Raw genomic sequence first — 57,671 nt, 5'->3', positions numbered from 1 at the left:
AGTGAATTCTACGAGGTCGGAGGCCCGGACACCCTCAGTTATAGAGAGCAGTTTAAGCTTCTATGTAAAGCCACCAACAACCGATATCGTCTGTTTGCCACTCCCCTTCTCACTCCCGCTATGGCATCCGTATGGCTAGGTCTCATTACTTCAGTGCCCAGTAATATTGGTCGCGCATTATTGTCTGGCCTGAGCCATGATTTCGTCGCTGACTCGCAAGCAATACGTACCCGCTTTCCTCAGACCCTGCTTTCTTATCAAGAAATGATCACCGACACACTTGGTCATGAAGATGAGTTTGCTCGAGGTAAAGTTTGGGGGTTCGATCCTGCGGCTCTTAAACGATGGCAGCCAGGCTACGGTTACTACCCGAAACAAGCAGGAGCAAGCATCACCACCAAAGAGAGTGCTGAAGACTTGTGGAACGTAGTAAAAAAGCTAGGAAGTCCAGAAGAAGGCTACTTCTTTGCCAACATCTTATGGCGCACTCGAGAATGGTTAGATCTGTTTGTCGGAGGGGGACGCCCTAAAAGACGAGTGCCGGAGGGCCCAAGCCTAAAGGTCGGTGACAAAATAGACTCTTGGAAAGTGATCCGCATTGAAGAAAACCAGTTTCTTTCACTTCTGTTTGGCATGAAAGGTCCTGGATTAGGCCGCTTGGAATGTACCATTGTTGACCATGGCGATCACAGAGAGTTAGACGTTCGAGCGTGGTGGCATCCAAAAGGTTTTTTTGGACTGCTGTACTGGTATGCGATGTTTCCTGCGCATCTGTTTATTTTTAAGGGAATGGTGCGAGCTATCTGTAAAAAAGCCTAGAACGAAGGTTCTAGGCTTTAGGCTTTAGACTTTAGGTGACGAGCTATCAGCTTCAGGTTGGTATTCGTCTAACGAAAACCCTAGCGGAATTTCAGCAAGAATAGGGCCTTGATTGCTTGGGTAAATTAAATATTCCCCGTGGTATTTAACCTTGGATTTGTAGTCGGTCTGCTTATGCAAAATCATGCCACAGCGCAGCGCTTGTTGAACGAATTGTGCATGATTACCACGAACATAGAAGCTCATTGGTCGAACTAGCTCTTCTCCGCCATCGAAGCACGATTCACATTGATCGGCGCACAATACAAATGAACTTTCACCGTCGGTAAACACCTGGCTTTTTGCCGATTCAGTCAGGTCATATTCATTGGTAACGCTCCAACCTAGCCCTTCCATATCGTCCATTAACTGTTCGATCTGCTTATCCAACACAGGTTTTACTTCTAGGTCTTTACCGAAGAACATGCCATAGAAGTCTGATAGGGTCTGAAAGCGTGCATAAAGACCGGTTTTGCTGCCTTGGCTTCGGCCTAGTTTCTGCCATGCGATCAAATCTTTGGCCATCAAGGTCTCAAAGCGCTTTTCCTTAATACTCTTGGTAATCCAACGCAGCAGAGAGTTAGTGTTGCTTACTGGCGTATCTGCCAATTTCCCTGATTTATGCTGTTGGTCTATGTCCAACAAAGCCATATCAACTAGCTCAAGCATTTGTTCTGCGTAGCTTTTCACGGTTTTGATTCTCCGAGTACTTTATAGATTACGATAGATAACACGGCGCAAAGCGCCATCATAGTGAGCATTGGCCAGCTTTCATCGCCAGGTAAATGCGCCACAATAAAGCCCATTACAGAGCCAACACCAAAACGTAGCGTGCCTGCTATCGATGAGGTTGTGCCAGCCATGTTCGGGTATTTATTTAACAGTAGTGCCATGCCGTTACTGCCAATGGTAGAGATAGTGCCTACATAAAACATCACGCAAGGCACGATAAATACCAAGCCAAGATCAGCCACCCAGCAGATGAACAGTCCTAAACCTGCCAGAAGCTGAATAGTCAGTCCAAACATGATCATCTTGTTTGAGCCGTACTTCTTTACCACCTTGCCATTTAGCGTAGTAAACATCACTAAGGTTAATACATTCAAGCCAAACAAGTAGCCAAAATCTTGAGGCGCAACCCCGTAGATATCTATATAAACAAAAGCACCAGCGGTTAGGAATACGAACATACCCGAAAATGAAAATGCACCACACAACACCAACCCCATCGCTTGTCTATTTCTAAGCAAGCCCGCGTAGTTTCTTAAGGAGGTCCGTAAATGAAATGGCTGCCGATTTTCTTTGGCCAGCGTCTCCGGGATCTTATAGTAAATAGCCACCAGCATGATGACCGAAAACACAGCAAGGATACCAAAGACTGCTCGCCAGCCAGCGATGACAGAAACATGACCACCAATAAGCGGTGCGACCAGTGGCGCGACGGTCATCACTAGGGTAATAAATGACATAGTGCGGGCAAAGTCTTCTGCCTCAAACATGTCTCTGACTACGGCTTGAATCACCACAGCGGCAGCCGCGCCAGCAAAGCCTTGCAGCAGTCTAACCCACACCAACATTTCTACTGAGTGGGTAAAGGTACAACCAATAGCACCGACTAAAAACAGACCAACACCGCCAAGCAATACTGGTTTTCGACCAAGGCTATCAGCTAGTGGACCATAAAATAACTGACCCACGGCAAAACCTAAGGTGTAGATAGTCAGCGTGATCTGCACATCCCCAGGTGTGACACCAAAGTCGTCGGCAATCGCAGGCATTGCCGGCAGATACATGTCTATAGCAAGAGGCGTTAATGCGGAGATCGCCCCTAAAAGCACAAACATCATGAAACTCAGCTGAGTCGCTGATTGTTTCGTCATAGTGTTTTATCCTAGTAATTATTTTTTGAAGATAGAGTCGATCTCTTGCTGAGTCAGATCGCGATACTCTCCTAGCTCAAGTGTGTCATCGAGTTCAATAGCGCCGATGCGCTCTCTATGGAGCCCAACAACTTTGTTGCCTAAAGCCGCAAACATACGCTTCACTTGATGGTACTTACCCTCATGGATAGTCAGCAGTACTTCTTTCTCATCCACGACTTCCATTTGAGCAGGCAAGGTGGGCTCACGCTCATTGCGAAGCAGTATTCCCTCGGAAATTTGTTGCTGATAATGCTCTTGTACTGGATCGGCAAGCCACACTCGGTAGGTCTTATCACATTTGTGTTTTGGCGAAGTAATACGGTGTGACCATTGGCCATCATCGGTAATCAATAACAGGCCCGTGGTATCAACATCTAAACGGCCAGCAAAGTGCAAGTCTTCGTAGCGAACTTCATCAAGAAGCACGAAAACCGTATGATTGAAACCATCTTCATGAGAACACACCACACCCTCGGGCTTGTTCATCATTAAATAACGTGGTCCGCGAAGGATAATAGGACGCTCTTGCCATTCAACGGATTGTCCATCTTTGACTTTAACTGAGCCAGATTTCACCACAGCGTCATCAACTGTTACATCACCACTTTTGATCAACTTAGTCGCGTCTTTACGGCTAATGCCCAATCCATCACACAAATACTTATCTAAACGCATCTTAACCTAGGAGTTTTAAAGGTTTGAAATATCGCCCTACCGCGTTACAGCGAATCTACGACCTTTGGTATGAATACCAATAAAGAAGAAAAGTTAAGCCTAGTGGGGATATTCCTTTTTAAGGAAGTCGGATAGTATAACTGGTTTAAATGATTCAAACTTCAACTTTTTTCAGGAAATAGTATCCAGTCATGTACCAACTGAGGCCCTATCAAGCCGATTCTGTTAAAGCCGTTGTCCACTACTTTAGAAAGCGTAGCGAACCCGCTGTCATCGTCTTACCTACTGGAGCGGGCAAAAGTCTAGTGATTGCCGAGCTTGCTCGCCTTGCTAAGGGAAAGGTGCTGGTACTGGCACACGTGAAAGAGCTGGTTGAACAAAACCACGCCAAATATGAAAGTTATGACCTCAAGGGTGCCATTTTTGCAGCGGGCTTAGGCCGAAAAGAAACCGAACAACAAGTAGTGTTTGCCTCTGTGCAATCCGTTGCTCGAAATCTAGATGCTTTTAATGACCCTTTCTCATTATTGGTCATTGATGAATGTCACCGAGTACCAGAAGACAAAAACAGCAGTTACCAAAAGGTCATCAGTCACTTAAAGACGCTTAACCCCAACCTTAAAATACTGGGATTAACCGCAACGCCCTACCGTCTTGGTCTTGGATGGATATACCAATACCATACTCGCGGCCAAGTACGCTCAGACGAAGCGCGATTCTTCAGAGACTGTGTCTTTGAACTGCCTATTCGCTATCTATTGGATCAAGAGTTTCTAACTCCTGCGAAAATCATTGACGCCCCACTATTTAGTTATGACTTCTCTGAGATCTCTCCAACGCATATGGGACGATATCGAGAGTCTGATATGGACCTAGTCATCGAAAAATCAAAACGGGCGACGCCGCAGATACTCAATCAGATAGTCACACTGGCAAAAAACCGCAAGGGCGTGATGATATTTGCTGCAACGGTCAAACATGCTGAAGAAGTGTTCGCATTGTTACCCGAAGGCGAAGCCGCCATCGTTATTGGTGATACCCACACCAAGGAGCGAGATCGAATTATCGATGAATTCAAACAACAACGAATCAAATACCTTGTTAATGTCTCAGTGCTGACCACAGGGTTTGACGCCCCGCACGTCGACCTTATTGCTGTACTACGTCCTACAGAGTCTATTAGCCTCTATCAACAAATCATCGGTCGCGGGCTTCGTCTATCAGAGGGTAAAACGGAATGTTTGGTTCTTGAGTATGCGGGCAACTGCTATGACTTGTATCAACCAGAAGTAGGCTCCCCGCAACCTGATCCTGACAGCGAGATTGTCACTATTCCCTGCCCTGCTTGCGGCTTTAACAATAATTTCTGGGGCAAAACTGCCGAAAACGGCTTTGTTATCGAACACTACGGAAGAAAGTGTCAGGGCTACCTTGAAGATGACGATGGAGAGCGTGAGCATTGCGACTATCGCTTCCGTGCAAAATACTGCAGAGAATGTGGCGCTGATAACGATATCGCAGCGCGCATTTGTCACGAATGCGATACCGTATTGGTAGACCCTGACAAAAAACTTAAAGAAGCACTGAATCTAAAAGATGCGCTGGTGTATGAATGTACCGACCTTGAGTTTAATGTCGTTAAAGACAGTAAAGGCAAAAATTTTCTTAGAGTGGTTTACCTAGGAGAAAGCGGTAATAAGGTGGGCTTGAATTTCTATCTCAATACTCCAGCACAAAAGAAAAGTTTTTACTCACAGTTCGTCAAATTGCACCTTGCCGACAAACATCAAGAGTTTGATGGATTGTCACCCACTAAGGTGGTGAATCAACAACATAGATTTAGGCTTCCTAAGTTTGTCATCGCTCGAAAAGAAGGCAGATTTTGGAAACTCAGAGATGTGATATTCGACAACGAGTTTATGCTGTAATTATTCGCCCTTCATCTGTTAAAATGGAACAGAATCCTATTGCTCGATTTAGTATTGAGTGGTAGTATCCGCGCTCGCTTTGACGATTTATCGTTTTAAAGCGAATCGCATCGAAGACTAGGTCGCTAAGTCTTTGATGAAAATCCTTTTTATTTTACTAATTTGAGAGTAAATACTATGAAATTTGAAGCAGTAGTACGTACTGAACTAGGTAAGGGTGCGAGCCGCCGCCTACGTCACGCTGGCCAATTCCCAGCAATCGTTTACGGTGGTGAAGCAGCGCCAGTATCTATCGCGCTAGTTCACTCTGACGTGATCAACCAAATGGACAAGCCAGAATTCTACGAAGAAATCACTCTAGTGATCGACGGCGCAGAAGTTAAGGTTAAGCCACAAGACGTTCAACGTCACGCGTTCAAGCCAAAAGTTGAGCACATGGACTTCATCCGCGTTTAATTCCCTACCAAGGAATTAATTCGGATTACATCCAACCTTTTGCATATATAAAGAACTCGGTCTTACCAACTGTAGATTCTTAAAAATTAGAAAGCCCGATTGCTACCAACAATCGGGCTTTCGCCATTTCTGACGTTTGGGAATGTGATTTTAGTTACGAGCAACCGTCATCCCGGCCTAGAGCCGGGACCTTAGAAACAACAAAGTTTAACCATTAAAAATAAGCAGACGCCTATTCAAACGTCCCCTTAACCACAGCCTCACCGTCACTAACCATCACACGTCCCAGTGCCACGGTATGCGTCAAAGCCAAATCAACATCGCTCAGAAGCAAGATATCCGCATCATAGCCCACAGCTAATTCACCCTTAAGCGTGCTAAGCCCTAACTGCTTTGCCGCATTCTTGGTGACAGGCGTTAGCATCTCACTTAGGCCAAGGTCAAACTCGTTCACACCACGACGGATCTCTTCAAGCAGTGAGCTTGGCGTGCCTACTCCCATCCCCACAATACGAGTTCGGTCTTCATTCCATTTTGGCAGTGAGCCGCCCGCATCTGAGCTAAAGGTAAAGTTATCTGCTATACCAAGCTCAATGGACAACTTAGTGGCCTCAGCGCAAGACAGAGCCTTACGACCTGAATCTAACATCTCTTGTGATACCGCAGTGCCATCGATAATAGCGCCACGTTTTGCCAGCTCCACCGCCTGCTCCCATACATCCTCACGGTTAATATGGGTAGGCACAAAACGTTCAGCTTGGTAGTCCGTTTCATCCAACACATCCAAAAGCTGAGTTAGCCCTTTTTTACCAGCGCCCGCATGCACTGTAATGATGCCAGCTTTGCCCGACACAAGCGCCGCGTTGCGCACCTGAGCAACCAAATCTGCTAGGCCCTCGTGTGTAATGTACGGCCCGCGATGATCGGATACCGCCAACTTCACCCCAACAACCGGATCAATAAAGGCGATATCACGCATGACTGAACCAGTAATAGTTGGCGAGGGTAAGAAATAAGAGCCGGTTATCATGTAGGTACTGATCCCCTCATCACGAAAGCCCATGGTCTTAGCAAACAGACTTTCTACATGACGAGATAAATCATCAGTACCGAGTAAACCCAGTGCAGTGGTGACGCCATTTAGAGTTTGGTCGGTCAGCTTTAATTCAGGGGTACGAGTGGCATAACCGCCCTCGCCTCCACCACCAATAAAATGTTGATGGGTATCCACAAATCCAGGAACGACATTTGCGCCTTTGGCATCAATGACTTGATATTCACCCACCAATGCAGATTCGTTGATCTCGTCCTCAATGGCAATAATTTTTCCTCCTGCACATAGAAGGTCTTTTTTACCTAATCGCTGCGGCGCATACACTGAACCATTTTTGATTAATAACTGCATAATTGTTCCTTAATTCTTAGGGTCTAGTGCAGAGCGAATACCATCACCCAATACGTTACAAGAGAGCACCGTCAGGAAGATACATAGCCCAGGGAAAAGAGTGAGATACATATAGCCATCAACTGCCATAAAGTCTCGACTGGATGCCAACATTGCTCCCCATTCTGGTGAAGGAGGCTGAGCGCCAAGTCCTAAGAAGCTCAAGCTAGCTGCTGTCAAAACAGAGGTGCCCACACGCATGGTGAAATACACCAATACACTACTTACCGTTGAAGGAATAATGTGTTTAAACATGATTCGTGGAGTACTTGCACCCATGGTTTTGGCCGCGCGAACATATTGAGAGTTCATCACTGACAAAGTCTGTGAACGCACGATACGGGCAAACATTGGCGTACTGAAAATGGCAATAGCAATAATCACATTAACAATACCGCCGCCAAGCACCGCCACAATACCTATGGCTAATAAGAAACTTGGGAACGCAAACAACACATCTGCGGCGCGCATGATAATGGCATCAGCAATTCCGCCGTAGTAACCACTGATCACCCCAAGAACCGTGCCGGCAATCACTCCAATGGTGACCGATACAAAGCCAACAGAAAGTGAAATACGAGCGCCATACACAAGGCGCGCAAAGTTATCGCGTCCATACAAATCCGTACCTGCCCAATGCTCCCATGAAGGAAGACTTAAGATGTTGTTGTAATCAACATCCGTCGCAGTGTAATGCAGAAACATCGGCGCTGCGATTGCCATCACTACCATGGTTAGCAAGATACACAAGGCAACGATCGCTGTTTTCTCTCGCTTAAAGCGAATCAAAAACATCGCAAAAGGAGAAAGAGTTTTACTCGAATTAGTATCCATAATTCCTACTTCATTTTGATCTGTGGGTTCACGACGGAATACAAGACATCAACCACGAAGTTGATCAGCACGAAGTGAAACGAATAAAGAATCAATAGCGCCTGCACCACTGGGTAATCGCGGGCATTCACACTGTCGATTAAGAACGAGCCCAATGCAGGTAAACCAAAGATGCTTTCAACCACAATTGAACCGCTCAATACAAAACCAATCTGCAAACCAATCACGGTAATGATCGGTAGCATGGCATTCCGAAACGCATGCTTGATCAGTACTCGGCTCTCCATCAAACCCTTAGCTCTGGCGGTTTGAATATAGTTTTCCGACAAAACGTCTAGAAATGCAGAGCGAGAGAAGCGAGCAATGATGGCAGTACCTACAGTGCCTAAGGTTAACGACGGCAGCACTAAGTCATGCAACCCTTCATATCCCGTAGGGTTAAACCAGCCGAGCTTAACCGCGAACACTTGGATCAGAATTAGACCTAACCAAAAATCAGGCACCGAGATCCCCGAAACGGCAACCACCATACTCACTCTGTCAGGTAAACGAGATTGGCAAACTGCAGCGATAACGCCAAGTAAGATACCAACAGGAATAAACCACAAAGAGACCAAGGCAAGAGTAGCAGTGACCTTGTAACGCTCACTGATAAGGCTGACAACTGAGTCGCCATTAATCATGGATTTGCCAAGATCAAGATGCGCAAGGTTGACTAAAAAGTGCTGAAACTGAACCAATAACGGGAGGTCTAGGCCCAATTGATGACGAACGGCTGCAATGTCCTGACTGCTGGCATCTAGGCCAGCAATCATTTTCGCAGGGTCGCCAGGTAACATGTGAACGAATAGGAATGCAATCACGGCAATGAGGAACATTACCCCGATCATGCCCAATAGTCGTTTTACAATATACTGCGACATGCTTTATTACTCGTAGTGAACGTCAGAGATCGCTAAAGAACCGTCTGGCAACATATTGATGCCCTTAACGCTCTTAGATTTAGCCCAAAGCTGAGTATCAACGGTTGTCCAGATGCCAGCCGCATCGTTCCATACCGTGGATTGAACGTTTTGGTAGATCTTCGCTTTTTCTGCTTTATCTAATGTTTTTTGACCATCAGCCAACCATTGGTCAACCTTAGCGTTTTTGTAGTAGCTGTAGTTAGACGTCCCTTGCGAGCCGAACAGTGGACGAATAGCCCAGTCAACAGTACCTGATGAAGAAGACCAACCTGAATCAAAGATCACTGGTGGAGTGCCATCGTTGTTAATGCCATCGCCCGCTGAGTAATGACTGGCCACGTCGCGTGGGACAATAGTGGTGTTAACACCAATCGCTTTTAACTGTTGCTGAATGAATTCTGCACTGCGCATGCTAGTTGTGACGTTTTTCGCCCAGATAACCGCATCAAAGCCATTTGCATAGCCCGCTTTTGCTAAAAGCTCTTTCGCTTTGGCTACGTCATAGGTGTAAGGCGTTTGCGCAGCAAAGGTTTCAATCTTTTCAGGTACGATTGAATTAAGTGTGCTGGCATCACCACCGTAAACCACCTTCTTGTAAGCATCCTTGTTGATGGCATAGTTGAGGGCTTTACGCACATCGGCATTCGCCAAAATTTCATTTTGAGTATTCAGCGCGTAGTAACGAGCAATGATGGATGGAGAAGCAACTGCATCGAGTTTTTTATCATTGCTCACCGCTGGTTTCATGGTGTTTGGCAACTGAAGCATCACCTGCGCTTGTCCACTTTTCAGCATGGCAAGACGAGAACCCGCTTCTGGGACAGCGCGGAACTCTAGGTGCTCAACCTTAACAGGTGCTCCCCAATAATCTGGGTTCGCATCCATAGTGATTTTTGAGCCGCGGATCCATTTGTTCAGCACATAACGACCAGTACCTACAGGGTGTGCCTTGATATCATCACCATATTTTTCAATGGCCGCAGGACTAATCATGCCCTGACTAGGATGCGTAATATTATTGATAAAAGTGTTAGAAGGCGTTTTAAGCTTAACTTCTAGTACGTTTTCAGACACTACGTTGAAGCTTTCTACGTTGGACAGTAGCGATGCACGGCGCTGCTTTTTATTAATTTCGTCTTGGAAATTGTATTTTACTGCTTCAGCATTAAACGGAGTGCCATCAGTAAATTTCACGCCTTCACGTAGCGTAATAGTGTAAGTTTGACCGTTGTCGCTCACTTCATAGCCTGTTGCTAGGTTTGGTTGCACCTGCATATTGTCGTCAAACTTGAATAAGCCATCATAGATTGCGTTTGCCACACTCATATCCAGTGTCACACCCGCATTATGGGGGTTCAATGTCTGCACTGTACTCGTGGAAGCGACAACCACTTTATCTTGTGCGGCAAATACATTAGCACTTAAGCCTAATGCGACGGCGAGAACCAAGGTTTTCTTTGTTGTGTTCATGATCATTCCTTTGTAATTATTCAGTAGCGGAAAAATGTGTTGTTGTGTGTTCAACCAATGTTATTGGTAAGGGGGATTCACCTACGGGAAAAATAGGATCGGGGATATCGTCCGTTAGAAGTTCAAACTGCTTCGGCGCAGAACGCTCTGTATCGATAGATGGAATGGCGGCCAATAGCTTTTGTGTATAGCTATGTTTGGTATCCTCAAATACCTCTTGGCGATGACCAATCTCGACCAATTGACCTTTTGTCAAAACGGCAACCCTATGACATACGCGCTCAATAACCGCCATATCATGGGAAATAAAGATAAATGAGATACCAAATTCTTTTTGTAGCTCTAGCATCAAATTCAACACCGTTGCTTGAACGGAAACATCAAGCGCTGATACAGACTCATCGGCGACGATGATCTTAGGTTGTGTGGTCAGCGCTCGCGCGATGTTCACTCGCTGCAGCATGCCGCCTGAGAATTCATGTGGATAGTGACGATACAGCTCGGATTTGATCCCTACCTTATTCAGTAGTGCCTTCGCTTTTTGCTCTCTTTCGGCCTTTGACATTTCAGGGTGGTGTATGATGAACGGCTCTTCGACACACTCGCCTATCGTCATCTGTGGGTTAAGAGAAGCCAATGGGTCTTGGAAGATGAATGAGATGTCTCTCTTTATTAGCTTTCTTTGGTCACGAGTTGGGTCAAGTAGATTAATGCCTTGATAGGAGATCCCTCCCGTCGCTTCTTCAAGAAGCCCTAAGATGGCATTACCTATGGTTGATTTACCTGAGCCTGACTCGCCCACGATGCCCAAGGTTTCACCCTTCCACAGCTTAAAGCTCACATCGTTCACCGCATGAACTTGGTGAGTCACTTTGCCAAAGAAATTATGCTTTCTAGGGAAAACAACATGTAAGCGCTCAACATCCAGTAACGGCTCTTCGCTGTAATCCACAGGAGAGCCGGGTATTTCTACTGAGGTCGTATTGCCCTTTAGCTCTTCTTCCATTGTTAAAACCGGAAAGCTATGTGGCACTGCACGCCCGCGCATAGAGCCTAGTTTAGGTGCCGCTTTTAACAATGCTTTGGTATATGCATGTTGCGGAGATAGGAATACTTGATTGAGTGTGCCCGTTTCTACGATGTCACCGTGATACATCACTGCCACGCGGTCTGCTACTTCGTGCACCACTCCCATATCGTGAGTAATAAAGATAACGCCCATGCCAAGCTCTACCTGCAGTTCACGAATCAAGCCTAGAATCTGCGCTTGAATGGTCACATCCAGTGCTGTGGTAGGTTCATCGGCGATCAGCAACTTAGGTTTACAGGCCAGAGCCATAGCAATCATTACGCGCTGGCGCATACCACCCGATAATTGATGAGGGTATACACCCAGTACTTGTCTGCCCGATGGCACACGCACAAGGTCGAGCATACGCCCAGCTTCTTCTATCGCCTCTGCGCGAGAAGTCTTTTGGTGGATTTGTACCGCTTCAGCAATTTGATTGCCCACAGTCATCAATGGGTTTAGCGATGTCATCGGATCTTGAAATATCATTGATATTTCATCGCCACGAATTTGTTGAGCCTGCCTGCGACTCATAGACACCATCTCTAATGGTTCATCGCTTAACTTGCTGTCATGAAGGTAGATTTGACCTGATTTAGCAGCCTTATTGCCAAGTAGCCCCATAATGGCTTTACTCATTACGGACTTTCCTGAGCCCGACTCCCCCACAACCGCAAGAATTTCATTCTTGCTCACATCTATGTTGATGTCGTGAAGTACGCCCTTTTTACCCTGCATGGTTTTAAAAGAGACATTAAGATCGCTGATCTGCAGTAGTTGGCTCATTATTTCCCTGCCTAGATTGTTCAATAAGAGCATCTAGCATAAGGATTTACAGCGTCATGATTAATATGAAAAAGTGGAAACTATCTTTTCAACAGCCAATTTTATATCGAAAGGCAATGCGTTATTTCTAGAAGAACTGAAGGGTTTTTCTTTTATTATCAATGGGTAATAAAGAGTAATTAGAAATGAAAGTTTGAGTGTCGAGAAGAATTAATAAATAATACAAGAACACTCATTTAGAAAAATGATACGGAATATGTTCCGCTTATTTATGAGGCTATACGTTTCGTCTATTTGGCGGGGTTAAAACAGGTCACCTTGAGGGCTTGTCACCTCTTCTTCATGAGGTTTAGCTGGCTGCTTTCCTTTTAACATCTTGCGTCTGTATCGCTGACGACAAAGTTTGATAATGTGTTTCTTATCTGTCGAAGACAGGGTTTGCCACGTAAAGCGTTCATCACGATTACGCATACATCCCTTACAGTAACCTCGCTCATCGGAACTGCATACGCCAATACAAGGACTAGGCACATCAAAAAAATCTAATTGTTCCATTTATGCCCTCCATTCAACCCCTGAATTAATACCAAACAGTATTCATCAAATAGGTCTATTATTCAATGAATGTCATTGCAATTGCTGACGTATAACTGACATATTTCTCTTTATTTGTTATACACTTGGACCATCTTCTTCAAATATCTGGAGTCTTTAAATGTACAAAAAATTAACGGCAATATCAGCTGCACTGCTCATTTCAGCTTGTTCAAGTATGGGCAGTAATGATGCAGATAAGCAAGCTATGGATAGCAAGGCTGAAATGGAAATGAGTGCTGAAACTTTGCAGGTCAATGAACAAGCCCTACAGCATCACCACTGGGTATTAACTCACATTGACGGTAAAGCAGTAGAGGTTGAAGAGAACTTCAAAGCACCAACCCTAGAAATTGGTGAGAAGATGACCACCAATGGTAATGCTGGTTGTAACAACTTCTTTGGCCAGGGTGAACTAAAAGACGGCAAGTTCCGCATCCAACAGATGGGAATGACAATGAAGATGTGTCCAGAAGGTGTGATGAACACTGAAATGGCTTATTCAAAGGCTCTATCTGAATGGAATGAAGTGGCTCTTACTAAGAAGACAATGGAACTGAAGAGTGCTGAGCATACCTTGACGTTTCAACTGAAAGACTGGGTTAACTAAACCTAAGTGTGTGAGTCGTCTACTGACGGCTCACAAAGTCACCTTCCATAACTCTTCATCAACACACTCAATCGTCACCTCTGCTCGATCGCTAATCGCCTGAATTTGGTTTTTCTCAAACGAATAAGGCAAAGAAATCTCAAGCGAGGCTATCTTTTCTTGTTTAGCGATTCGTAACAGCTTCACTAGATTTTTTTCATCGCTATGTGTGGACGAAAGCTGATTGAGCGCACTCTCCCAAAGCTTTTGCTCTGAGTTCTGAGCCTTATCAATTTCTTGTTGCCACAGTGTGCCGAAAATAGGCGCAATGCTGTTAATCACATCGACAAAACGCCAGCGATGACCACGACTACTCTCACCCAAAAAATGGGTGTAGTCGAAGCGAACAGCGTTACTTTGCATTTGGCTAATGGTCATTATTCTCACAGAATTTGCGTTAGGATTAGTCAGAGTCTGGCTATGTTATTGATAATAATCAGCCGATACACTCAACAGTACAAGACTGTATGAAATAACGATCCACTACATCAGTAATCCATTCCTTAATGATATATATGTAACTGGTTGTTAACAGACCAGTTAACTATTTCGACACTTATTTGTCAGGAGGGGAAACATTTGACAAAAAATGGTCACTGCGTCATTCAATTTACAAATGGGATAACTTACAATGCCCTACGCGAAACTCTTCTCTTCTCTCCAACTAGGTTAAACCATGAAAAACGATAAAAGACCGCTTTATATACCTCACGCCGGCCCTGCACTTCTAAGTACTCCACTACTTAATAAAGGAAGTGCATTTACCGCCTCAGAACGGTCCTACTTTAATCTAGATGGTTTGTTGCCTGAGACAACAGAAACAATTGCAGAGCAAGTTGAACGTGCCTATCAGCAATATCAGCAGTTCGACAACGATATGGATCGACATATCTACCTGCGAAATATTCAAGATACCAATGAGACCCTGTTTTATCGCTTGGTCCAGAATCACATCTCTGAAATGATGCCGATCATCTATACGCCAACCGTTGGCGCAGCATGTGAAAAGTTCTCCAATATCTATCGACGCGGTCGCGGCCTTTTCATCTCTTACTCTAATAGAGACCGTATCGATGATCTTCTCAACAACGCCTCTACACACAATGTAAAGGTTATAGTAGTCACCGATGGCGAACGTATTCTAGGTTTAGGCGACCAAGGTATCGGTGGTATGGGTATTCCTATCGGTAAGCTCTCTTTGTATACCGCCTGTGGTGGCATCAGTCCTGCTTACACATTACCGATTGTGCTAGATGTCGGTACCAATAATCCTCAGCGCTTGGCTGATCCTATGTATATGGGATGGAGACACCCACGTATTACCGGTGCAGAATACGACGAATTTGTAGAAGAGTTCATCCAAGCAGTTCAGCGCCGCTGGCCTGATGCTCTGGTTCAATTTGAAGACTTTGCTCAGAAGAACGCCATGCCACTATTGAAGCGTTATAAAAACCGCATCTGCTGTTTTAACGACGACATTCAAGGCACCGCTGCGGTGACGGTAGGCTCGCTGATTGCGGCATGTCATGCTGCAGGCAGTAAGCTGTCAGATCAGCGTGTTACCTTTGTGGGTGCGGGATCAGCGGGTTGCGGTATCGCCGAGGCGATTGTCGCTCAAATGCAGGCTGAAGGCTTACCTGAAGATGAAGCTCGCTCACGCATTTACATGGTGGATCGCTGGGGCCTTCTACAAGAAGGTATGCATAACCTTCTCGATTTCCAAAAGCAACTCGCTCAGAAGTCTGACAACCTAGAAGAATGGCAGGCAGAAGGACAAGACTACACCTTGTTAGATGTGGTTGAAAACGCTAAACCAACAGTATTGATTGGTGTATCTGGCGCGCCAGGCATCTTTAGCCAGCAGGTTATTGAAACCATGCACAAGCATTGCCCTCGCCCAATCGTTTTCCCTCTATCGAACCCAACTAGCCGAGTTGAAGCTGTGCCAAAAGATGTTCTTGATTGGACTGATGGTAAGGCCTTGGTTGCGACGGGCAGCCCTTTCGAGCCAGTATTGGTTAACGGCAAACGCCTTGAGATTGCTCAATGTAACAACAGTTATATCTTCCCAGGTATCGGCCTTGGTGTGCTTGCTGTTTCTGCATCTCGTATTACCGACGAGATGCTAATGGAATCAAGCCGAGCTCTTGCGGAATGTTCACCACTGGCTATCAAAGGCCACGGCGCCCTACTGCCACCTTTAGAAGAGATTCATTCAGTATCGAAGAAGATCGCTTTCGCTGTGGCAAAACAAGCCATTAAGCAAGGCGTGGCGCTAGAGATCACCGATCAAGCAATCAAAGAATCGATAGACAACCACTTTTGGCAACCTGTTTACCGTCGTTACAAACGCACTGCCTTCTAGTGAATAAACTGAGCTGGGATACGATTAAGGACTATTATCGCAAAACCTCCGTTTGGCAGATAGTCCTTAAAGCTCTGAAAATGCTGCTACTGCTTAGTAGTGGCATTACGCTGTGCATTATCCTGCTATTAAGCTCGGTGGATTTTTGGATGAGCTACCAAGCACAGGGGCGAATCCACAAAGAAGTAGAATCGGCACCCGCCAGAGATATCGCCCTGATCTTAGGCACCAGCAAATACATAGGCAGAACCTTAAACCCTTATTACACCTATCGGATAGATGCCGCCATTGAACTGTATAAACAGAAAAAGGTGCGCGGCTTCTTACTCAGTGGTGATAACGCACATCGCTCATACAACGAGCCTTGGACCATGAAGCGAGACCTGTTGAGGGCGGGCATACCTGAAGAGCTCATCTTCCTTGATTATGCGGGTTTTAGAACCCTAGACTCCATAGTTCGTGCCAAGCAAATTTTTAACCTCAATGACTTTACTGTCGTGACTCAAACCTTTCATTGCGACAGAGCGCTGTTCATTGCTAATTACTACAAAGCGGATGCCATCTGCCTAGGGGTTCCCTCCCCTAAGCCGAGTTCTTGGTTCAACGTAAGAGTTAGGGAAGTGTTCGCTCGAATTAAAGCTATGCTCGATGTCTACGTCATGAACACTCAACCAAAATTCATGGGCCCGCAAGAACCTATATTGGAAATGTTACCGAGATTTGAGTATGGCCCAATCATGCCTAGGTTTGTCCCAACGCTAGATGATGAGCATAAAGGCGATAACTAGGGTCTGTTGATCTTAGCCACTCATTTCGTGCCCCATCCTTGATTTCTCCACTTTCACACCAATATACCTTTAATCACCATCTTCAATTCGTGGCCTGAATTACTTACAATCGAGGCAGAATTACAAAGGATCAAACAGTTATGAGTAATGTTAAGCACTGTAAGCTACTTATTTTAGGATCAGGCCCAGCTGGATATACGGCGGCTATCTATGCCGCTCGTGCAAATCTTAATCCAGTTATCGTAACAGGGATGCAACAAGGCGGTCAGCTAACCACGACCACGGAAGTGGAGAATTGGCCAGGTGACGCAAGTGACTTAACTGGCCCTGCACTGATGGAGCGTATGCAAGCTCACGCAGAAAAGTTTGAAACAGAGATCATCTTTGACCACATCAACAAAGTTGACCTTAGCCAAAAACCTTACCGCTTATTTGGTGACAGCACAGAATTTACTTGTGATGCATTGATCATTGCAACCGGTGCTTCTGCAAAATACATTGGCTTAGAGTCTGAAGAAGCATTCAAGGGACGTGGCGTATCAGCTTGTGCAACTTGTGATGGTTTCTTCTACCGCAATCAAGAAGTTGCGGTTGTTGGCGGGGGTAACACTGCCGTTGAGGAAGCCTTGTATCTTTCAAATATCGCCTCCAAGGTGCACTTGATCCACCGCCGTGATTCATTCCGCGCGGAGAAGATCTTGGTAAAACGTCTCATGGATAAGGTTGAATCAGGCAATATTATTCTGCACACAGACCGCACGCTTGACGAAGTTGTTGGCGATGATATGGGTGTAACTGGCGTTCGCGTTAAAGATACTCAATCTGACGCAACCGAACTGATCAATGTCATGGGCGCGTTTATCGCCATTGGACACCAACCTAATACTGGCATCTTCAAAGAGCAACTGAAGATGAATCACGACTATATCGTGGTAAATTCAGGCCTTGAAGGTAATGCGACACAAACTAGCATACCTGGTGTGTTTGCCGCGGGTGATGTTATGGATAATCAGTATCGTCAAGCCATCACATCAGCAGGCACTGGTTGCATGGCAGCACTAGATGCTGAGCGTTATCTCGATGAGATTGATGCGTAAACACAATTAATTGCCTCTCATATTGAAATCTTAGCGTCCACAGAGTACATCTGTGGACCTTTTTCGATATACTCCCCCCAAATCAAAATTATTCGCATTTAAATCATATTCATGGATAAGAAAACCCAAGGCGAGTTGAGCCGCTGGCTTAAACAGCAAAGTAAGCTAGCAAAGCGATGGTTGACCCTAACAGTTGTCGCTGGGGTTGCTTCTGCCGTTGTGCTCATCATTCAAGCCTCATTGATCGCTCAAATCCTACATAGCCTCATTATCGAACATACCGACAAGTATGAATTAGTTCCTCTATTCGTTGGGTTAGGTGCAACAGTGGTGCTGCGTAGTGCCCTCGCATGGTGTAGAGAGATTGCCGGGTATAGAAGCGGCGAGCAGGTTCGCATCTATATTCGAGGCTTAGTGGTCGATAAAATGCGTCGCTTGGGGCCTGGCCATATAAAAGGCAAAACAGCCGGAGCTTGGGGGACCATGCTGATTGAGCAAGTAGAAGAGATGCAAGATTTCTTCGCGAAATACCTACCGCAAATGGCCCTGTCAGCGTTGGTACCGCTGATGATCTTGGTTGTAGTATTCCCACTTAACTGGGTCAGCGGACTGATATTTTTAATCACCGCACCACTCATTCCCTTTTTCATGGCACTGGTTGGCAAAAAAGCCGCCGATGCCAACCGTAAAAACTTTAAAGCACTGCAACGCTTGTCTGGACATTTTTACGATCGCTTGCAAGCGATGACAACCATTCGCTTGTTCGATCGCGCAAGAGACGAAAAAGAGCAGCTACATGCCGCATCAGAGGTGTTTCGCGAGCGCACCATGAGTGTGTTAAAAATTGCATTTCTATCTTCAGCTGTGCTGGAATTTTTCACCTCTATTTCCATTGCACTCACTGCTGTATATTTTGGTTTCACCTTTATTGGTGAGCTTAACTTTGGCCACTATGGCACTAGCGTTACTCTCTTTACTGGCTTATTCATCTTGATACTCGCACCTGAGTTTTATCAACCGCTTCGCGATCTTGGTACCTTTTACCATGCTAAGCAGCAGGCGATCGGGGCTGCAGAAAGCATCGTTGATTTCCTCAATATTGAAGAGCCAAAACAACAGAGCAACAAGCAGGCTATCAACAGTGATAAGAAGTGCGTAATAACGGCCACAGATTTAATTGTCACTAGCACAGAAGGCAAAGTATTGGTTGGCCCTGTCAGTTTCACCCTAGAAGCAGGCAAGAAAACCGCTTTAGTTGGCCCAAGCGGTGCAGGTAAAACCTCGATAATGAACGCGCTTCTTGGATTCTTGCCTTACCAAGGTAGCCTCACCATTAATGGTACCGAGCTATCCGAGGTTGATCTCAGCAGCTACCGCTCAACGGTGAGCTGGGTAGGTCAAAACCCCCTACTGGTTCATGGAACCATTGCCGAAAACCTTAACCTTGCTGAGAACTCAGTTAGCGAGCAAGAGCTACAAGATAAAATCAAACAGGCTCACGCTGATGAATTTATCGATAAACTGGGTTTAGACCATGCGATTGCCGACCGCTCTGGTGGTCTATCTGTAGGTCAAGCTCAGCGTATCGCCTTAGCACGAGCCTTGTTGCAGGATGGGCAATTTTGGCTACTGGATGAACCTACCGCCAGTTTAGATGCGCGCAGCGAATCGTTAATCAATGAAAGCCTGCAATCGGCGCTAGTAGGAAAAACGGCGCTTATGGTTACCCACCAATTGAGTAACTTGCAATTGATGGATCAAATATTAGTGTTGGAAAATGGCGCTCTCACCCAGCAAGGTAGCTACAGTCAATTGCAGCATCAAGGCACCTTCAAAGCCATGCTTAACCAGCAGCAAACACTAGGAGGCGATATCGATGCGTGAGTTACTTCCCTACCTCAAATTGTATAAAAAACATTGGTTTGGCCTATCGCTGGGCATGATATTGGGCTTTCTCACTCTGTTTGCCTCTATCGGTCTGCTAACACTTTCAGGATGGTTTCTTTCAGCTGCGGCTGTTGCAGGACTGACCATAGCCAGAGAAACCTTTAACTACATGCTTCCAGGCGGTGGTGTACGGGGCCTTGCTATGGGTCGTACCGCGGGTCGTTGGGGTGAGCGAGTGGTGTCACACAACGCCACCTTTAAGCTACTTACCGATTTGCGTGTGTATTTCTATGAGAAACTGACCCCACTGATCCCAGGCCGTGTGGGTGGATTACGCGATGCTGATCTGCTCAATCGCCTTGTTGCTGATGTATCGGCAATGGATCACGTGTATTTGCGCCTTGTGAGCCCAGTAATACTCAGCATCCTTGGTATCACTTGCCTAACGGGTTTCTTGGTGTGGTTCGACAGTGATATCGGCCTAACACTCGGCGCGATCTTGATGGCGCTTGTGCTGATCTGGCCTGTACTCTTCTATAAACTGGGTAAAGGTAACGGACATAGACTGACCCAGAATCGCGCAGACCTGCGCATACGCACTTTAGATTGGATTGAAGGCCACTGTGAGCTTCTGTTATTTGGTGCAGAAAAACGCTACAGAGAGAAGATCGATCAAGCGCAAATGGCACTGATGAGCAACCAGGCAATCAACGCTCATATTACGGGTCTTGCCAACGCTTTGCTGCTTTTGGCAAACGGCATGACACTTCTGTTGATTTTATGGATGTCTGCTGACGGTATCGGCGGTTCCCAGCCAAGCCCACTTATCGCTCTGGTGGTGTTTGCGACCCTGGCTAGTGTTGAGCTATTAATGCCTATCGCTGGGGCATTCCAGTATCTAGGACAAACGCTGGCATCTGCAAGACGTCTAAATGAAGTGATTGGTGCAGAACCTGATGTCCAATTCCCTATCTATAGCAATAATAAAGTCATCAATAACAGTGACAAGATTGCCGTTGAATTTCACAATGTATCCTTTGCCTATGAAAGCTTGTCCGGGGATAAACACGTCCCACTTGCTGTGGATAGTTTATCGCTCAACGTAACTGCGGGCAGCAAGCTTGCCATACTCGGCAAAACGGGCAGTGGTAAATCGACATTGCTTCAATTGCTCACTCGCTATTGGGACGTTCAAAAAGGTGATATTCAGATCGGTGGTCAGGCACTGACCGAGCTTTCTGAATCGGAGCTTCGCAGCCTTATCTCGGTAGTGAGTCAACGTGTTGATGTCCTAAATGGCACATTGCGCGACAATCTATTAATTGCAAAGCCGGATGCTGATGACAGTATACTTTCTGGAGCGCTAACTAAAGTTGGGCTGGAATATTTGCTGGATGCACCTGGGCTTGACCAATGGCTTGGTGATGGTGGCAGACAATTATCTGGTGGCGAAAAGCGTCGTATCGGCATTGCTCGCGCCGTCCTGCACGATGCCCCTATCCTTCTGCTCGACGAGCCAACAGAGGGGCTAGATCGCTCTACTGAATCGCAAATCATGTCACTACTAGAACAGCACTATCAAGATAAGACCGTGATTTTTGTCACTCACCGTCTGGTAGGTCTAAGTAAAATGGATAACGTTGTAGTGCTAGAGCAAGGTAAGCTAGTAGAACAAGGTGAGCATACAGAGCTTCTTAAGCAAAAAGGTCGCTATTACCAATTGCATCAAGCAATCTAGTGCCAAGTTAGCTAACCAATAAATACAACAAAGCCCCGCAACGTAAATACGCTGCCGGGCTTTTTTATGCACTTCAGATCAGTCGTTGAAGCCTTCCAGTACGATTTTTCCGCGGGCCTTTTGAGACTCTAATAGCGCATGTGCTCGCTTTAGGTTAGCGGCATTGATTGCACCAAAATGCTCTCCGAGAGTGGTTTTCACCTCTCCAGAATCAATCATTCTTGCCACTGCTTGCAAGATATCATGCTGTTTTTGCATGTCATCGGTTTCAAACATCGATCGGGTATACATAAACTCCCAGTGCAGCGATACACTCTTTTGTTTTAGTGCTCGGATGTCAAAAGACATTGGGTCATCAATCAAACCAAATTGACCTTGCGGTTTAATGAGCTTCATTACTTCAGGCATGTGTTGTTCGGTATTATTTAGACTCACTACATAATCAACACAATCAGTCATTCCAAGTTGTTCACTCATAGATTGGTTGTGATCGATTACCTGATCTGCGCCAAGCTGTTTAAGCCACTCTACAGAGGCAGAACGAGAAGCTGTGGCGATAACCTTTAAATTGGTGAGCTTTTTCGCAAGCTGTACCATGATTGAGCCCACCCCACCCGCAGCGCCAATAATCAGAATACTTTGCTCTGCGTCTTTATCAACGCGCAGACGATCAAACAACATCTCCCACGCTGTTAACGTGGTTAGTGGTAGTGCTGCAGCTTGTGAAACACTTACAGAAGTAGGGGCAAGACTAACAATGCGTTCATCTACCAATTGATACTCGGCATTAGTCCCCGAGCGCGTGAGATCCCCTGCATACCAAACAAGGTCACCAACATTAAACAAACTGACCTTCTCACCGATCTGTTCGACAACGCCAACCGCGTCCCAGCCAATCACTTTATAGCCCGACTCTGGAGCCACATTGGAGCGTATTTTTGTATCCACTGGGTTAACTGAAACAGCGTTAACTTTGACAAGCAGATCCCTGCCTGCGGCACTCGGTTTATCGAGCGTAATATCCTGTAATGAATCTTCATTTTCGATAGGTAGGTTAACTTGATATCCGACCGCCTTCATTGTTTGCTCTCCAGATTAATGCCGTTATATACAACCAGTTTAATTGACACGTTTAGTTTGAAAAACTAAGCTTCGCTCAAAACACTTTTTACAAAAAGTTAAAAATGAAATCACTACACGATATAAAGGTCTTCCTTGAAACCGCAAAGCTCGGTAACCTCTCAGCCGCTGCTCGTAGTTTAGACCAAACTCCTGCGGCCATTAGTCGAACGATTCAAAGATTAGAAACTGAGCTCGATGTCCCCTTATTTATCCGCTCTACAAGAAAGTTGCGACTCTCGCCTCAAGGGGAGTTGTTTTTGCCTCGATGCCAGCAAGCTATGCTTATCTTTGAGCAAGGCATAGATGAGTTAACAGAGAAAGATCAAGAACTAGCAGGCAACATCAGCCTCTCTATGCCCTCAGATACAGGGCGAGGCGTCATTATGCCCCTCATAGATGAGTTTTTAGCTCTACATCCTAAGGTATCAGTGCATGTACACCTTTCTGACAGTTATGCCGACCTTTACGAACAAAACGTTGATGTAGCTCTTCGCATCGGGGAACCTGAAGACTCCAATATGATTGCCATACCTTTGTTTAAGGAAAACTATCGCATTCTGTGCGCGTCTCCTAAATACATACAGTCCCACGCCAAAATTACTGAGCCTGAGGATCTCAAGCAACACAATTGCCTCTGCTTCGCCCTTAATCAAAAGTTGCACAATCGTTGGCACTTTATTCATCATCAGTCTGAGCAACAATTGGTGATTAAGGTAAACGGAAATCGCAAAACCAGTGACGGTCAAATGGTGCGTCAGTGGGCATTAAATGGGCATGGTATCGCTTATAAGTCACGATTAGATGTACTGGAAGATATTAAAGAAGGTCGCTTAATTACTCTAGCGCAAGAGTGGCGTGGCGAGCACGCCCCTTTATATATGATTTTCACCGACCGAAGTCAGTTCAGCGGATTAGTGAAAGCGTTGAAAGAGTTTCTACAAACACGTCTTCTAGCTGTCAGCTAAATGCTGACAGCTTTCAGTTTTAGCGGTTTGCTTTCTCAAACTCACCCATAAACTCAACAAGAGCGTTCACGCCTTCTTCTGACATCGCGTTATAGATAGACGCGCGCATACCACCCACCGCTCTATGGCCTTTTAACGCCACCAAACCTTTCGCCTCTGCTTGCTCTAGGAACAATGCATCGAGCTCTGGTTTAGCCAGTTGGAATGGTACATTCATCAATGAACGGTTGTCTGGATGAACGTTGTTTTTGTAGAAATCAGAATCATCTATCGCCTTGTACAATGCAGCCGCTTTATTGCGGTTGCGTTTTTCCATCTCAGCGATACCGCCGATAGACTTTAACCACTTGAACACTAACCCAGACAAATACCAAGCGTAGGTTGGTGGCGTGTTATACATAGATTCTTTTTCATCAAGCAGCTTGTAGCTCAGCGTACTCGGCAAGATATCACTCGCCAAATCAAGCAAATCGTCTCGAACAATTACCAGTGTAATGCCCGCAGGGCCAATGTTCTTCTGCGCGCCTGCATAGATAACGCCAAACTTACTCACATCAATTTGACGAGACAGAATGGTCGATGACATGTCCGCAACAATTGGCTTATCAGTAACAGGAAGATCATTGATCTCAATACCATCAATGGTTTCATTTGGGCAATAGTGAACGTATGCAGCGTCATCATCGATAGGCCAAGATGTTGCAGGCGCTATCGCAGCCTTACCATCACGCTCAGTTTTTGCATCAACAACCTGGACCTCACAATACTTGTTTGCCTCTGCAATAGCACTGTTTGCCCAGTAACCACCATCAACATAACACGCCTTTGTGGACTGGCCGAGAAGGTTCATCGGTACTGCTGAGAATTGAGCGCGCGCACCACCCTGGCAGAACAAAATTTTATAATTGCTTGGCACTTGAAGTAATTCGCGCAAGTCACGCTCAGCAGCTTCCGCGACTGCAATAAACTCTTTACTACGATGGCTAATTTCCATCACTGAGCGGCCCATACCGTTCCAGTCAACAAACTCTTTCTGAGCTAATTCCATCACGGCTTTTGGTAGGCCAGCAGGTCCGGCACTAAAGTTATAAATGGCGTCCATTTCGTTTACTTACTCCAAGTGATTCAATCAATGTTTTCAATGACTATACCCCAGCTTAAAACAAGATTTAAGTCTCATTTTGATATAAAAAAGCCATAGTTGGTATAAAGCACCAAACTATGGCTATTTTTCCTGTAGGTGATTGGTTTTACTGTGCTTGTTGTGGCATTAGCATTGGCAGCAATAACGAGATGACTGGCACTTCTTTTCCGTTAGAGAACAGTATCTTCCCATCCTTCAGTTGCAAGGCCATGCTGTAGCCATTATCGGTTTGCGATGCAACTTCCATAATTAACAATTCATCCAAGTTTTCTTGAATGAAAGGATAAGCCATCACTAAGTCACTAGAAACAAAGGCATTCATATCCCCTTGTAATAGTTCGATAAGCTGTAGGAAGTCTTTAGATGAATTCGCTTCACCTGAAGGCAGATTCATATTCCAATTTGATTCAAAGTGACCTTCATCCACATCGACACTGAACTTATTCAAGGACATGAAGAAGCCCTTAGCAAGCAGTTCATCCACTTTAGGTAGTGCTTTAGCGGTATCTTGCTCTGTCCATACTGGACTATTTTGGTACATCTCAGATAAATCTAAGAACGCAGATTTATCAAAACCACCAGCGGTAAAGCTTAGGCTCAGGTTTTTAGCTTCACCATCGTGATTTTTAAACTCTTGCAGGGTCAGTTGATAATCACCTTGCAGGGTTTGTGCTGTTTCATCTTGGCTCGTTTGGAACTGATAGCTTAAGCCACCCATTTCAACGAGGTTGACTCCTTCATAGTCATTGACCACAAAGCTATCGAGCGACAAGGTTTGCTCGCCCATCCAGAGACCTTGTTCTACCTTACCTTCACCGCTACTTGTTAAACCATCGAAGCGAATCATAGCGCCGCTTTCATAGTCAAACTCTAGAGAAGGCATAGTCAATTGGTACTCAAGCTCCCCCAATACGCTCACCGAACCTTCGATATCCAGCGCACCCAGCAGTGCTGTCATTGGCTCGCTACCACCAATTTGGAATTGCTGCGCTTTCAAATTAGTAGAAAACTCAGTATTGCCATTAAGCTGTGTCTTTGTAAGGAGCTTAAGCTCAGGCATTTGTGCATAGAAAGTCTCGCCGCTTAGGCTCAACATCCCATGATTAATATGGTGTACTAGCTCGTACTGAGTCGGCCAACCATAAGCATTAAGTTGAGCTACTGCTTGTGGGTCTGTAACTGTGACTAGCGTCTTGGCAACTGAGCTAAGATAACCTCTATCGTATTCTTCTAATTCTACCTTGATGTCTTGGTTATCGAAATTTTGAATACCGTCCGTCACTATGGTTTGACCAATGTGACCTACGGCCAAAGGCCAGATACCGATAAGGGCTACTGCGCCGCCTACTGCAGCTATAGATTTTAATTGTCGCATATTCTTATAAATTCTGTGTTTGCACGTCTACTTTCTTTTATACAGATAAAATTGAGATAAATCAGTATTTTCTAGGATATTTTCGCTTTACTGACATAACTTTAACTGGCTCTCATTTGAGTGAGATTAAAATTGTTACAGTGCAATAAAAAGATGGGTTGATTATGACTCAATATTGCGTTCTTTGTATCGAAGACGATCCAAACTCACTATCAATACTTGAGCTTGCTCTCAAACCTTATGAGCGCAAGTTTAGACCGTTGTTCGCGAAAAACGTTCGCGATGCCTACGCATGCCTGGAAGAAATTCGAGTTAAACGTCAAGAACTCTCCATGGTTATCGCGACTGAATCGCTCAATACTAGCGCGTCACAGTTACTTGTTGATCTCGAACCCCACTACCCAAGTTGTCGTAAGATACTGACCTGTGACGCTAACCAATTGGAGAGTGTGATTACAGCAGTGAACGAAGGGCGATTGGATCACTGTTTTACCCACCCATTGCAGCTTGAAAATACCACTCAAATCATTAAAAAAGAGCTCACCGAATTCATCGTCAACCAACCTAAGATAGACTGGTTACCCTATGGCTCGGTGTTAGATAGCCAAAAAATCATCAGAGCGCATATTGATAAGCGCATCCACGCCTACCGCAGCGATTTTATTCGTGATTATCACTCCATAAGTGATGACGAGTTATCGGAAAAGGTATGTAACGCCCTAGAAGCCTTTTTTGCAAAAAGCGACGAATCACGGGCTATTCGCCGATACTCACCCTCTCACCTTTTAACCAAAGAGGGAGAGCCAAATCAATTTCTATGGTTTATCACCAAGGGTGAAGTCGCGTTATACAAGCAAGACGAGCATGGAAAGCGGCGTGAAGTGGTTCGACATGGCAAAGGGGGCATTATCGGCGGCATGTCATTTGTCACCGGAGAAAAATCATTTTCCACTGCTCTCACCCTGAGTAGAACCCATGTAATCAAACTCAGCAAAACAACCTTTACTGAGGTAATGCACTCAAACAGCGCCCTTCTTCCGTTATTCACCAATTTATTATTGCGACACTTCAACCGCCGACTGCAACGCAGCATTCATACTAAATTACAGTTGCAGCATACTTTCGAATCCCTTGAAGCGGCGCAAACTCAGCTGGTTGAAAATGAAAAGATGGTGGTTCTAGGGCAATTAGTTGCGGGCGTTGCCCACGAGCTAAACAATCCTATAGCCGCCATTTTACGCAGCTCCGATACCCTAATTCATGAAATTAGCCAAGATACCGAGGACTTCAACCCAACCAGTAAACTCCTTGGCAAGCAGGTACTTGAACGAGCATTACGCTCTAACCCCATCTCTACCGCACAACTACGACAAAAATCCAAATCTATAGCCAATAAAATGCCAACCAAGCAACAAGCTAAAATGGTGGTGAATATGGGGCTTGAAGAGCACGTAGATACTATCTTAGCGCATCAAGACGTCGATAAAATTCTCAAACAGCTTGATCATTATTACACTGCCGGCACGACTTTACGTTCGATAAATGTCTGCTCACAACGTATCGCCGACATGGTGAAAAGCCTAAAAAGCTATGCACGCTCTGATGAAGAATCAACACAAAAAGTCGATATACACGAAGGCATTGAGGATACGCTGGTCATTTTTGAGAACCGATTAAAAAATATCAGTGTAGAGCGAGACTATCACTTAATCCCTCCAACTTTTTGTCGCCCCATTGCCCTGCAGCAGGTATGGACAAACCTAATATCCAACGCCCTAGACGCTATGGATAACAATGGAAAGCTCAGTATTCACACGACATTAGTCGCAGATGAACAACAGATAGAGATCGTATTTCAAGATAACGGCATAGGAATTGAACCCGAACAGCTCGAGCGCATTTTCGAGCTTAACTTTACCACCAAAAAACAGGGCGACTTTGGTCTAGGCATAGGGTTATCCGTGTGCCAGCAAATTGTCCACCAGCACCAAGGAACTATCTCCGCAGTATCTACCGTCGGAGAAGGGACGCAGATGATTGTTCGTCTGCCGTTTATACCGCAATCAATGTGAACCAATGAGGGAATGAATGAACAAGCTATTAATTTTATGTGTCGACGATGAGAGAGACGTCTTAGAAAGTGTGGTTCGTGACCTTAAATCCTTTGCAGAGTTTTGTGAAATTGAAGCTGCCGAATCTGTCTCCGAGGCGCGTGAAGTCATTGCTGAGTATCAAGTAGAAAACACCCCTTTAGCGATGATCTTGTGCGACCACATTATGCCAGAAGAAACTGGAGTCGATTACCTTATTGAGCTGCATCAGAATATTTCTACGAAGGCGGCTAAAAAACTGTTACTCACGGGACAGGCCGACCTCAATGATACCGTCAATGCGGTCAACCACCACTGCTTAGATTTCTACATTGCTAAACCTTGGAAAAAAGAGGAACTCGTTAACATCGTCACGGAGCACCTAACCCGTTACGTTATAGAGACCCAAGAAGAGCCAATGCAATGGGCTCGCTTCTTAGATACCGCTAAAATATTGCAGGCCGTTTCGGAAAAACGCACTCAATTCGGCGAATAAACGTGCGAAAGCGCTAGCTTTGTGAAAATTGACAGAAATTTAGCGGATATAAGCCTCTGTTTTAGTGGAGGTAATAGTCTTGTTCTATTAATATGGTCAGCATTATAAAAGGCCATTCATTCACTCGGTGCATGAAGAATAAGGGCATAAACCCCCTTTGAGCCAAGGACTAACAATTTCCACTAAGTAGGTTATCAAAAATTATGCGTAAATTAGCCTGTGCTGCACTTGCTGTAGCCGCGACTTTTTCTGGCGCCACCTTTGCAAACAGCCCAGCAGTCATGAGCAACTTCAATTACGATTACTTTGAAGCTCGCATCGGCATGGCACCTCTAACCTTCGGTGCGGGATTTAGCAAAGCTATTCACCCTAACGCGCACTTTGTAGCAACTATCGACTCTGAGTTTGAAAGTGATTACAACCTTCGCACAGGTCTAGGATTCCACGCTCCAGTGACAAACTGGGCAGATATCACAGGCCAAATGCTGCTTCGTGTTGTTGACAACGACAAGTTCGACAACGATCTTGGTATGGAAGTGAACCTTGGCTGGCGCCAATGGTTAGGTCCACAATTTGAGCTAGGCGGTAACGTAGGTTACGTCACTATCGACAGCAATGACGACTGGATTGGTAGCGTTTATGGTCGTTTCCACGCAACTGAGCTTTTCTCTCTTGGCCTAGAAGGCAAGATCAACGACTTCTACGGTGATCAGTTCATGCTGACGACACGCTTTGTGTTCTAAAGCCCCAATATAAAAAATGGCTACCTTAGGGTAGCCATTTTTTATAAGTATATTTAACCAGTGATTAGAAGTCGTGAGATTTAAACTGATTAGTCAGTGGATCATATTGATAACCCACACCACTTAGCTTATCTGCCAAGCTACCTGCATCAATTTCGTACATACTGGCTAATTCTTCAATGCTGTCGCACTCTAAACGCAGCTTCTCGTTAACGATACTCAGCAGGATGTTACTGTCCCAGCGTTTGATGTTACTTAAATCCATGTGTCACCTCTTAGACGTACTGCCCCTTAAACCACCTCTTACAAGATTAGTTGCAAACCGAGCGTTTGACAGTGATCAATGGCAAAATTTCATCAAAACAGAGGAAGGAGTAAATAACTGCCGCTAATTCCCAATGCGCTTGCTACGAGAACTTGATACTGATTCACAGTAGATGAGCGAAATAGGTGCCAGCTCCATACAAGGATTGCTGTTAGTAGTAACGGGAAGGCAAAGCTAATCTGGGATATGACGAGATCGCTATTCTCACCCCAAGCCCAATGAGCCTGAATCAACACTGATAATACGAGCAACATTGCCGAAGCAATGCCGGCAACAGGTAATAATGTATGGAATGCTTGAAGGCGAGTCTTTGCTCTGATCATAAGAAGGTGCCCCAGGGCCGCACCTAAGAATATCAACTCACCGATTGCGATACTTAAAGAGCCCACAACAAACCTAGGTTCACTGTTCACAATGGATAATATCCAGAATAAGCATGCTGACACGCCCGCCAGCATCAATAGAAATAGCGGACCACTGTCTCGTGTTTTACCTGTTTTGGTTTGTACCGAAAAGTACACAAGTAGCGCAGCAGGAACAATAAACGCTGGCATAGCGCCACCACAAATAAAGAATAAACAGGCAATAATAGGCAGTTGTTTGTGCAGTCGACCTCTTTGACCTGGGCAAATCTCACCCTTAGTTAAGGCCAAAATCAAAATCGCTAATGCACCAATCGCCATAGGCAAGAAAAGTTGTATCGATAGCTGAGCGTAAGTGTCCATAGTGTCATCAATCAAAAACAGTGAGGGCAAATAGTGTAACCTCCCCTTGCGTGATTACAATCCCGTGCCAACATTAAAATAGAACGCACTGTCCTCTTCACTAAAGCCAAAGTCCATTCCCATATGAACGCCATAGCGCCTAGCAATTAAGTAACGAAAGCCTGTGCCGTACGCCCACTTCATATCGTCGAACATAGCCGATGCACCTTCATTAGAGCGGCCGACACCACTATTACCGCCGACACCACCAAACAGTGACATACTCCATCTTGGAGTAAACTGCCACATCACCTGTGTTTGATAAGAACTGGTGTAATTACCTTGATAGCGGTTCACTGGAATACCCCTAAGGGATATATCAGGATAAGCCAGTGGCGGTAACGTCGTCTCATCCGTTGTCAGCGAGTTGTATTCAACCGCAAAAGCCAGAGTCCAATTCGTCGCAATAGGCACATACGCAGTACTCGAGGCTAAGAAAGTTTCGTAGTCATTGTCACTGCCTATACCTTCTCTATACCATAGATACTCGGCAACAAAATCCCACCCTGCTGTCGGATAAAAGAAGCTATTTTTGGCGTCATATTCAAGGTTAAACCCCAAGCCTGAAGAGCGTGTCTCAGCAAGCGTAAAACTATCGGAGCCAATCCCAGTGTTATTCTTAAGTCTTACCTCGCTATCGGCATAGAACTGTTGCACACCCAAAAACAATTTAGTGTCAGCTATTCTAAACTGCAGTTTTTGCATTCCGCCAAAACCCTCAGTTTCAAGCTCAACTCCCACATCTTGCAACGGCCCTCCACTATTAGAGAAGGGATAAAATTCCATGATCGCTGTACCAAAGCCTACTCCGCCCATGTAACGAATAGAGTCTTGTTTCCATACGCGTCTGTGCCCTAACAGTGCAAACCAAGTACCGTTCTCTGTAGCTGCGCCACCGGCAACAGTGACCGCAGGAGGAATAAGCTGCGCGCCACCATCAATCGACTCCATTGCGAGCTTACGACGCTTTTCTTTTTGTTCTTCGGTTTCATGCAAGAACATACCTATTACGCCCAAACCATAACCTACCGCAGGCTCGGTTATAATTACGGGAATTGGCAGAAATCCGTAGGCGTTTTCAGCAAGATATTCGCCCATATCAAACATGCCATCGACAGGGTCAGTGAAACTGACTGCATGAGCCGTATTGAAAACAGAGCCAGTGAGAGCCAATAGACAGGAGAAGTGGCGAATAGGCTTACTCATAAAAGGGACTCTTATATATATGAAATTAAAGGACTATTTACTGAGTATATATAAAATTCTGGCTTCTGCTAGCTAACCTTAACACTAATCGCTATAATGCACCGCTTGCTCAAAAGAGGTCAAAAAATGCACAACACTATTACTCCAATCCACCAATATAAAAAATATTGGGCTGAGTGTTTCGGAACCGCACCATTCTTGCCAACCAGTCGCAAAGAAATGGACGCTCTAGGATGGGACAGTTGTGACATTATTATTGTCACTGGTGATGCGTATGTAGACCACCCAAGCTTTGGTATGGCTATCATTGGGCGACTTTTAGAAGCTCAAGGCTTCCGCGTTGGTATCATTGCGCAGCCGCGATGGAACAACAAAGACGATTTCATGAAGCTTGGTAAACCAAATCTATTTTTTGGCATTACCGCCGGCAACATGGACTCAATGATCAACCGCTACACAGCGGATAGAAAATTACGCCACGATGATGCCTACACTCCGAACAACGAAGGTGGTAAACGTCCTGATCGCGCGACCTTAGTGTATTCTCAGCGCTGTCGCGAGGCCTTCAAGGGAACACCGATTGTTCTTGGCGGTATCGAGGCGAGTCTTCGTCGCATCGCGCACTACGACTACTGGTCAGATAAAGTGCGCCGCTCGGTGATCTTTGATGCAAAGGCTGACTTACTTCTGTTTGGTAATGCTGAACGTGCTCTTATAGAGGTCGCTCATCGTCTTGCTGATGGTGAAGACATTGCGCAGATGACCAACATTCGCGGCACTGCGGTAAACCTAGCAGAAGCTCCAGAGCAATTTAAGATCATTGATTCGTCACGCATTGAAAAACCCGGCAAAGCCTTCGTACCGACTAACCCTTACGAAGTTGAAACCAACTGCAGTGATAAAACCTCAGAGCAAACCGAAGTTAAAGCAGAGCCCGTAGTAGTGCGCCCTAGTCGCCATGACTCTGAAACAACGGCTATTCGCATACCTGCGTATGAAAAACTGCATAACGACAGAATCCTATATGCCCACGCAAGTCGCGTGATGCATTTAGAAACTAACCCTCACTCAGGCCGAGCGCTTATTCAGCGTCATGGTGATCGTGAGCTTTGGGTAAACCAACCTCCTATCCCTCTAACAACAGAAGAGATGGACTACGTATTTGGTTTGCCGTTTGCACGTGTACCCCACCCTATGTACGGCAAGGCTAAGATCCCAGCCTATGACATGATCAAAACCTCGGTCAACATCATGCGCGGTTGTTTTGGCGGGTGTTCATTCTGCTCTATCACAGAGCATGAAGGGCGTATTATTCAAAATCGCTCTCAAGAATCGATCATCAACGAATTAGAAGAGATCAGAGACAAGGTTCCTGGATTTACTGGCACAATTTCTGATCTTGGTGGCCCAACGGCTAACATGTACCGACTTGGCTGTAGCATTCCAAAGGCTGAAGCAACTTGTCGTCGCCCATCTTGTGTATTCCCAGGCATCTGTAACAAGCTCAACACAGACCACAAGCACACCATTGATCTATACCGCGCTGCCCGTAAGGTGCAAGGTGTGAAAAAAGTAATGATTGCCTCTGGTGTTCGTTACGATTTGGCGATTGAGTCTCCAGAATATGTGAAAGAGTTGGTAACTCACCACGTCGGTGGATACCTTAAGATTGCTCCAGAGCATACAGAGAAAGGGCCTCTGGATAAAATGATGAAGCCGGGCATGGGGACCTATAACCGTTTCAAAGAAATGTTTGAGAAATACAGTAAAGAAGCGGGTAAAAAGCAGTACCTGATCCCTTACTTCATCTCTGCCCACCCGGGCACAGAAGACGAAGATATGGTGAATCTTGCGCTGTGGCTAAAATCAAACAGCTACGAGTGTGATCAGGTTCAGAACTTTTATCCTTCACCTATGTGTAACGCGACAGCGATGTACTACTCAGAGACCAACCCTCTGAAGCGCGTTAAATATAAAAAGCGTGAAGATGTCCCTGTTGCGAAAGGTGAGCGTCAGCGCCGCCTACACAAAGCATTGCTTCGCTATCACGATCCAGCTAACTGGCCAATGATCCGTGAAGCTCTGATCAGCATGGGTAAAAAACACCTAATTGGTGACAAGCCAAACTGCCTTGTTCCAGAAGAAGATTTAGACAAGCAAACGCCGGCACAGCGCCGTAAGTCTGGGCGCCACGGAGCACACCGTTTTGCCACCAAGCATACCGACAGCCAGCCTGACATTCGCAAGCCAAACCAAAGAGGCAAAGCGAAACCAGGACAAGGCCGTAATGGCAATGCTACTCAAGGTAATGCAGGCCAAGGACGTAATAGCCAAAGCAACAGTACCAAAGGAAATAATGCCCAAGGTAAAACGGGTGCGAACAACAAAGGTGGTCAGCAAAACCGCCCACATGCAGGTAAACCAAAGGCAGGCAAGAAGCCAAGTCGTCAGAGGTAAGATACCCAGTTTAGAGGTGTTAGTCGGTGGTATCTCTAGCGCCTGTGCAATACTTAGTAATGATATACCTAAGGTACTGGATGAATTCTGCGAATTCTCCAGTATGACGACTTGGGCATGGTGTGGTGACACTATTGAGATTTGCCGAGATTGTCTCTCTGTAATCGATTCAGAATCTTAGCTTAAACCGTATCTTAAACCTCGCACCTCGGCCAAGCAAAACGTCATCCTGAATTCAATTCAGGACCTTAGAAAGCACCCAAGCCAAAATAAATGCTCCACACACAAAAACAAGGCCATAAGGCCTTGTTTTTCGTTTCTACGACTCTCGATTCGCTTTACCCTCTAGGTTCAAACCTGTGCAAGAACGCAGGTAAGATTAGCAAGCTAAAGCAAAGTATTGCGCTGAGCGCTATGGTCAGCAAAAACCCAATAGAATACATCCCTTGATGTTCAGCTAAGGTCAAAGCACCAAAGGTAGCAATGGTGGTTAGACAGCTAATCAAAGTTGCTTTAGGGGTTGAAGATGAGAAGAAACGGGTAATGGTTTGCTCATGTCTAAATCGCTTCACTATATGAATACCATTATCCACACCAAGACCGAAAATTAGCGGTATCACAATAATGTTGGCCATATTCAACGACTGACCAAACCAATGGGCTATAGCAAGTGTCGTGGTTGTCGTTAGCAGTAATGGAATAAAGATAAACAAGATATCCAACTTGTAACGAACGCTAAAGAGCAAGATAAGGGTGATGCTGACAATCGATATCGCTATTGCGGTATAAAACGCCTTAACAATGATTTGTCCTACTTGCTGCTCTGCAACGGCGCGACCAGTAGCTAAAGGGGCTACACGCTGCACAGTCTCTATAAATGCATTCACCTGCGCTACATCTCGCATATCGCCCGATGGCGTCACAGAGACCAGCCACTGACCATCACTAGCAATATATTTATTGGCAATTTCAGATGGCAGCATGTCAACGTTAGGATCCTCTATGGTTGTCCCAGCAGTGGCTAATTCCTGCATTAGAGGCTGAATCTTGGCGGTTAAATGCTGCTGCAAAGTGGTTTCGTCGAATCTTGTATCTGACGCACCTTGCAAGTTAAGTAACTGCTGGTGCTTTTTCGCAAACTCTGACCACGTCATCATTGTCGGGCGTTTTGCTTCTGGCGTCGCCGACTCTTTTAATTCATTCACTCGCTGCGAAAAATCTTGTGGCAAAAATGAGTTCGCACTAATGGTAGCGGCGACTTCAGGGCTATCTTGTAGCTGACTCTCCCATTTCTGTGCTTGCTGACGATCCTTAGCAACCGCAAATAGCTGGTAGCTAGAACCCAGTTTATTGTCTTGTAGCCATTGCAAGGCTTCTACCGACTCAGAGTTTTTGTTCTTTAACACTAAGGTCGAGAAATCAAACTGAAACTGCATTGCTCCATACCCAGTCACCACCGCGCCAACTAAAGTCATCAAGATGATCTTTCTGTGCTGAGCAACAATAAACTCGCTGAGTTTCAACGCCACTTTCGAACGTTTAGCATTGCTTCTCTTGACCTTTGGATAACCGAAGAACTGGAAAAAAAGCGGAATGACTAAGAAGGTGGCAACAAGGCCTAAAATCATACCTGCCGCTGAAATGACTCCAAGCTCACCTAGCCCGTTGTAGGCCGTCGGATAAAAGCTCAGAAAACCAATTGCTGATGATAAGGCACATAGCCCTAATGGCGAGATGCAGTGCTGAACCGAGAGCGCCAAGCTTTCACTATTGTCGTGCCCCTTTAATCTTTGCTCATACACATGTAGGCTAAGGTGAACCGCAAAATCCACACCTAAGCCGATGAAAATCACCATAAAGACAATGGAGATGGTATTGAATGACCCCACCAGCAATAAGCCCGCGGCAAAGGTCCAGACTAAACCAACGATTACCGCAAGATAGCTTGCAACAATAATCCTTAACGAGCGAATACCGATTGCGAGAATAAGGATTAAACTCACTAGTGATACTGTTCCGGCAAGCGCAACGCTATCGTTCGCATCCTGAATTTCATCATAATCTAATGCGGTTTGGCCAGTCACTCGCACCATCACATCCGCAGGCATGCCTACACTGGAGATCACTTCACGAACCGTATTCATAATGAGTTTATTTGGTTCAGTTTCAGCATAATCAGGCACTGCGCTTAAGCTAATCACATAGCCATTGGGCACAGACACATCTGCAAATAGCAACGCCTGCCAATCAACGTCTTGGTCTTGCAGCGCTTCTAAAAGCGGTTGCATCAATGTGTTAATTTCATCCGCAGAGCGCTCGGGGTCAGACAGTTGTTTGTCCAACGCACCAAGGTAAGGCTGCAAGTTATTCATCTGAGTCGAGACCATAACATCCGGCAATAACAGTGCAACCTTGTCTCTAAGAGACTGGTACTCTTTCTCGGTTAAAAAGCCAATAGCGTATTGTTCGAACCACTGTAAAGTCGACGGCGCGAATACATCAGCAAACAGCTGACGTTCTTTGAACGCCATGGTCAATTTCTCTGTCGCTATCTTGGCTTGCTCACCGTCCTTTGATGAAACCGCGATGATAATGTTTCCAGAATCAGGAAATACCGCTTCTACCGCGTCAAGATTGTCACGCCATTCCCCTTTTTGTTCGACAAGGTCACTTAGATCCGCATTCATTGAAAAGTGAGTCGACCCATAATAGGCAGCAGCCATCGTAACCATCACAAGCAGTAATAGAAAGGTCTTAGGGAAACGAATAATAGTGTCAGTGAAACGTTGCACAGTAGGTGCCTCAGCAAAGCGACGGTGGAGAAAAGTAGGCAAATTATTGAACAAGAGACTGCTTTAAGCAATCGATACAGCGACTTATAGGCTATTCATCGCTCAGACGGTCACATAATCGTCATTTTTCCACGACACAATAAGCTTTTGGACCAAAGATTGTTCGGTTAGTCATTGAAAAGCCTCAAACGATATCAATATGAACGCTACGCTGTGCTTTGCCGGCTAGCTTATCCTCGTGTATTCAAACAAACTACCTTTGGTTTCGATCCCAACGGGCAGCGTATTATTCGTAACACCCAAGGTAATATCATGATACGGGTACTTTGGAGTGTGAAGCGTGAGGAAGTGGTTCTGGTTATCAAGGGCTCACACAGTGTTAAAGACTGGCTGCTAAACCTTGGCTTCTGGCATAAGAGCTGCAAACAATTTGGCCTCAATTATTCAATTCATGCTGGTTTTCACTACCTTCTTGCTCAAGAGAGCCCTCCCTCACATAGGGATGATAAGCTTGGACTATCCGTATTTGAGCGCGTCTTAGCCATCATAGAGCCACACCTTAAGCTCGGACGTCGTCTTGTGATCACCGGTCACTCCTCCGGTGGTGCCATTGGATGTGTCATTGGTGATTATGTTGAACATCATTACCCCAAAGCGATCAAACGCATCGTTACCTTTGGTCAGCCTGCGGTGGGTTGTTGGCGCTTTAAAAAGCATTACCGACTGCCTCATAAAACTTATCGAGTCTGCTGCGATCTCGACATAGTGACCTTTATGCCCTTAATACCTCTCGCTTATTGGCATGTAGGCAAGCTTCTGTGGCTGTATAACGGGCGCATCTATGAAAATACGCCCACCTTTATTCGTCTCGGGCGTTCTCTAATAAGTTGGCTAATTCGACCATTCTCTTATCACTTAATGAGCAAATACATCCGCAACAAGGATTTCTTTGACGAGCATTAGATCGCTCGAACCGACATCTACGTAATAACACTCATCAGCGAACGGTGGGTGAAATCAGGATGAATGATAAAAAACGCGGGTTAATATGGATTGATAAAGATTGCCGAGTCGGTGACAACAATCTACTCATAAGAGCTAATCATGAAGTAGACGAACTAATTTGTGTGTATTTGCCCTACTATAAACTTACAAATTGTGAAGAAAATAGCCCTCACTTTTCCAAGTCTGATCACCTTATAAAGTTTGAACAAGAATCCTTAAATAATCTGGCAGAGTCTCTCGGTCAATATGATCACAAGCTGTATACACCGAAAGACTTCGCTCATCTGTGTCAGATAATCGAGGTGCTTCAAGTAACAACGCTATACCGAGCGTTTCACCCTGGCATGTATGAACAAGACGCAATCAAAGTCCTTACTCAAATATTTCCACGACTCAATATTTGTGATGCGTACACGGGTTCTTTATTTCACCAAAGTCAGCTCCCATTCACCAAAGAAAACTTACCTAATACATTCACCCAATTTAGAAAGCGCGTTGAAAAGCTCACTATTGTCGAGCCTCTTACCCAGCCTGAAACATTGCCTGCCCCCATTGCATTGGAATGCAATCACGTAGAAATCTCGCTCCCTGAGCCTACAAACTATGGCAACTTTATCGGTGGTGAGAATGCTGGTCAAAATCATCTTTTCGAATACTTTTCGTCCCAACGACCACACAGTTACAAGCTAGTCAGAAACCGATTAGACGGATGGGAGAACTCCACTAAATTCTCCCCTTGGCTTGCTTCTGGGAATTTGTCGGCCAGGCAAATTTGGCACAGCGTGATTCAGTTTGAGCGAGAGCACGGCTCTAACGAATCAAGTTACTGGATAAAATTCGAGTTACTTTGGAGAGAGTTTTTCCATTGGTATAGCGCTTGGCATCAGGAAAAACTGTTTCACTCAGGAGGAATAAGCAAAACTCCTCAATTATGGGATGACGACACAAACACGTTAAACGCGTGGATTAACGGAGAAACTGGCTTTGATATCGTTGATGCCTGCATGAGACAGTTGAAATACACCGGATTTATGTCAAATAGAGGCCGGCAACTAGTCGCTAGCTGTCTGATACACGAGCTCGGTTTGGATTGGAGACTTGGAGCTTTACACTTTGAGCACAACCTCATTGATTATGACGTTGGTTCAAACTGGGGAAACTGGCAGTACATTGCTGGCGTGGGTGCTGACGCAAAACCTGTCAGGCGCTTTGATCTAGAGAAACAAACACAGATATACGACCCCTCTAGAGCATTCATCAATCGTTGGCTAGATAAAGAGTGGCAAAAATGCGGATAATGATTGTAGGAGCAGGGGGTGGTATTGGTTCTGCCCTCCTAGAAAAGTGCATGGAGGCGTACCCTTTTGCCAGATTCGAGGCGACGTATTTGAGTGCAAAGCCAGAGTTTGAGGCCGAGCGAGTGTCGTGGCATCGTCTTGACGTGACTGACGAGAACCAAATTGAGGAGCTTAGCCATCAGTTTTCTCAGATAGACTGGATAATCAATTGCGTTGGATTACTGCATTGCCAACACCATGGTCCAGAAAAAAGCATTAAACAGGTCGATGCTGACTTCTTCATCGAAAACTTTCGCCGCAATACCCTGCCCACATTACTTCTCGCCAAACACTTTCAAGACAAGCTTGTGTCTTGCAATCACGCTGAAGTGGCAAAATTTGTGACTCTGTCTGCCAGAGTGGGCAGTATCGAAGATAACCGACTAGGTGGATGGTACAGCTATCGCGCTTCAAAAAGCGCTCTCAATATGGCCCTTAAGAATCTGAATAACGAATGGCAGCGCGGTCATAAACCCATTGCAGTGTTAGCACTTCACCCCGGCACAACCAACACCCCCCTTTCCGAACCGTTTCAGAGGAATTTGCCCGAAGGGCAATTAATGACCCCAATGCAAACCGCGCAGTTCCTGCTAGAGCAAATAGATTCACTAGATGAAAATTGTTCTGGAATGTTTAAGGATTATGCGGGAGAGACAATTCCGTGGTAAGGAGGAGCCGGACTAAAAGTTAAAGCCCAACAAACGCTTGCGAACTATTACTCAGTACGTCATCCTATATTGAAATATAAGAATGGATTCATAAGCGCCCTCTTTAACACCGGTTTAAGGGGGTGGACATAAGGATATGTAATGAGACACAAGATGAGACAAGGCTTTACCCTCATCGAACTGATTGTGGTACTTGTTGTTATTGGTGTTCTTGCGGTTGTCGCAGCACCAAGGTTTTTCAACCTACAGTCAGATGCTCGCATAGCAACATTAGATGGAATCGATAGCGCATTGGATTCTGCGATAACGCAAGTTCAGTCGAAGGCTTATATAGAAGGGCTGACAGCAGAGCCAACCATACCTAATAATCAGGACGACTACATCATCGATTTTGGCTTTGGCTCAGTTGAAATCGACTGGGGAACACTTTGTCCAGAGAGCCGCGGAGAGTCCGGTGATGATCTTACGGTTATTGATTTTCTAACCCTTGATACCAGTATTGACGTTACCTACGAGATAGGAAATAGACACACCGTTATTGGCTTTGATTATCCATTTCAAGAAAGCGACCTAAACAGCAGAAATTATTCTGATGCCGACCTCCCCAATGGCTGCTACGTCATCTACGACTCGTTCGGCGGTCGTGAAGGAAACAATAGAAGTTGCCCTGCAGAAGGGTGCACCTGCACAGTGAGAGTTGTTGATACTGATTGTTGATGGGTTTGTGCGGTCTAAGTTTACAGGGTAAGTATTTAACTACTTGGTCGCCAATTGCTCAAGCGTCATTCTGGCAGTCTTTTAGCCAGAATCTTAGGTATTGCCAAAGCTAGGCACTGTGCGCTCTAAGATCCTAGATATTTGCTAAGCAAATTCTAGGATGACGAACGACCCTACCTCCGTCATTCCGGCAGTCTCCTAGCCGGAATCTTAGATACTGCCAAAGCTTGGCAATGTACGACCTAAGTTCCTAGATATTTGCTGAGCAAATTCTAGGATGACACTCTACCTATTACCCGTCCGTCATTCTGGCAGTCTTTTAGCCAGAATCTTAGAAAGTGCCAAAATCGAATATTGTGCACACCAAGTTCCTAGATATTTGCTCGGCAAATCCTAGGATGGCAAGATGTCCAATACGCCTCAATCCGAGCTGTCATTCTTGTTCTTATTCCTGCGACACCGCTCTGAGCAATACAGCACTTCATCCCAACAGCGCTCCCATTTTTTGCGCCAAACGAACGGTAGGCCGCAGGTGCGGCATACCTTAGAGGGAAGTTCTCGCTTATTGACGCGCTTACTCACAGCTTTTTAATATAAAGATCTTTAGAATAAATACGCCCTTCAGCATTGTGCTTAGGCACACCACCTACATTAGGCCGAACTAAGCGAGCTTGCATGAAGTAATAGATTGGGGCGATAGGCATATCTGCGGCAAGGATGGATTCAGCTTGGTCGTATAGTGCGCTGCGTTTTGCTTCATCTGTTTCGGTTTGTGCTTTATCAAGCACCGCATCGTATTCAGGGTTCTTGTAGAAGGCAAAGTTTCTGTCGTTTTCTGACGTGAACAAGCTTAAAAAGGTGGAGGCTTCATTATAGTCTCCGCACCACGATGCTCTTAGTACATCAAACTCTCCAGCCTTACGAGAATCAAGGTAAGACTTCCACTCCTGATTCTCTAGGGTAACATTCACGCCTAATGTCTTATGCCACATAGAAGCAATGCCAACTGCGATACTCTTGTGGCTCTCCGAGGTGTTGTATAAAAGGTTAAGGGTGAGTGGGTTTGACTCATCAAAGCCCGCCTCTTTCATCAGCGATTTTGCTTTCTCGTCACGCTGTTTTTGAGTGAGGCTCGCATAATCTGGCTTTGAAGCGCTAAAGCCCGCTACATCTTTATGAGCGAAGGTGTAAGCAGGGATATGCCCACTATTGGTGATGCCTGTAGTGACCACATCACGCATTATGCTGTAGGACAATGCCTCTCTAACCTTAGGGTCTTTAAGTGCTTGTCGCTCAGTATTAAATGCATAGTAATAAGTACACAGTAGAGGCGATACTTGGTATGCCTGCGGAAGTTCTTCGGCAAGTTTACTCGCCATTTGCGCTGGCACATCAGAGGTAATATCTACCTCTCCGCTACGGTAACGATTGTAAGCCGCCATTTGACTTTCAAACGGAATATAAGTGACTTTGTCTAATCGTGTATCCTGATTATCCCAGTAGTTAGGGTTACGCTTGAGAGTGATTTTTTCATTAACCACCCACTCATCTAAGGTAAATGCGCCATTTGATACCAAGTTGCCCGGCCTCGCCCATGAATTAGGGTTTGCCTCCACACTCGCTTTGTGAATTGGCATCATTACTGTATGGCCAGTCATCGCCAAAAAATACGGTACAGGCTTAGTAAGAGTGATCTTGAGCGTGTGCTCATTCAGCGCTTTCACGCCAAGACTTTCGGGAGACTTCTTACCTTCAATAATATCTTCCGCATTGAGCATCTCTGTTAGTTTCAGATACCAAGCATTTGGTGATGCCGTATTTGGGTCTACGGCCTTGCGAAGACTGTAGACAAAATCATTGGCCGTGACAGGGTCACCATTGGACCACTTTGCGTCCTTTCGAAGATAGAAAGTAAATTCCTGGTTATTTACATTGTCCCAACGCTCAGCCGCTCCTGGAATGACATTCCCATCAGCATCTTGGATAACCAGACCCTCAAAAAGGTCACGGACTACGTGCATCTCTGGCAGTCCTTCGGCTTTTATTGGGTTTAGGGTGGCAACCTCGGCATCATTGGCACGCACTAACTCTTGGTCAGCTGCGAGCACAACGTTTTCAGGCAATGGATTTGCCAACACTTGAGTTGAAAATTGAGTTGCGACGAGTACTGCGGTCGCAAGCAGGCTGAGTGAAGGCAGGGTCATAACATATCCTTATCGACGAAAAATCTACCGAGACTTCAATTGTTACATAACTGTTTGATATTTCGATACGAATTATTCAGTTGATATCACACAAATTAAACTCGGTGACCATTTCCCTTTAAGAACAGATCGACACAACTTTCAATGTAAGCGGCGCGCTCTTCAAGTGTTTCACCACTGTCCTCTCCCAAGTTAGCCCAATACACAGCTTTACCATGGAATAATAGTAGCAGCTGCATTGCCCCCTCTTCTGCTGTTCCTTGAAGAGACAACTCGCCTAAATCGATTTTTCTAGACAAATAATCACTCAATACTCGATTAGTGGTTTTAGGTCCGGACTCAAGATAAAGCGATGCAAGATCTGGGTGCAGTTCAAGTTGGCTAATGGCATTGCGGTAGGTTTGTTGCACCCCTTCATCTAAAAGCATATTTTGAAAACGAATACCAAATTCCAGCAACACTTCCCTCAACGGCGCGTCGGTATTAAACGCATTTTCATCAATACGATTACTCACACACTTAGATTGTATGCAGGTTTCAAACAACAAATCTTTAGTTTTGAAATGCGCATACACCGTTTGCTTTGAGACATTCGCAGCCTTAGATATCGCATCCATGCTTACCCCATAGCCATGCTCTGCAAACAATTTTCCTGCTGCTTTAAGAATTTGCTCTCTTTTACGTTCGCTTCTGCTAATCATGGCCCCTCTCAAGCACTTAACATTTTTTACAAATATAACTCAATCAAACTGGACAGTCTAGTTTGATTGAGTTTTAATATACTCATAAACATTACTCCCAGGACGTCAGTCATGCTGTACACATCAAAAATCAAAGTCGTTTCACTGTTGGCATTATCTGTAGCGATAAGCGGCTGTTTTGATTCAAGAGCTCAACAAGAACAGGTTGAACAAACCGTCTCTGTCCAAACCTATGCTCTAGAGCAAAGCAAGCAATATCAAGTGAAGCGTGAGTATGTCGGCACCGTTCAGGCAGGGCAAAAAGCGCGTCTTGGGTTCGAATTTGCAGGAAAGGTATCTAGCATATTGGTCGATATGGGAGACAAGGTAGATAAAGGCACTCCCCTTATCACTCTTGATACACAGTTACTCGAGACTGAAGCTAAGCAGCTAAGAGCGCAGCGAAACGAGATACGAGCACAATTAAAACTAGTCGATGCCAATCTCAAGCGACAACAGTCGCTCAAATCAAAGGGCTTCAGTGCCGAGGCTGAAATTGACGCCCTCAACAGCCAAAAAGGAGTACTGCAAGCTAATACCGTCAGGCTCGACGCTGTTATTCAAGCCAATAGCCTGAAACAAACCAAGTCAACTATCAAAGCTCCTTATTCCGGTACAGTCAGCAGGCGCCATGTTTCTCTCGGTGATGTTGTCGATGCAGGCTCACCAACACTGACTCTGCTGTCAGACAATGACAAGGAAGCCTTTATCGGTATCCCAACCATACAGTTAGCTAAAGTCAGTCAAATATCTGACCCGAAGATTCGCATAGGTAAGAATCAATACGACGCCAAGCTTATCAACCCTGGAGGGACTGTCGATCTCAACTCTCGCAGCATAGGACTACGTTACCTACTGCCTGACAGCGCACCAATTCTAGATGGACAACTTGCTTATCTTACTTACACAGAAAGTATCCCTGAAGCAGGCTTCTGGATCCCGAATACTGCGCTAACTGATGGGATTCGAGGCGTATGGAATGTATTTGTCCTAACGGAAAACAATGTTATCGAGCGACGAAGCATTCAGGTGCTATTTGCTGATAATGAGCAAGCTTACGTAGCGGGCGCAATCTCTGAAGGTGAGCGAATTGTTGAAAATGGACTGCACCGTGTTGTACCCGGCCAAGTCGTTTCACCAAAGCAGGGCTAAGGATAGAATATGAAACTTATAAATATCATATCCAACACCCGCTTATTAGTGTTGATGACAGCTTTTTTATTGGTCAGCGGTTTTTCAGCATTGAATACCTTGCCAAGAGCTGAAGATCCAATTATCAGTAACCGCTTTGCCAATGTAACCACTAGTTTCCCTGGTGCCAGCGCTGAGCGAGTTGAAGCTTTGGTGACGGAAGTTGTTGAGAACAAACTGCGCGAGCTCAGTGAAGTAAAACTGCTTTCGTCTACCTCCCGCCCCGGCGTTTCTATCATCACCATTGAGCTCAATGATGATATCACCAAGCCCGATGCTATATGGTCAAAGGCTCGCGACAAACTCTCTGACGTCACTCCTTTTCTTCCAGACGGCACTTTAGCGCCAGAGCTTGATAGCGACCACACCTATGCGTTTACTCTAATCGCTTCCCTCACTTGGCAAGGTAAAGGAGAAAGCGACCTACTGACTTTAGGTCGATATGCAAAAGAGTTGGCTTCACGTTTACGCTCCCTCTCTGGTACAGAGTTCGTCGACGAATACGGCATGCCACAAGAAGAAGTACTGGTAAGCCTTGATACCAACAGCGTGGTCGCCATGGGCGGCTCTAGTGCCAGTATTGCTGATAGTCTTGATGGGGCCGATGCCAAAAACTCTGCAGGCGAATTGGTGAACGGTAATTCACGCTTTGGTCTAGAGATAGCGTCCGACCTCGACTCTCTCGAACGCATCAGGCAAGTGCCGATCTCTATTGACGTTCAAGGGCATATGGTGCGTCTTGGAGATATTGCAACGGTCGAGCGCACGCAAAAGACTCCTGCCGATGAAATTGCCGTTATAGATGGAGCGCCCGGTGTCATTGTCGCCGCACGCATGCAATCTCACCTGCGGGTGGACAAATGGACGCCTCGTGCAGAAGCGCTGATTGAGCAGTATCAGGCAGAGCTACCCAGCAACATTAAGGTTAACATCCTTTTCAATCAGCAAGGATACACAGAATCGCGACTCTCGGAGTTAAGCGGCAGTTTACTACTCGGCTTTAGCATTATCTTGGTCGTGCTGCTCCTGACCCTTGGCTTTAGGGCCGCGATCATGGTCGCAATCGCACTCCCTCTTACTTCGATGCTGACATTGGTATTAATGAAAATCACAGGGATCCCAATCAACCAAATGTCAGTAACCGGGCTGATTGTGGCACTGGGCATAATGGTCGATAACGCTGTGGTCATGGTGGATACCATTCAGACATACAGGTTGCAAGGCAAGGCAAAGCTCGAATCAGCGCTTAAGGCTATCGAACACCTTTGGGTGCCTTTGTTAGGCTCAACCCTAACCACGGTATTAGCCTTCGCTCCTATATTTTTAATGCCGGGGGCAAGTGGTGAGTTCGTCGGCGCTATCGCGATCACGGTATCCTTCTCTCTAGTGGGTTCATATCTTATTTCTCACACCATCATTGCAGGTTTCGCCGCTCAGATATTACCTAGCCACACATCATCCAATCGCTGGTATCAAACAGGTGTGCATTTTCCTGCGTTAACTCGCGCCTTTTCAAAAACAGTGGCGTTTGCTATCAACCGACCGTTAATCGCTATAGCCTTAGTTATTACCGTTCCCATTGGTGGCTATCTCAGTATGTCGCAATTAACTGAGCAGTTCTTCCCGCCATCCGATAGGGATATGTTCGAGGTGCAAGTGTATCTGTCTCCTCAAGCCAGCATCTACGCCACCGAGGAAGCAACAAAAAAAGTCGACGCCATCATCCGTGAATATGAAGGTGTCGAGCAAGTCAATTGGCTACTAGGGGCTAACTTCCCTTCTTTTTATTACAACCTGCAAGCCTCGCAAAGCAAAGCACCCTACTTTGGTCAAGCTATGGTGAAGATGGATACTTTCCAATCGGCGAACGATGCGATTCCAAAGTTGCAACGTCAACTCAGCCAGAGCATACCCAACGCTCAGATATTGGTGCGTAAGCTAGAGCAAGGTCCTCCATTCAAAGCGCCTATTGAGCTGAGAATTTACGGTGAGAATCTAGATAGACTGAAAATGATTGGTGAAGATATCAGGTTAATTCTTGCCAACACCAAGCATGTGACACACACCAGAGAAACACTGCAGCCAGGCACGCCCAAGGTATGGCTCGATGTGGACGAAGACACTGCCAAGCTCAATAACCTAGCACTCAGTGATTTTGCCGATCTATTACAAGCGACCTTAGTGGGTAGAGAAAGCGGCAGCATCATCGAGGCAAGCGAATCGATCCCTGTGCGGGTGCGTGTCGGTGACTCAGATAGAGAGAATATTACTCACTTGAGTAATTTACGACTGCCTGTTGTCTCGGAGATGTACACCACCGGAATCAGTATCTCAACCATTGCTGAGCTCAAGCTCACGCCAAGCCGAGGCGCAATCCCGCGACGAGATGGTCAGCGAGTGAATACCATTGAAGGCTATCTAGAATCTGGGGTGCTGCCGCAAACCGTGCTCAATGATTTTCAAAAATCGCTACAAAGCTATTCACTACCCACTGGGTACCGTATGGAGTTTGGCGGTGAATCAGCAGAGCGCGACGAATCCGTTAACAGTTTGGTTGCCAACCTGTCGATGGTGATTACCTTGATGATCTTAGTGGTGGTGATTTCCTTTAACTCATTTAGATTGAGTGGAATTATCTTCGCCGTTGCAGGCCTAGCGGCAGGTCTTGGAATATTGTCGGTATTCCTGTTTGACTATCCGTTTGGCTTTACCGTTATCATCGCCATGCTAGGGATCGTAGGCTTGGCAATCAACGCCGCGATTGTCATATTAGCGGAGCTTAAAGCAAGCCCTGAGGCGAGCGCAGGTGACAAAGACGCGATACTGACGGCAGTGATGAGTTGTACTAGGCATATCACCTCAACCACCATTACTACAGTAGGCGGCTTTACCCCTCTCATTATTGGAGGCGGCGGCTTCTGGCCCCCATTTGCGGTCGCAATCGCTGGAGGCACAACATTAACAACACTTATCTCATTCTACTTTGTGCCAGCAATGTTCAAGCTGATGGTGAAAAAGCCTAAAGCGGAGGTGGTAACGTCGCACTAAGCTAAAGAGCCCGATATACAATGTGATCTGCTGCGAACCGTCATCCTGATGAAAATCAGGATCTTAGAGCGCACTAAGGTACTGGATAAACACTGAGTGTTTTCCAGTATGACGGTAAGCGCACATAACGACCTCATAGCTTTTCATTTAACACTCGACTAGTAGCATATGCACCTATCACTCTGCGAACCACAACCTACTTTTTATCCCGCCTCACCTCTGAAATGTTACAATTAAATCTATATTGTTAATCAATATCGCTACAGAAAGCTAAAAAACCACCAATGCAAACGATTATCCACTAGACATTAAGATTTATCGTTTTATGCTATGGACTGCTTACCTTTAATTACAATTACTCAAATGAGGTCAGCAAGCCCAAAAGCGTTTAAGCCAGCGTCTTATAATTTATAAAAACCCTGGGAGCGGCTTTCTCATCCCAGATATATGGATATATTATGAAAAACACATTCATCGCCCGTATGGCCAAGGGTAACCTTGTCATGCAAATCTTAGTCGGTATCGTTGCCGGCGCTCTACTTGCCGTTGCTTCTCCTTCTGCCGCCACCAGCGCAGGACTATTAGGTAGTCTGTTTGTTGGTGCTCTTAAGGCCGTTGCTCCTATTTTGGTATTTATCTTGGTAGCAGCATCGATTGCCAACCAAAAGAAAAACCAACACACCTACATGCGTCCGATCGTCATTCTGTATTTAATTGGTACCTTTTTAGCTGCGATCACCGCTGTACTACTTAGCTTTGCTTTCCCAACGACGCTAACTCTAGTGGACAGCGCAACAGGTGCGACGCCTCCTCAAGGAATTGCAGAGGTTCTACACACGCTTCTGTTTAAAATCGTAGATAACCCAGTACATGCTCTAATGGATGCTAACTACATTGGTATTCTTGCTTGGGGTATTGGTCTTGGCCTTGCACTTCACCATGCTTCGGACACTACCAAAGCAGTATTTGAAGACCTTAGCCACGGCGTATCGCAAATTGTTCGCTTTATTATCCGTCTAGCACCATTTGGTATCTTCGGTTTGGTTGCTGCAACGTTTGCAACTACGGGTTTCAGCGCACTTCTTGGCTATGCAAATCTGCTGTTTGTTCTGCTAAGTGCAATGGCAATTATTGCGCTAGTGGTTAACCCAATCATTGTTTGGGTTAAAACGAAGCAAAACCCTTACCCACTAGTGCTTCAGTGTCTACGTGAGAGTGGTGTTACCGCTTTCTTCACTCGTTCAAGTGCGGCAAACATTCCTGTAAACATGGCGCTGTGTGAAAAGCTAAAACTAGACGAAGATACTTACTCAGTATCAATCCCTCTAGGTGCAACCATCAACATGGGTGGCGCGGCAATCACTATCACAGTATTAACGCTTGCAGCCGTGCATACACTAGGCATTCAAGTAGACATCCTGTCAGCTATCCTGCTTAGCCTTATCGCTGCAGTTTCTGCATGTGGTGCATCAGGCGTTGCTGGCGGTTCACTACTACTTATTCCTCTAGCATGTAGCCTGTTTGGTATTCCAAACGAAGTTGCAATGCAGGTAGTAGCGGTAGGCTTCATCATCGGCGTAATCCAGGATTCTGCTGAAACAGCCCTAAACAGCTCAACAGACGTAGTATTCACTGCAGCGGTTTGTCGCGCAGAGCACGCTAAAGAGCAAGCTTAATCAATCACAGCTTATGCAGTGTTAGTTCGGCTACATTGGTTTAAGTGGCTTAAAGCCTGATTTTGATAGTCTATCGAAGTCAGGCTTTTTACTTTTATAAACAGCGTATAAAAGTAAAAAGCCAACTAAAGGTCATCACGAGCGAGAGTGCCCTCTCGAAGTTACCTTAGAGAGAAGACTATTTTTGATTTTATGCTCCAGCAATGAAAAGTGAACCCCTCGAATCGCTCCCTCTAATTTCCACAGCAAGCTAACATTAAGATCTAAACCATAGATTTGTTGTAGCCTTGCAAAAGACTCACTTGAGCCAGCTTGCTTTAATTCTGCTATATCCATAATGTTGACTCGAGCTAACATCCTTTCAATGCTGAGCTGTAAGTTGGGTAAGTCACGAATTCGGTCATGACAATTGCATTTGATTTTATCTTGCTTCGCAATCTCAATAGACCGAAAAAACAGTAATCGAACTCGTGATCTCTCCTTCACATGCATATCCGTAATGTTGTAATACTGCACTTTGGCACAGCCTATTCGTTTTTGAAATTTGTACTGTTCGCATCCCCAATTAACCAGCTCGTTAGTGAGTGATTGACCTCCTCTTAAGTAGGCCTTTCCATCATCGACTAGCAGAAACATAGCATCCTCAACAAAATAACCTGTTCCGCCAAACATAGGGCGGGTATAAAGTCCGTCAAAGCGTTCAATATCACCAATCACAGCCTCACATCCATTTATAGCCACAATACGATTCTCCATAAATTCCATCTCAATGTCGTACCGGCATGCATACAGAATGGTTATGCAAACGGTACCTTATAATATTTGCGGGCAGGCATACGGTTGTCTAGTGACCCAAAGTATTATTACGATGATGGAAAGTACTATTAGACGCGAGACAGATCGCACCCAACATTCACAAAAGAATTGTATTACTTGAAAAATTTCATACGAAAAGGGGCGAATAGTTATTCGTCTCTTGAATAAGCATGGTGTAAGCTAGTCCATCTTCGAAAGGAATCATGCAAGCCCAGATAACTCACTTGCATATAAACATTACGAGCCTCATCAAAATATGTTTTCAGGATTATTATTCATTTTTATACCCCTCATTGTTGGGTATCTAATCTCAGTTAAAAACACACGTATTCTCGACAAGATCAACCAGTTCTGCTCTCATACGGTTTTATTCATCTTATTTCTTATGGGCCTAAGCATTGCCGGTATGGATAATCTTGGTGGCAATATCAAGCAAATCCTGACGGTTACCGCATGCTTTTTTGTCAGTATGAGCGTGTTTAATCTCATCGCTCTGCCCTTGATTGATGCGAAGTTGCCACTGGCAGTGGATGGGAAACAGAATAAGCTACCACTGCTACAGATGGCATCAGAGTCATTAAAGCTAGTAGTAGTCGTAGCGCTTGGGGTAATTATTGGTTTAGTGATTCCAGGCTATTGGTCGTGGGTACATACGGCAAGTGAGTGGACCTTGTTTGTACTGCTGTTCTTAATTGGCATTCAGCTGAGAAACAGTGGCCTGACTCTTCGTGAAATTATCATCAACAAACACGGGCTTATCATTGCTGGCGCCATCGTGATTACATCGTGGCTAGGGGGAATTGTTTCCGCCATGTTATTAGACTTACCCATTACTCAAGGGCTAGCGATGGCATCAGGTTTTGGTTGGTATTCATTAACAGGCATCCTGATCACCGACAATTATGGACCTCTGTATGGCAGTGCGTCGCTAATCGTCGAGTTACTCAGAGAGTTAGTCGCACTTATTTTCATTCCAATGCTAATCAAAACTCGCCCTTGTACTGCCATCGGCTACGCAGGAGCAACAGCGATGGATTTTACCTTGCCAGTAATACAACAAACAGGTGGGATACGCTGCGTGCCAGTGGCTATTGTCAGTGGTTTTATTCTGAGCCTACTCGTTCCTATCTTAATCCTGACATTTTCAGGATTGGGAATGTAGAGATAAGGCGCTACCGCTCACATTCAAACATTGAACGCTTTGGTTATTGATATGAGATTTGCTAGATTAGCGACACTACACTCGTAGGGTATTTCAACCTAGGGAATAATAAGATGAACAAAACGCTGGTTTTACTGTTGTCAGCTTTGCCAACTTTTGCATTTGCAGCAAACACGGAATGTCAGATAAAAAAATACGATACCTACATAGATGCCTCAATCAACTGGTATCAAGATCTTGCGACAATGACGAGCCAAGATACACCTGAGCTTAAAGAAGTCAGTGAATGGTTCCTTGAGGGCCGTAAAAAGCACTTTGAGTTAAATCGCGCTGCTGTACATACCTTTTTGGACTCTCAGCCGAACAAAGTCTCTACAGAGCTAGACGTCGAGTCTTGGTTACAACTTTCCCAGAGTGATATTAAAGAGCTCGCCACTCGAGATGATGAACTTGGCAACATAGCTAAACAAAGCTTTGAATATCGTCAGGCTAAGCCACATCCGCAGAACTATGAGTTCCGCTCTGCCCTTGCTGATTTACTGAGTCATCCAAACAAGATCCAAGGTGCACTCGACACTTACAATCAATCAATTCAAGACGTTGTCGCAATGGACTGCAAATCTTAACCATTCATTGACGCTGTTTATAAAAGCAACACATGAAAAATAATGCGAGACTTTGGTTCATTTATTTATTACATTGTCTCGCAATTTCAGCAATACAAACGCATTCAATATGGTTTCACAGGATAAAACAGCGAAAGTTGATTTCGAAAGCTTACTCAGAATATTTACTGTTCCAGAAGGGCCAGAATCTACACTGACTCAAATCGAAAACAGGCTTTCACTAAACCTGAATGAATTCCTAAAAGAACATATTGTTGCTGAAGAAAAGCCTCTTCGAGAGATCGAGAAAGACTTCAATGATTCTCTGTTGCCTGAGTCACCAACCTTTGTCTCAGAGCACACGCAACATTTACTAGACACTCTAGTTTCTCATTCTGTACATACCTCATCGCCAAGCTTTATTGGTCACATGACTTCGGCATTGCCTTATTTCTTGATGCCGCTATCAAAAATCATGATTGCGCTGAATCAAAACTTGGTGAAGATCGAAACATCCAAGGCCTTCACGCCACTGGAGCGTCAAGTCTTAGGTATGTTGCACAATCTTATCTATGCTCAGAATGATGATTTCTACGCCAAATGGATGCACAGCGCACAGCACTCTCTAGGCGCATTTTGTTCTGGTGGCACCATAGCCAACATTACCGCTTTATGGGTTGCAAGAAACAATGCATTCCCTGCTGACGGCGAGTTCAAAGGCATTGAGCAGCAAGGTATCTTCAAAGCTCTTAAGCATTACGACTATGAGGGTATTGCGATACTAGTGTCTGAACGTGGCCACTATTCACTGAAGAAAGCTGCCGACGTTTTGGGTATTGGTAGAGAAAGCCTGATTGCCGTCAAGACGGATGAAAACAACAAGATCTGCCTTGATGATTTAGAGGCTAAACTGGTTGAGCTTGAATCGAATCGAATTAAAACTATCGCAGTAGTGGGAATTGCCGGTACCACAGAAACCGGCAACATTGACCCGCTAGAAGATATCGCTAAACAATGCCAAAAACATCAGTGCCACTTCCACGTTGATGCGGCATGGGGTGGTGCGACTTTGATGTCAAATAAACACAGACATCTGCTTGCTGGCATTGAGCTTGCCGATTCTGTCACTATTGATGCACACAAACAGCTCTACATCCCGATGGGTGCAGGCATGGTCTTATTCAAAGACCCCCATGCTATGGCAAGTGTCGAGCATCATGCTGCCTATATCTTACGTAAAGGCTCTAAAGATCTTGGTAGCCACTCGTTAGAAGGGTCTCGCTCCGGTATGGCGATGTTAGTGTACTCAAGTATGCACATTATTAGCCGACCAGGGTATGAGTTGTTAATTAATGCGGGTTTAGACAAGGCGCGATTCTTTGCAGACCTAGTCAGTCAGCAAGAAGATTTTGAGCTGATTACCGACCCAGAATTATGTTTGCTTACTTATCGATATATCCCTGCGCGCGTTCGTTTGGCACTGGAAAAAGCAACGGGCAAGAACAAACACAAACTAAACGAATTACTCAATAGCTTGACGCAGTTTATTCAAAAGCGTCAGCGTGAAAATGGTTTGTCATTTGTATCGCGTACCACACTAACGCCAAAGCAATGGGACAGCATGACTACAATCGTATTTAGAGTAGTATTGGCTAACCCGCTTACCACCCACGAAATACTCAATAATGTGCTTAATGAACAGCGTGAGATTGCTAAGTTGGCACCTTCGTTACATAAGCAGATAGATGCCCTCGTCAGCACTATCGAATCTGAGCTGTAATATTTTTACTCACCGTATAAATTGCCGCTAAATATTGCACGATTTAGCGGCTAAATAAGGGTTATTTACGGCTTCAAGTTTGAAGTTTGTCATATTCTAACGCATTACTTGTCATTTAATTTCGGTTTTGTTACACCGCTAGAACATAACGGTATATACTGATTTCATTCGTTTTTTCGCGCCCGTCGGTCTCATTATTGAGCTCACGCAGTCAAATTATTCAATAAGCCAACTTCATGAATACTTTAGAAAAAGTACAAAAAAATTTAGAGAACTTCAGTAAGTCAGAAAGAAAAGTTGCTGAAGTAATAATGGCTAATCCCCAAACGGCAATTCACTCTAGTATCGCAACGTTAGCCAAACTGGCTGATGTCAGTGAGCCAACAGTGAACCGTTTTTGTCGTCGTTTAGACACAAAAGGATTTCCTGATTTTAAATTGCACTTGGCGCAAAGCCTGGCTAACGGCACTCCTTACGTTAGCCGAAATGTTGAAGAAACCGATGGCCCTGATGCCTACACGCATAAAATCTTTGAGTCGACAATGGCATGTCTTGATGTGGCTAAAAACAGTCTAGACGCACAGCAAGTTAATCGAGCTGTTGACCTGTTAACTCAAGCAAAACGCATCTCTTTTTACGGACAAGGCGCCTCTTCTGCCGTTGCAAAAGACGCTCAAAATAAGTTTATTCGCTTTAATATCCCAATTACCTGCTTTGATGACCCTGTTATGCAGCGTATGAGTTGTATCAACAGTACGGATAACGATGTTGTAGTGTTGGTTTCGCATACTGGCAGAACCAAAAGCCTAATTGAAATAGCTCACCTAGCTCGTGACAATGGCGCAACAGTTATCGCAATAACGTCAAAGAACTCTCCTCTGGATAAAGCGGCGTCTCTGACCATCACTCTAGATATATCAGAAGATACCGATGTGTATATGCCAATGGCGAGCCGCGTTGTTCAAATGACCATTATCGATGTGTTAGCTACCGGCTTTACATTGCGACGTGGAAGTGGCTTTAGAGACAACCTAAAACGTGTGAAAGAAGCGTTGCGAGAGTCTCGCTTCGGCAAAGACGAGCAGTTTTAATTCGTTAAAAAACATAAAAAATGCGCGATAAATCGCGCATTTTTTGCTTCTAGAATACTCAAGCCATTTCTGGTAAATCGTCGCCCTGCTCTCTTCTATTTTGTCTATGATCACAAGCACACACTTGGTTTAATACCTCGACTAATCTGTCTTGAGTCAATGGTAATGGATTGCCTTTAATTGCTACAGATTTCAGCGCATCCTCAGCAATTGCGTCAAACGATACATCGCATATTCCATAATAAGACAAGGTAGGCAACTCAAGCTTATCAAGCATGCTATTTACCCAATGTATGCTGTCATCCATGTGTGCGTCATCATTCTCCGTTACAAACTGGGCTATCTTACGATAACGTGTCAGAAGATCATTTCGTCCACTTTGTTTAGCTGCGCGCATATTTTCATTCATAACAAAAGGGGCAAGTCTGGCCGTTATGACACTGTGCGGCGCTCTGATCTTGCCTCCCAAAGCAGAAGCTAAACCATGTGCGGCTCCCAGTTTTGCGTTAGTAATCGCCATTCCACCTAGCATAGCAGCAAACGAAAGATCTGAACGTGCTCTTGGGTTATCTTGACGACAGCCTGGAATGATTGAACGAGCTAAACGCCTAAGACCTTCCTCGCAAATCATATCCGTTAAAGGATTTGGCTCACCACAAACATACGCTTCCATTAGATGAGTAAATGCATCCATGGCTCCGCGACCTGAAGTTTGAGGGTCAGTACCGTAGGTTAATGTAGGGTCCACAATGGCGACGTTAGGCAGCATTTCTGGACTACGAAGGCTTACCTTAACCTTGTCTTGCCCTGACTTTAGAACGGCATTTTTTGTGACTTCAGCGCCAGTGCTCGCCGTCGTTGGAATGGCTATCATAGGAAGAGGAGCAGCTTTGATAGGAACATTTCTTCCGACTACTTCGACATAGTCGTAAAGGTCCCCATTATTGGTCACCATCGCCGCTAGCGCTTTCCCCATATCAATCACACTGCCCCCGCCAATCGCCACCACCATATCTGGCTTGAAGCGACGCGCAACAACAGCAGACTCCTCAACCATGGTAATATTGGGTTCGTTGCTCACGGAAATATGCTGGTAACGCATTGACTGGCTTTTTAGGTAGCGGGTTATCATCTGCGAGCGAGAAAGATCCTTCCCTGTCACAAGCAAAACACTGTAGCCAAATTGATTAAGGATTGAGAGCGATGATTGAAGAGCTCCCTCGCCGAATACGATCCTTGATGTAGTCATGAACTGAAACATAGAAACATCCTCTGTTAGTCTCTAGGGAAAAGCATTAGCATGCACCCTAACTGGTACTAATTTATTGATTTACTTCAATCAAATTTTTCAAAAGACCTACAAACAGTTTACATTACATATCGGATCACACTTCGTTCAATGTCTAGTTTTGATTAAACAGTCACCGCTTAGTTTTGATAGGTGCTCCCTATCACAGTAACAGGTAATTATTTCTTTATTTCATTGAGGGGTTAAGGCATAGTTTCAACAACGGAAAAGGAGAGTTTTATGTTTGTAGTTATTTTTGGTCGTCCAGGTTGCCCATTCTGCGTACGCGCAAAAGACATTGCTGAAGAGCTAAAAGAAAAGCGTGAAGATTTTAACTATCGCTACGTTGATATCCATGCAGAAGGCATTTCAAAAGCAGACCTAGAGAAGACTGTTGGTAAGCCTGTTGAAACAGTACCTCAGATCTTTATCGACCAAGACCACGTTGGTGGTTGTACAGAATTTGAAGCTTACGCGAAAGAGAACCTAAACCTTTACGCTTAAGTAGATTGGCTTATTAATAAGCCTCAAAGTCGACACTAGTCCCCAATAACTGGTTACCAGATATTGGGGATTTTTTATATCTATACAGCAGCCTTAGCGCCTGTAATACAAACAAATCCAGCTCATTATTTACTCTGAGTAAATTTTGACAGGCAAAAATGGAAAGTTACTTTCCAGCACGTGAATAGCGTGCCATTTAATGCAATTAAGCTCTATAAAACAATAAGTTAATCACTAATAGTGCATATTTAGTGCAATCTCGAGTCATTGATGTGAAGCCTTCATCCCTGTATACCTAACTGCGTTCATACTAAAAACTAATATATACAGACACAACTATGACTATTCAAAAAAATATTTTAGGCCATCCGCGCGGCCTATTTCTCCTATTTAGCACTGAGCTATGGGAGCGTTTCTCTTATTACGCAATGCGTGCAATTCTTGTTCTTTATCTTACAGATACCACGCTTAACGGCGGTCTTGGTTGGAGTACCAAGGAAGCACTTGATCTTTACGGCATCTATACCGGCCTAGTTTATGTCACCCCTCTCATTGGCGGCTGGATTGCAGATAATTACCTAGGACAACGTAAATCAGTCCTAATCGGTGGTGTATTAATGGCCCTTGGTCAGTTTTCTCTGGCGCTACCCAATCATGCATTTGGACTAGACATCCATACCACCTTCTATTTTGGTTTAACGCTACTTATCTTAGGTAACGGACTATTTAAGCCAAACATCTCGACCATGGTGGGTGATTTATATGAAGAAGGCGACAATCGTCGTGATGGTGCATTCACTATCTTCTACATGGGTATCAATCTGGGTGCACTTAT

At 45.1% G+C, this 57,671-nt stretch carries 49 protein-coding genes (2 of these 49 cut by a window edge); 27 read left to right on the top strand and 22 right to left on the bottom strand.

What is annotated here, in order from left to right; all coding sequences use genetic code 11:
- Window positions 1–819: the 3' portion of a DUF2867 domain-containing protein gene (locus tag OCU46_RS06300; protein ID WP_141270153.1), read on the top strand. The gene continues 609 nt to the left of window position 1, outside the view; the window shows 819 of its 1,428 coding nt (coding positions 610–1,428); the start codon falls outside the window, past its left edge; the stop codon is at window positions 817–819.
- Between the two features lie 24 nt (window positions 820–843).
- Here OCU46_RS06300 and OCU46_RS06295 read toward each other — a convergent pair whose 3' ends face one another.
- From OCU46_RS06295 to rsuA, 3 genes are read right to left on the bottom strand one after another with little or no spacing between them, the layout of a single operon-like run.
- Entirely contained in the window at window positions 844–1,548 is a 705-nt protein-coding gene (locus tag OCU46_RS06295) for a DUF2913 family protein (RefSeq protein ID WP_141270151.1), read from the bottom strand.
- Window positions 1,545–2,738 (bottom strand): Bcr/CflA family multidrug efflux MFS transporter, encoded by a 1,194-nt coding sequence (locus OCU46_RS06290; RefSeq protein ID WP_141270149.1) that lies wholly within the window; start codon window positions 2,736–2,738, stop codon window positions 1,545–1,547. The genes OCU46_RS06295 and OCU46_RS06290 overlap by 4 nt, the downstream gene beginning before the upstream one ends.
- 18 nt (window positions 2,739–2,756) lie before the next feature.
- On the bottom strand, window positions 2,757–3,455 hold the full coding sequence (rsuA, locus tag OCU46_RS06285; RefSeq protein WP_141270147.1) for a 16S rRNA pseudouridine(516) synthase RsuA: 699 nt from the start codon (window positions 3,453–3,455) through the stop codon (window positions 2,757–2,759).
- Window positions 3,456–3,646: 191 nt separating this feature from the next.
- Here rsuA and radD point away from each other — a divergent pair, with 191 nt between their 5' ends.
- Together radD and rplY are read left to right on the top strand one after the other, a co-directional pair.
- A complete protein-coding gene (radD, locus tag OCU46_RS06280) occupies window positions 3,647–5,383 on the top strand; it encodes a DNA repair helicase RadD (protein WP_141270145.1) in 1,737 nt (578 codons plus the stop codon).
- A 177-nt stretch (window positions 5,384–5,560) separates the two neighbouring features.
- Window positions 5,561–5,839: a 50S ribosomal protein L25 gene (gene rplY, locus OCU46_RS06275; protein WP_141270143.1), complete on the top strand. Its 279-nt coding sequence runs from the start codon at window positions 5,561–5,563 to the stop codon at window positions 5,837–5,839.
- A 232-nt stretch (window positions 5,840–6,071) separates the two neighbouring features.
- On the opposite strand, the gene iadA is transcribed toward rplY, so the two are convergent.
- The 6 genes from iadA to OCU46_RS06245 all read right to left on the bottom strand — a co-directional run bounded on the left by iadA (window position 6,072) and on the right by OCU46_RS06245 (window position 12,962).
- On the bottom strand, window positions 6,072–7,244 hold the full coding sequence (gene iadA / locus OCU46_RS06270; protein ID WP_141270141.1) for a beta-aspartyl-peptidase: 1,173 nt from the start codon (window positions 7,242–7,244) through the stop codon (window positions 6,072–6,074).
- Between the two features lie 9 nt (window positions 7,245–7,253).
- Window positions 7,254–8,117, bottom strand: a complete 864-nt coding sequence (locus tag OCU46_RS06265) for an ABC transporter permease (protein WP_141270139.1) — start codon at window positions 8,115–8,117, stop codon at window positions 7,254–7,256.
- A gap of 5 nt (window positions 8,118–8,122) precedes the next feature.
- Window positions 8,123–9,040, bottom strand: a complete 918-nt coding sequence (locus tag OCU46_RS06260) for an ABC transporter permease (protein ID WP_141270137.1) — start codon at window positions 9,038–9,040, stop codon at window positions 8,123–8,125.
- Between the two features lie 6 nt (window positions 9,041–9,046).
- Window positions 9,047–10,552 (bottom strand): ABC transporter substrate-binding protein, encoded by a 1,506-nt coding sequence (locus OCU46_RS06255; protein ID WP_141270135.1) that lies wholly within the window; start codon window positions 10,550–10,552, stop codon window positions 9,047–9,049.
- A 16-nt stretch (window positions 10,553–10,568) separates the two neighbouring features.
- Complete coding sequence (locus OCU46_RS06250) at window positions 10,569–12,407, bottom strand: ABC transporter ATP-binding protein (RefSeq protein WP_141270133.1); 1,839 nt, start codon at window positions 12,405–12,407, stop codon at window positions 10,569–10,571.
- A gap of 303 nt (window positions 12,408–12,710) precedes the next feature.
- Window positions 12,711–12,962: a DUF1289 domain-containing protein gene (locus OCU46_RS06245; RefSeq protein WP_141270131.1), complete on the bottom strand. Its 252-nt coding sequence runs from the start codon at window positions 12,960–12,962 to the stop codon at window positions 12,711–12,713.
- A 160-nt stretch (window positions 12,963–13,122) separates the two neighbouring features.
- Here OCU46_RS06245 and OCU46_RS06240 point away from each other — a divergent pair, with 160 nt between their 5' ends.
- Window positions 13,123–13,611, top strand: a complete 489-nt coding sequence (locus OCU46_RS06240) for an META domain-containing protein (RefSeq protein ID WP_141270129.1) — start codon at window positions 13,123–13,125, stop codon at window positions 13,609–13,611.
- Window positions 13,612–13,641: 30 nt separating this feature from the next.
- On the opposite strand, the gene OCU46_RS06235 is transcribed toward OCU46_RS06240, so the two are convergent.
- Window positions 13,642–14,028 (bottom strand): hypothetical protein, encoded by a 387-nt coding sequence (locus OCU46_RS06235; RefSeq protein WP_141270127.1) that lies wholly within the window; start codon window positions 14,026–14,028, stop codon window positions 13,642–13,644.
- Between the two features lie 298 nt (window positions 14,029–14,326).
- Between OCU46_RS06235 and OCU46_RS06230 the strand changes: the two genes are divergently transcribed.
- The 5 genes from OCU46_RS06230 (at window position 14,327) to cydC (ending at window position 21,525) form a co-directional block, all read left to right on the top strand.
- Entirely contained in the window at window positions 14,327–16,015 is a 1,689-nt protein-coding gene (locus OCU46_RS06230; RefSeq protein ID WP_141270125.1) for an NAD-dependent malic enzyme, read from the top strand.
- 80 nt (window positions 16,016–16,095) lie between these two features.
- On the top strand, window positions 16,096–16,803 hold the full coding sequence (locus OCU46_RS06225; RefSeq protein ID WP_244311360.1) for a SanA/YdcF family protein: 708 nt from the start codon (window positions 16,096–16,098) through the stop codon (window positions 16,801–16,803).
- Between the two features lie 140 nt (window positions 16,804–16,943).
- Window positions 16,944–17,900: a thioredoxin-disulfide reductase gene (gene trxB, locus OCU46_RS06220; protein ID WP_141270121.1), complete on the top strand. Its 957-nt coding sequence runs from the start codon at window positions 16,944–16,946 to the stop codon at window positions 17,898–17,900.
- Between the two features lie 111 nt (window positions 17,901–18,011).
- A complete protein-coding gene (gene cydD / locus OCU46_RS06215; protein ID WP_141270119.1) occupies window positions 18,012–19,784 on the top strand; it encodes a heme ABC transporter permease/ATP-binding protein CydD in 1,773 nt (590 codons plus the stop codon).
- Entirely contained in the window at window positions 19,777–21,525 is a 1,749-nt protein-coding gene (gene cydC, locus OCU46_RS06210; protein ID WP_141270117.1) for a heme ABC transporter ATP-binding protein/permease CydC, read from the top strand. The genes cydD and cydC overlap by 8 nt, the downstream gene beginning before the upstream one ends.
- 78 nt (window positions 21,526–21,603) lie before the next feature.
- On the opposite strand, the gene OCU46_RS06205 is transcribed toward cydC, so the two are convergent.
- Entirely contained in the window at window positions 21,604–22,605 is a 1,002-nt protein-coding gene (locus OCU46_RS06205; protein WP_141270115.1) for a zinc-binding alcohol dehydrogenase family protein, read from the bottom strand.
- Window positions 22,606–22,709: 104 nt separating this feature from the next.
- Here OCU46_RS06205 and OCU46_RS06200 point away from each other — a divergent pair, with 104 nt between their 5' ends.
- Window positions 22,710–23,612, top strand: coding sequence for a LysR family transcriptional regulator (locus tag OCU46_RS06200; RefSeq protein WP_141270113.1), 903 nt, complete (start codon window positions 22,710–22,712; stop codon window positions 23,610–23,612).
- Window positions 23,613–23,631: 19 nt separating this feature from the next.
- Here the strand turns inward: OCU46_RS06200 and serC are convergent, their stop codons facing one another.
- Entirely contained in the window at window positions 23,632–24,714 is a 1,083-nt protein-coding gene (gene serC / locus OCU46_RS06195; protein ID WP_141270111.1) for a 3-phosphoserine/phosphohydroxythreonine transaminase, read from the bottom strand.
- Window positions 24,715–24,862: 148 nt separating this feature from the next.
- Window positions 24,863–26,131: a DUF945 family protein gene (locus OCU46_RS06190; RefSeq protein WP_141270109.1), complete on the bottom strand. Its 1,269-nt coding sequence runs from the start codon at window positions 26,129–26,131 to the stop codon at window positions 24,863–24,865.
- A gap of 164 nt (window positions 26,132–26,295) precedes the next feature.
- Between OCU46_RS06190 and OCU46_RS06185 the strand changes: the two genes are divergently transcribed.
- From OCU46_RS06185 to OCU46_RS06175, 3 genes are all read left to right on the top strand, one after another.
- Window positions 26,296–28,203 (top strand): ATP-binding protein, encoded by a 1,908-nt coding sequence (locus OCU46_RS06185; RefSeq protein ID WP_141270107.1) that lies wholly within the window; start codon window positions 26,296–26,298, stop codon window positions 28,201–28,203.
- 16 nt (window positions 28,204–28,219) lie between these two features.
- Window positions 28,220–28,717: a response regulator gene (locus OCU46_RS06180; RefSeq protein WP_141270105.1), complete on the top strand. Its 498-nt coding sequence runs from the start codon at window positions 28,220–28,222 to the stop codon at window positions 28,715–28,717.
- Between the two features lie 203 nt (window positions 28,718–28,920).
- Entirely contained in the window at window positions 28,921–29,460 is a 540-nt protein-coding gene (locus OCU46_RS06175; RefSeq protein ID WP_141270103.1) for a hypothetical protein, read from the top strand.
- 64 nt (window positions 29,461–29,524) lie between these two features.
- On the opposite strand, the gene OCU46_RS06170 is transcribed toward OCU46_RS06175, so the two are convergent.
- The 3 genes from OCU46_RS06170 to OCU46_RS06160 form a co-directional block, all read right to left on the bottom strand.
- Window positions 29,525–29,725, bottom strand: coding sequence for a DUF4250 domain-containing protein (locus OCU46_RS06170; RefSeq protein ID WP_141270101.1), 201 nt, complete (start codon window positions 29,723–29,725; stop codon window positions 29,525–29,527).
- A gap of 92 nt (window positions 29,726–29,817) precedes the next feature.
- On the bottom strand, window positions 29,818–30,510 hold the full coding sequence (locus OCU46_RS06165; protein ID WP_141270099.1) for a hypothetical protein: 693 nt from the start codon (window positions 30,508–30,510) through the stop codon (window positions 29,818–29,820).
- Window positions 30,511–30,564: 54 nt separating this feature from the next.
- Complete coding sequence (locus OCU46_RS06160; RefSeq protein ID WP_141270097.1) at window positions 30,565–31,755, bottom strand: BamA/TamA family outer membrane protein; 1,191 nt, start codon at window positions 31,753–31,755, stop codon at window positions 30,565–30,567.
- Window positions 31,756–31,881: 126 nt separating this feature from the next.
- Between OCU46_RS06160 and OCU46_RS06155 the strand changes: the two genes are divergently transcribed.
- The gene (locus tag OCU46_RS06155) at window positions 31,882–34,212 is read left to right on the top strand and encodes a YgiQ family radical SAM protein (RefSeq protein ID WP_141270095.1); all 2,331 of its coding nucleotides are present in this window, start codon (window positions 31,882–31,884) and stop codon (window positions 34,210–34,212) included.
- A 338-nt stretch (window positions 34,213–34,550) separates the two neighbouring features.
- Here the strand turns inward: OCU46_RS06155 and OCU46_RS06150 are convergent, their stop codons facing one another.
- Window positions 34,551–37,004 (bottom strand): MMPL family transporter, encoded by a 2,454-nt coding sequence (locus OCU46_RS06150; protein ID WP_244311354.1) that lies wholly within the window; start codon window positions 37,002–37,004, stop codon window positions 34,551–34,553.
- A gap of 174 nt (window positions 37,005–37,178) precedes the next feature.
- On the opposite strand from OCU46_RS06150, the gene OCU46_RS06145 reads away from it, so the two are divergent.
- From OCU46_RS06145 to OCU46_RS06130, 4 genes are all read left to right on the top strand, one after another.
- The gene (locus OCU46_RS06145) at window positions 37,179–37,967 is read left to right on the top strand and encodes a lipase family protein (protein WP_167495346.1); all 789 of its coding nucleotides are present in this window, start codon (window positions 37,179–37,181) and stop codon (window positions 37,965–37,967) included.
- 59 nt (window positions 37,968–38,026) lie between these two features.
- The gene (locus tag OCU46_RS06140) at window positions 38,027–39,307 is read left to right on the top strand and encodes a DASH family cryptochrome (RefSeq protein ID WP_141270092.1); all 1,281 of its coding nucleotides are present in this window, start codon (window positions 38,027–38,029) and stop codon (window positions 39,305–39,307) included.
- Window positions 39,298–40,014: an SDR family NAD(P)-dependent oxidoreductase gene (locus OCU46_RS06135; RefSeq protein ID WP_141270090.1), complete on the top strand. Its 717-nt coding sequence runs from the start codon at window positions 39,298–39,300 to the stop codon at window positions 40,012–40,014. The genes OCU46_RS06140 and OCU46_RS06135 overlap by 10 nt, the downstream gene beginning before the upstream one ends.
- 141 nt (window positions 40,015–40,155) lie before the next feature.
- Window positions 40,156–40,731: a prepilin-type N-terminal cleavage/methylation domain-containing protein gene (locus OCU46_RS06130; RefSeq protein WP_141270088.1), complete on the top strand. Its 576-nt coding sequence runs from the start codon at window positions 40,156–40,158 to the stop codon at window positions 40,729–40,731.
- A 420-nt stretch (window positions 40,732–41,151) separates the two neighbouring features.
- Here OCU46_RS06130 and OCU46_RS06125 read toward each other — a convergent pair whose 3' ends face one another.
- From OCU46_RS06125 to OCU46_RS06115, 3 genes are all read right to left on the bottom strand, one after another.
- On the bottom strand, window positions 41,152–41,313 hold the full coding sequence (locus OCU46_RS06125; RefSeq protein ID WP_141270086.1) for a DUF2256 domain-containing protein: 162 nt from the start codon (window positions 41,311–41,313) through the stop codon (window positions 41,152–41,154).
- Entirely contained in the window at window positions 41,310–42,935 is a 1,626-nt protein-coding gene (locus tag OCU46_RS06120) for a peptide ABC transporter substrate-binding protein (protein ID WP_141270084.1), read from the bottom strand. Before OCU46_RS06120 ends, OCU46_RS06125 begins: the two co-directional genes overlap by 4 nt.
- Window positions 42,936–43,030: 95 nt before the next feature.
- A complete protein-coding gene (locus OCU46_RS06115) occupies window positions 43,031–43,636 on the bottom strand; it encodes a TetR/AcrR family transcriptional regulator (protein ID WP_141270082.1) in 606 nt (201 codons plus the stop codon).
- A 111-nt stretch (window positions 43,637–43,747) separates the two neighbouring features.
- Between OCU46_RS06115 and OCU46_RS06110 the strand changes: the two genes are divergently transcribed.
- From OCU46_RS06110 to sstT, 3 genes are all read left to right on the top strand, one after another.
- Window positions 43,748–44,827, top strand: a complete 1,080-nt coding sequence (locus OCU46_RS06110; protein ID WP_141270080.1) for an efflux RND transporter periplasmic adaptor subunit — start codon at window positions 43,748–43,750, stop codon at window positions 44,825–44,827.
- 9 nt (window positions 44,828–44,836) lie between these two features.
- The gene (locus tag OCU46_RS06105) at window positions 44,837–47,914 is read left to right on the top strand and encodes an efflux RND transporter permease subunit (protein ID WP_141270078.1); all 3,078 of its coding nucleotides are present in this window, start codon (window positions 44,837–44,839) and stop codon (window positions 47,912–47,914) included.
- A 458-nt stretch (window positions 47,915–48,372) separates the two neighbouring features.
- Entirely contained in the window at window positions 48,373–49,590 is a 1,218-nt protein-coding gene (gene sstT, locus OCU46_RS06100; protein ID WP_141270076.1) for a serine/threonine transporter SstT, read from the top strand.
- Window positions 49,591–49,725: 135 nt separating this feature from the next.
- Here the strand turns inward: sstT and OCU46_RS06095 are convergent, their stop codons facing one another.
- Window positions 49,726–50,346 carry a TfoX/Sxy family DNA transformation protein gene (locus OCU46_RS06095; RefSeq protein WP_141270074.1) on the bottom strand — a complete coding sequence of 207 codons (621 nt, stop codon included), beginning with the start codon at window positions 50,344–50,346 and terminating at the stop codon, window positions 49,726–49,728.
- Between the two features lie 316 nt (window positions 50,347–50,662).
- On the opposite strand from OCU46_RS06095, the gene OCU46_RS06090 reads away from it, so the two are divergent.
- The 4 genes from OCU46_RS06090 (at window position 50,663) to OCU46_RS06075 (ending at window position 55,044) form a co-directional block, all read left to right on the top strand.
- The gene (locus OCU46_RS06090; protein WP_141270072.1) at window positions 50,663–51,568 is read left to right on the top strand and encodes a LysO family transporter; all 906 of its coding nucleotides are present in this window, start codon (window positions 50,663–50,665) and stop codon (window positions 51,566–51,568) included.
- Between the two features lie 113 nt (window positions 51,569–51,681).
- Entirely contained in the window at window positions 51,682–52,194 is a 513-nt protein-coding gene (locus OCU46_RS06085; protein ID WP_141270070.1) for a hypothetical protein, read from the top strand.
- A 109-nt stretch (window positions 52,195–52,303) separates the two neighbouring features.
- Window positions 52,304–53,953, top strand: a complete 1,650-nt coding sequence (panP, locus tag OCU46_RS06080) for a pyridoxal-dependent aspartate 1-decarboxylase PanP (protein ID WP_141270068.1) — start codon at window positions 52,304–52,306, stop codon at window positions 53,951–53,953.
- Between the two features lie 236 nt (window positions 53,954–54,189).
- On the top strand, window positions 54,190–55,044 hold the full coding sequence (locus tag OCU46_RS06075; protein WP_141270066.1) for a MurR/RpiR family transcriptional regulator: 855 nt from the start codon (window positions 54,190–54,192) through the stop codon (window positions 55,042–55,044).
- Window positions 55,045–55,102: 58 nt separating this feature from the next.
- Here OCU46_RS06075 and OCU46_RS06070 read toward each other — a convergent pair whose 3' ends face one another.
- Entirely contained in the window at window positions 55,103–56,305 is a 1,203-nt protein-coding gene (locus tag OCU46_RS06070) for an iron-containing alcohol dehydrogenase (RefSeq protein WP_141270065.1), read from the bottom strand.
- A gap of 267 nt (window positions 56,306–56,572) precedes the next feature.
- Here OCU46_RS06070 and OCU46_RS06065 point away from each other — a divergent pair, with 267 nt between their 5' ends.
- On the top strand, window positions 56,573–56,836 hold the full coding sequence (locus OCU46_RS06065) for a GrxA family glutaredoxin (protein WP_141270063.1): 264 nt from the start codon (window positions 56,573–56,575) through the stop codon (window positions 56,834–56,836).
- Window positions 56,837–57,174: 338 nt separating this feature from the next.
- On the top strand, window positions 57,175–57,671 hold the 5' portion of the coding sequence (locus OCU46_RS06060) for a peptide MFS transporter (protein ID WP_141270061.1). Its footprint extends 895 nt past the window's final position; only the first 497 of its 1,392 coding nucleotides appear in the window; it begins with the start codon at window positions 57,175–57,177; its stop codon lies beyond the right edge, outside the window.

The sequence above is a fragment of the Vibrio comitans genome, from assembly GCA_024346835.1.
Lineage (GTDB): Bacteria > Pseudomonadota > Gammaproteobacteria > Enterobacterales > Vibrionaceae > Vibrio > Vibrio comitans.
Note: the sequence above shows the minus strand (reverse complement) of the source record. Positions and strands in the feature narration are given on the sequence as shown.

Coding starts and splice junctions, on each gene's coding strand:
- OCU46_RS06290 (WP_141270149.1), bottom strand. CDS start 2,738: ATGACGAAACAATCAGCGACTCAGCTGAGTTTCATGATGTTTGTGCTT.
- rsuA (WP_141270147.1), bottom strand. CDS start 3,455: ATGCGTTTAGATAAGTATTTGTGTGATGGATTGGGCATTAGCCGTAAA.
- radD (WP_141270145.1), top strand. CDS start 3,647: ATGTACCAACTGAGGCCCTATCAAGCCGATTCTGTTAAAGCCGTTGTC.
- rplY (WP_141270143.1), top strand. CDS start 5,561: ATGAAATTTGAAGCAGTAGTACGTACTGAACTAGGTAAGGGTGCGAGC.
- iadA (WP_141270141.1), bottom strand. CDS start 7,244: ATGCAGTTATTAATCAAAAATGGTTCAGTGTATGCGCCGCAGCGATTA.
- OCU46_RS06265 (WP_141270139.1), bottom strand. CDS start 8,117: ATGGATACTAATTCGAGTAAAACTCTTTCTCCTTTTGCGATGTTTTTG.
- OCU46_RS06260 (WP_141270137.1), bottom strand. CDS start 9,040: ATGTCGCAGTATATTGTAAAACGACTATTGGGCATGATCGGGGTAATG.
- OCU46_RS06255 (WP_141270135.1), bottom strand. CDS start 10,552: ATGAACACAACAAAGAAAACCTTGGTTCTCGCCGTCGCATTAGGCTTA.
- OCU46_RS06250 (WP_141270133.1), bottom strand. CDS start 12,407: ATGAGCCAACTACTGCAGATCAGCGATCTTAATGTCTCTTTTAAAACC.
- OCU46_RS06245 (WP_141270131.1), bottom strand. CDS start 12,962: ATGGAACAATTAGATTTTTTTGATGTGCCTAGTCCTTGTATTGGCGTA.
- OCU46_RS06240 (WP_141270129.1), top strand. CDS start 13,123: ATGTACAAAAAATTAACGGCAATATCAGCTGCACTGCTCATTTCAGCT.
- OCU46_RS06235 (WP_141270127.1), bottom strand. CDS start 14,028: ATGACCATTAGCCAAATGCAAAGTAACGCTGTTCGCTTCGACTACACC.
- OCU46_RS06230 (WP_141270125.1), top strand. CDS start 14,327: ATGAAAAACGATAAAAGACCGCTTTATATACCTCACGCCGGCCCTGCA.
- OCU46_RS06225 (WP_244311360.1), top strand. CDS start 16,096: ATGCTGCTACTGCTTAGTAGTGGCATTACGCTGTGCATTATCCTGCTA.
- trxB (WP_141270121.1), top strand. CDS start 16,944: ATGAGTAATGTTAAGCACTGTAAGCTACTTATTTTAGGATCAGGCCCA.
- cydD (WP_141270119.1), top strand. CDS start 18,012: ATGGATAAGAAAACCCAAGGCGAGTTGAGCCGCTGGCTTAAACAGCAA.
- cydC (WP_141270117.1), top strand. CDS start 19,777: ATGCGTGAGTTACTTCCCTACCTCAAATTGTATAAAAAACATTGGTTT.
- OCU46_RS06205 (WP_141270115.1), bottom strand. CDS start 22,605: ATGAAGGCGGTCGGATATCAAGTTAACCTACCTATCGAAAATGAAGAT.
- OCU46_RS06200 (WP_141270113.1), top strand. CDS start 22,710: ATGAAATCACTACACGATATAAAGGTCTTCCTTGAAACCGCAAAGCTC.
- serC (WP_141270111.1), bottom strand. CDS start 24,714: ATGGACGCCATTTATAACTTTAGTGCCGGACCTGCTGGCCTACCAAAA.
- OCU46_RS06190 (WP_141270109.1), bottom strand. CDS start 26,131: ATGCGACAATTAAAATCTATAGCTGCAGTAGGCGGCGCAGTAGCCCTT.
- OCU46_RS06185 (WP_141270107.1), top strand. CDS start 26,296: ATGACTCAATATTGCGTTCTTTGTATCGAAGACGATCCAAACTCACTA.
- OCU46_RS06180 (WP_141270105.1), top strand. CDS start 28,220: ATGAACAAGCTATTAATTTTATGTGTCGACGATGAGAGAGACGTCTTA.
- OCU46_RS06175 (WP_141270103.1), top strand. CDS start 28,921: ATGCGTAAATTAGCCTGTGCTGCACTTGCTGTAGCCGCGACTTTTTCT.
- OCU46_RS06170 (WP_141270101.1), bottom strand. CDS start 29,725: ATGGATTTAAGTAACATCAAACGCTGGGACAGTAACATCCTGCTGAGT.
- OCU46_RS06165 (WP_141270099.1), bottom strand. CDS start 30,510: ATGGACACTTACGCTCAGCTATCGATACAACTTTTCTTGCCTATGGCG.
- OCU46_RS06160 (WP_141270097.1), bottom strand. CDS start 31,755: ATGAGTAAGCCTATTCGCCACTTCTCCTGTCTATTGGCTCTCACTGGC.
- OCU46_RS06155 (WP_141270095.1), top strand. CDS start 31,882: ATGCACAACACTATTACTCCAATCCACCAATATAAAAAATATTGGGCT.
- OCU46_RS06140 (WP_141270092.1), top strand. CDS start 38,027: ATGAATGATAAAAAACGCGGGTTAATATGGATTGATAAAGATTGCCGA.
- OCU46_RS06135 (WP_141270090.1), top strand. CDS start 39,298: ATGCGGATAATGATTGTAGGAGCAGGGGGTGGTATTGGTTCTGCCCTC.
- OCU46_RS06130 (WP_141270088.1), top strand. CDS start 40,156: ATGAGACACAAGATGAGACAAGGCTTTACCCTCATCGAACTGATTGTG.
- OCU46_RS06120 (WP_141270084.1), bottom strand. CDS start 42,935: ATGACCCTGCCTTCACTCAGCCTGCTTGCGACCGCAGTACTCGTCGCA.
- OCU46_RS06115 (WP_141270082.1), bottom strand. CDS start 43,636: ATGATTAGCAGAAGCGAACGTAAAAGAGAGCAAATTCTTAAAGCAGCA.
- OCU46_RS06110 (WP_141270080.1), top strand. CDS start 43,748: ATGCTGTACACATCAAAAATCAAAGTCGTTTCACTGTTGGCATTATCT.
- OCU46_RS06105 (WP_141270078.1), top strand. CDS start 44,837: ATGAAACTTATAAATATCATATCCAACACCCGCTTATTAGTGTTGATG.
- sstT (WP_141270076.1), top strand. CDS start 48,373: ATGAAAAACACATTCATCGCCCGTATGGCCAAGGGTAACCTTGTCATG.
- OCU46_RS06095 (WP_141270074.1), bottom strand. CDS start 50,346: ATGGAGAATCGTATTGTGGCTATAAATGGATGTGAGGCTGTGATTGGT.
- OCU46_RS06090 (WP_141270072.1), top strand. CDS start 50,663: ATGTTTTCAGGATTATTATTCATTTTTATACCCCTCATTGTTGGGTAT.
- OCU46_RS06085 (WP_141270070.1), top strand. CDS start 51,682: ATGAACAAAACGCTGGTTTTACTGTTGTCAGCTTTGCCAACTTTTGCA.
- panP (WP_141270068.1), top strand. CDS start 52,304: ATGGTTTCACAGGATAAAACAGCGAAAGTTGATTTCGAAAGCTTACTC.
- OCU46_RS06075 (WP_141270066.1), top strand. CDS start 54,190: ATGAATACTTTAGAAAAAGTACAAAAAAATTTAGAGAACTTCAGTAAG.
- OCU46_RS06070 (WP_141270065.1), bottom strand. CDS start 56,305: ATGTTTCAGTTCATGACTACATCAAGGATCGTATTCGGCGAGGGAGCT.
- OCU46_RS06065 (WP_141270063.1), top strand. CDS start 56,573: ATGTTTGTAGTTATTTTTGGTCGTCCAGGTTGCCCATTCTGCGTACGC.